Source organism: Campylobacter massiliensis (genome assembly GCF_014253065.1).
GTDB lineage: Bacteria > Campylobacterota > Campylobacteria > Campylobacterales > Campylobacteraceae > Campylobacter_A > Campylobacter_A massiliensis.
Genome location: NZ_JACLZK010000001.1, coordinates 1,035,652 through 1,093,202, shown reverse-complemented (window position 1 = coordinate 1,093,202; position 57,551 = coordinate 1,035,652). Strand labels below are relative to the sequence as shown.

The window sequence follows — 57,551 nt, the reverse complement described above, 5'->3', positions numbered from 1 at the left end:
AAGCCCGTCAAAACGATGTTAAATAAGGAAAAGATAAAGGAATTACTGAACCAAAGATTTGAAAAGGACATTCACAAAAAACTTTCAGAAATTCCTACGCCCGATGCGTTAAAGGATGTATTTAAGGGTGCCGAGCGTATAAAACGCGCGATCGAGCAAAACGAAAAGATCGTCATCGTCGGCGACTACGACGTGGACGGCGTGATCGCCAGCGTCATAATGGCCGAGTTTTTCGACGATTTGGGCGTTAGCGAGTATTTCGTACGTATCCCAAATCGCTTTAGCGACGGCTACGGGCTAAATCCGCAAATCGTCGAGGAGATCGCGGACGCAGGCCTCATCGTGACCGTAGATAACGGCATCTCGGCAAACGACGCGGCTCAAATTTGCAAGCAAAAGGGCATCGATCTCATCATCACCGATCACCACATGCCCCCAGACGTCCTGCCCGAGGCCTACGCGATCATAAATCCGAAGCAAAAGGATTGTCACTTTCCAAACGTCGAAATCTGCGGCGCTCAGGTCGCGTGGTATCTAGTCGGCGCGCTAAAAGACGTGTGCCGCATCAACTACGATATGGGTAAATTTCTCGACCTCCTAGCCATCGCGATAATCGCCGATATGATGGAGCTTCGCGACCTAAACCGCATCCTGGTTAAGCTTGGCGTAAACCGCCTAAACAGCTCGCGCAGGCCCGCGTTTACCGCGATAAAGCAGCTCTACGGTAAGGATAAATTCGAGTGCGACGACATCAGCTTTCTCATCGCGCCGCTCATCAACTCCTCGGGCCGCATGGACGATGCGAGCGTTTCTTTTGAGTTTTTGCGCGCCAAAAATTTAGACCGAGCTTGCGAGTGCCTCGACACCATCGTGAGCTTTAACAACTCGCGCAAGGAGGAGGAGCGCACGCTTTTTGAGTGCTCACTAAAGGACGTGCGCGAGGACGAGCATATCATCGTGACGTGGGGTAGGGGCTGGCACGAGGGCGTCATCGGCATCGTCGCATCGCGTCTGGCCAAGCAGTTTAAAAAGCCCGCCATCGTCTTTAGCATCGACGAAAACCGCGCCAAAGGCAGCGCTAGAAGCGTGGGCAAGCTAGACATCCTCTCGCTCATCGCTAGCCACGAAAAGCTGCTTGCGGGCTACGGCGGGCACAAAGGGGCGGCAGGCATCGTGATAGATCCGGCAAATTTAGAAGCGTTTAAAAACGCGATAAATAGCTCGTGCATGCTGATGGATTTGCACGAATTTAGCGCGTTTGACGAGCCGTTAGGCGAGATAGAAGCGGGCGAAGTGGACTTTGAGCTGCTTGAAATTTTGGAGCATTTCGAGCCCTACGGACAGAAAAATCCGCGCCCGCTCTTTGAGATCAAATCCGCCATCGTCAAAAACAAAAAACTAATCGGCAGGGAGCAAAATCACCTAAAACTAATCCTGCAAAAAGACGGCAAGTGCCTTGAAGCGCTGTTTTTTAACTTCACTCGCGAGCCGCATGCGGGCGAGAGCATAGACCTCGTTTTTTCGGTATCGAAAAACTCGTTTCGCGGACTCGTCACGCCGCAGCTACTGGTAAAAGAGATTTTGTAAATTTAATCTCGGTTTCGTTAAACTCAAATTTGATGAAACCGAGATTACTTAAATTTATAATTCTAATCCGTTAAAGTTACTTTTCTACACACTTAACGCAAGCGACCAAAATAGCACGGTTTGAGCTAAATTTCACACAAAATAATTAACATTACATAAATATTCATACTTTATTTAAGTTGATTTTTGCTTCAATTTCAATATTAAATATTAATTTTGCAGGAGCGAAAATGAAAATTTCTTACGTTTTGGCGCTGGCCATGGCGTCAAATTTGATGCTTAGCGCTGAGGAAGCGGTAAGCTTGAGTCCCGTTACCGTCTCGTCAAAAATGCAAAAATCAGCCCTCGACGAGCCGACCAACGCCCAAATAGCCGGCAAGGGCGCGATACTGGAAAACAGCGATATCGCCAAATCGCTTTCAAATTTGAACGGCTTTACGATGGAGCGTAAGGGCGGAGGCGGCAGCGAGGTTTATTATCGTTCGCAGACGGCGGCTAGGCTGCCGGTGCTGATCGACGGCAGCACACTAAACGGCGGCTGCGGCATGCGTATGGATACGCCCATCACCTACATTTCGGCGCAAAACTACAGCTCGGTTCGCATCGTAAAAGGCCCGCAAGACGTCAGATACGGCGCACTCATTAGCGGCGGTATATTTTTCGATAGAGAGATAGCAAGGCTGTCAAAACCGAGCTTCGGAGGAAACGTAAGCGTGTTGGGCGGCAGTTTTAAGCGGTTTGAAACTACCGCGGACGTAGCGGCGGGCAATGAGCTGGGCAGCATAGAAGTTTCCGGCGGACACTACGAGAGCGGCGATTATAAAAGCGGCGGCGGACAGAAAATGCATACGCACTATAAACGTAACAGCGTCTCGCTCGTAGGCACGCTAACGCCGACGGAAACTACCGCATTGCAGTTAAGTGCGGATCTAGGCGAGGGCGAAGCGGCGTATGCCGACAGGATGAGGGACGGCATACAGTTTGACCGTAAATCTTTCGGGCTCAAATTTGAACAAGACGTCGGCGAGCACAAGATCAGACTAAGCTCGTACTATCATCAAATCGACCATATAATGGACAACTTCACCATGCGTCCGGTGGTGCCGGGTACGGGGCGCGGCAAGGGATACAGCATCAGTCACCCAATACGCGATATGTACGGCTTTAAGCTAGAAGGCGAGTTAAATTTCGATAATCTAACCAGCTTCATCGGCGCCGGTTATTCGCAAGACTCCTTTAAATGGCGGGGTGCCGGAACGGGCGGAGCCGGCGTATCTAAAGCCGAAATGGATGCCGCTGTATCAAAGCCGCACGTAAAAGAGCGTAAGGTAACGTATAAAACGATATACACTCAAAACGAATACGTCCTAGAAAACGACTACGGGCTTTTTGGCGGACTTAGGCTGGACGCGGGCGAGAGAAAACTGCTAAAAACGCATAAGAGCAGGAAAGAAAATTTATTTTCAGGATTTTTTAGATACGAAAAATATCTGCAAAATTTAACGCTTTATGCGGGATTAGGACACGCGCAAAGGATGCCCGATCACTGGGAAACGAACAAGGATGCGAACTTAGCGCTGCGTAAAGAAAGAAACACGCAGCTGGATTTTGGCGCAGTGCTAAAAGATAAAAACTACGAACTAAACGCGAATTTCTTCGTCTCAAAGATGGATGATTATATCATGCTAAAGTATAATACTATGGGCATGTCCTCAGACGCCTTTAATACCGACGCCTTGCTATACGGCGGCGAGATAGAGGGTACTACGCTACTAGACGATATGTTTAGGCTAGGGGCGGGCGTATCCTACGTCTATGGCAAGGTGACTAAAAACGCGGGCGGTCTAAAAGACGGCGATGCGCTGCCTAAGGTTTCGCCTCTAGCGTTTAAACTAAGCGCGGGTTTAGAAAAGCCCGACTGGTTCATCAAGGCTGACTTCTACGCTAACGCGTCGCAAAACCGCGCGCAAAAAGGCTACGGCGACGTGGGCGGCATGGACCTGGGCAAGAGCGATAGCTTTTGGACGCTGGGGCTAAGCGCGGGCTATAAATACAAAAATTATCAATTTTTGCTAGCGGCGGAAAACCTAAACGACGCCAAATATGCCTATCATAACTCAAAAGGCGGCTACGGCGGCGGTATCGCAGGCTACGAGACTATCCCGAACGGCACGAGGCTTTATGAGCCGGGCAGAAGTTTTTGGGCGAAATTTAAGGTGCATTTTTAGGGCGTAGCTCGGTTAAATTCGGCGCGGTTTTGGCTTTGTGCTTTGTTTTAAGCCGCTCCGAATTTATGCTAACGTTAAATTTGCCGCGCCAGGTTTTTATGGCTCTTGCCCGTTTTTGGGTTTGTAAATTTGAGTACGTTTTTGTTGCTTGGCGTTTAAATTTGAAGTTAAATTTAAACGAGGCAAGCTTGGCGCGCGGTACTTATCGCAAAATAGTCTAAAATTGACGGCTATAAACGACGGTGCGGATGTAAATTTGAAAACAAGAGAGTAGCAGAAGTATTTGGAAAAGCTGGAAATTTGGATAGAAATTTCGGGGAAAGCCCCCGAAATTTAAGCTCTTTTATCTTCCAAGCGATTTAAAACGGGTTTTAAAAACTCGTCAAAATCGTCTTGCGTTAGCACTCTTTTGCCTAGTTTTTCTTTGCACTCTTTACCGAGCTCGCAAAGTACCTCGCGGTTTGCGATGCTTTGGGCCTTGCCGTGTCTTGCTAGCACCGTGTTTAGCTCGTGCTCCTCTGAGAAATTAACCAACTCGCGATCTGTTGCCATTTTAGCTCCTTTGCTAAGAATTTGTATGATGATTATACAGTTTTAGGTTTAACGTACGGCTAAATTTCGCGGCGAGCGAGGTTGCGTAGTCAAATTTAAAATGGAGTTCATAAAATAACGGCGTCAAATTTGACGACCTGCGCTACTCTATCCCGCCTAAAAGTGGCACAAATAAGCACTCGTCAAGCGCTTTTTGCGTTATCTCGCCGCGAGCGTCCTTTGTAAATTTGACGATAAACTGTTTGCCGTCTTTTTTGATAGGAGCTACTAAAATGCCGCCGTTTTTTAGCTGGTTAAAAAGCGTCTGCGGCACCTGCTGCGCTGCGGCCGAGAGTAAAATCCTGTCGTAGGGCGCGTAGCTTTTCCAGCCGACGTTTCCGTCGTCAAAGCGCACGTGAACGTTGTGAATTTTAAGTGCCTCAAAGCGTTTTTTGGCTTCGCTTGCGAGCTTTTCTATGCGCTCGACGCTAAAAACCCTGTGCGCCAAATGCGATAAAATCGCCGCCTGATAACCGCTACCGCAGCCGATCTCTAGGGCGTTGTCGATATCTTCGGCCTCAAGCGCAAGCGTCATTTTGGCGACCGTGAGTGGCGAGCTGATCCATTGATTGCCGCCGATTGGCTGGGCGTCTAGGCTGTATGCGTGGCGAGTGACGGGCGCAAAGATCTCGCGCGGAGTGTCGCAAAGCGCCTTGTAAAGCGAGGGCGTCAGAGTGAGTATATCGCCGATCTCGTCGGCCATGTTTGTGCATTTTGATTTTTCAAGAGCGGTCATAAAAGTCCCAAATTTCGTTTGGTTTCAAGGATCAAATTTGAGTCGAATTTGACCTCTTTTGCAAATTCGCCGCCCGGTAAAAACACGCCAGAAAACTCCAAATCAAGCGAGCTTGCGGCTACGACGTAGCAGCTATTGGCAATCGCTAGAGCCTTGCAAAGCGTAAGATATGCGTCCTCGCGCGCCTTGCCCCACATGGCTGGCACTAGGATGACGTCGCAGCCCTTTAGCTGCTGCCAAAGATGGGCAAATCTTAGTTCAAAGCAAATTAAAACGCCGATTTTTAGCCCTTTAAAATCAAACGGCTTTATCGCAGACTCGTCTCCCGCGGCAAAAATTTCGTGCTCTAAATTTGGGCGAAAAAGCTTTGATTTATTTTGCGTGTAAAAGACGTTTTGGCTGTTTAGCAGGATAAATTCGTTGTAAATTTCGTTTTTTTGTGCCTGCGTGATTGAAATTTGCGCGAGCCCTTTGGCACGGTTTAGGCTCGTTAGGTGCGTTAACCCAAGGAATTTATCGGGGCTTAGCGCTTCTTGTAGCGCTTCAAAAAGTATAGCATCAAAGCTACCGATCGAGCCGCCCAGCATTGCTCGGTTTGCCCCGCTAAAAAATCCGTCGAAGTCATACCCGCTCACGCACAGCTCGCTAGCTAGGATGACCGAATTTTCGGGTGCTGCGGCGATTTTTTCGAGCAACTCGTCTTGACGCTGGGAACAAGAGGGCGCCGTTAGGACGATAGGGTATAAATTCGGACTAAAAGTCGTCAAAACTGATGCTTCCTTTGCTGTAGTTTGTCACCTTTGCTTCAAAGAAATTTGATTTCTGGTCGTTAAATTTAGCAAAATCATCGACCCATTTGATCGGGTGAGGGACGTTGTAGCGGCGTTTTAGTCCGATGGCGACTAGGCGCTGATCGATGAGGTAGCGGATGTATTGCTCGATGATGTCGTCGGTAAAGCCCATGATCTGGTTTTGCGTGATGTATTTGCCCCATTTGATCTCAAGCTCGCCCGCGCGCTCGAACATGTCGTAAATTTTAGCCTCGGTTTCAGGCGTAAAAAGATCGGGACGCTCGGTGCGGACGCTGTTTATCATGTTTTGGAAAAGTAGCAGATGCGTGATCTCGTCGCGCTGGATAAAGCGAATCATCTGTGCGCTGCCTAGCATCTTGCCCGCACGCGCCAGCGCATAAATCGCCGTAAAACCGCTATAAAAATAAATGCCCTCTAAAATTTGATTCGCCACCATGGCTAGCAGTAGCTTTTCGTCCGTTACTTCGCCCGCCAGCTCCTCGTAAACGCTTGATATGTAGTCGTTTTTCTCGCGCAAAACCTCGTCGTGCTTTTCCATCTCGTAGATCAGGTCGGTGTTGTCGCAGATGGCCTCGACCATGACGGCATAGGACTTGGAGTGGTTGGCTTCCTCGTAGGCTTGGCGCGCTAGGCAGGCGTTGATCTCGGGCGCGGTGATGTACGGGTTGATGTTATCGGCTAGGTTGTTCGTCTGAAAGCTATCCATCGAGATGAGCTGACTCCAAACTAGATCGTACATGCGCTTTTCGGCCTGGGTGAGGTTGTAGGCGTAGTCGCGTACGTCGTCCGTGGTGTCGACCTCTTTTGGAAACCACGTGTTGGCTTCCATCAGGTCCCAGAGCTTGAGCGCCCATTGATATTTTGCTTTGGTGAAATTTAAAATGCCGTGCGGATTGCCGTTAAATACGCGGCGATCGGTCAAATTTTCGTTTGAGCTTGGATTGTAGATTCTTTTTCGGTTCATAAAATTTTTAGCCTTGGATGAGTTTAATTTTTGTGGATTTTATCAAATTTAATTTCTAATACGGCTTAATAACCCAGATATTTTGTTACAATACATTTAATATTTTATTTAAGGAGTTTTGCATGGGACTTAGCAGATCTGAGATATCAGCGCTTTATGTAAGCCTTTTTGGAAGAGTTAGTGAGGGCGGCGGCAATGATTATTGGGCTAATGTTTCTAAAGTTTATAACTATTCTATGGCTAATGTAGCAGATGCCATGCTTGATACTTTGGATTCTAAGAAATATTTTGGCTCAAATTTGAAAGATAATTTTAAATTTATAAACTTTATCTACGAGAATACCTTAAACAAGTCAGCCTATGCTAGCAAAGGTATGGAGGTTGATATAGAGGGCGTAAATTATTGGGCGTCTTTGCTAAATAAGGGCTATAGCAAAGGAGATGTGGTTGCGAGTATGATAAATGCTATTTACGATCCTAAATATTCAAATTTAGATGCCGCAAAGCTATTTAAAAATAAAGTTTTGCTCTCCGATGCGGTGTCTCGTTTGGTAGATAAAGCCGACATTAATAATTTGACGCCGTTTGTGGACATCATAGCTAGAGTAAAGCCATCGTCTACCTCATATGAGATAAATAATATGTCTATGGATTTAAAAAAACTATTAGATAATCCTGGAACCGAGCTTGGATATAGATGGGATGGCGATAATTTAATACTTAAAAAAGATGCTGTAGGCATGATAACTATAGACAAAATTCCTCGTAGTATAAGCATAGAGGGGCGAGATATAAGAGCAGAGACAGAAAAGTATCATAGTTATGCTACGGAAAGAGATTTTTTAAAATATATAACCATGACTGAACAAACTTCAAAGAAAAAAGTGGACGCGTCAAAAAGTGTAGTGGCGTATAATTACGACGTAAACAATACGCGCTATGTGGTAGTAGAAAAAGATGGGATTAGAAGTACATATAAAGAATTTTTATGGTTTGGTGATGATGAGAAAGAGATATACTCTCCAAACGGCGATGTTATGCTTAGGATAATAGATATGCCAAAAAGTATGCCAAACTATAGCGGAAGTGGAAGTAAAATTTCATTAAATAACTCCGTAAATATTCCTCCAAAGCCTTATTTTTCAACAAATACTCACACTGTAGATAAAACTCAACAGACCAATGGATATCATTGGGAGAGCGACATACTAGTGCTTGATAGAGATGTAAAGGGGATTATAAAAATAAATAAAATTCCGAACGCTATAAAAATACCTATAGATGGCGTAGGAAAAATAAACACTATGGAAGGCGGCGTAAAATCTTATCATAGTTATGACGATATGATAAATAATATAAGCGAAGAAAGTTATACAACGCAAAATTTTAAAAATAAGGGTTTGGTCGGGCAGGCTCAGGTAAACGATACTCGATATGTGTACATTAATAAAGACGGTTATGACTCCGGAGACGGTCGTATATTTGATGCCTCAAGCGACATTATGATAGCTATAGCTGGACTTGTGGATACTAAAAAAGAGTACGTTGGATATACTAATGACGAAATTAATATAACTCTATAGTTAATTTAACCCGCGTTAAATTCGCGGGTTAAATTTAGCGCTTTAGCTCGATTGCGCGCTGGAGCATTTCGTTGCTAGTCGTTATGCTCTTGGCGTTAGCGTCGTAGGCCTTTTGCGTGACGATGACCTCGGTTAGAGCCTGGGCCAGATCGACGTTTGACTGTTCTAGCGTGCTGCTAGCTAGTTTGGCGCCGTAGATACTTTTACCGCCCGCGTCTTTGTAGAAAAAGGCAGCGCCGGAATTCGCGCTTTGCGAATAGATATTATCGCCCATTTTTGCAAGGCCTTGCTCGTTTTGGAAGTGATAGAGCGCGACCTTGCCGACGGAGCGGACTTGACCGTTTGTAAATTGTGCCAAGATATTTCCCGAGTCGTTGGTGTAATAATCCTTTAAAATTCCCTCACGCACGCCGTCTTGAGCGATCGAGATGCTTTTTGCTTGCGACGTACTGGTAACGCCCGAGTAAATTTGACCCGCAGCCGCAGGAGTACCGAAGTCTAGCTCGATTTGCGAGCCGTTAGTGTCTACCGAAGCCAGAGTTGTACTAACCAGTCTGCCCTCGTGGTCGAAATTTAACTCTCCGTTAGCGTTTGAGATCGTTGCGCCGCTCGCGTCTTTTACGGTTGCCGCCGCTTCCCAAACCGTACCGTTAGCGCCCTGGGGTACTCGTTTTGTTAGCGTTAGTTCTAGAGTATTTTTCGTGCCGTCCGCGTTTAAAAGCTCGGTTACGAATTTTTCCTGATTCGCCGCTTCTTTGGTCGTATTTATCTTAGCGGTCAAATTCGGCGCCGCAGTCAGATCAAAGTCTCTTTCGAGTTTTTGACTTATGCTCCAGTTGCCATTTTCGTCGATCGGAGCGCTAAATTCAGCCGTTTTGCCGTTTGCGTCGGTTGCCGTTACGGTGATGAGATCGCCTTTTCTAGGGCGAGTTATCGCGGCGTCAGGCGTAACTCGTCCGCGTAAATTTATAGTTCTAGAAGCATTATCTATGTTGCTCGTATAGGTTGCGGCGTCTACGGGCAAAGTAGTAGGCTCGGTTTTAAAAGATGAGTCGAGATTGCCTTTAAAAGTAATCTTCGACGTCGGTTTGGTCGGCAGATATAAAAACTCCGGTAGGCGAATTTTGCCCTGGGAGCCGATGTCGCCCACGTCAAGGTTTGTAGTATCGGCACCTAGAGTGTAGGCCTGCGTGACTGTAGCCGTGCTGTTTACTCTACCGAAAGCCTCTATCGCGCCCTGGCTTGGAGTGACTTGCGTTAGCGTATTTTGCGTACCTAGGACGTAGTTACCTTGATTTGTTACGAGATATCTGTCTTTATCTACGCCAAAGCTACCGGCGCGCGTGTAGTAGGTTCCTGAGCCGTTCGTTACGCCGAAAAATCCCTTGCCGCCGATTGCCATATCTAGGACGTTATCGGTTTTCATAAACGGGCCCTGCTTGTAAAAGCTAAGCGCGGTCGTCATACCCGTAGCGCCCAGACCGACTTGATCTTGGGTCGGGTTATTGCCCGCAGCAAAGGATGTCTGATAAAAAATGCTTTTAAATTCCGGTATCGAAGCGGTAAAGCCGACGTTGTTTATGTTGGCGATGTTGTTCGCCCAAACGTCCATGCTAAACCCCTGCGTTCTGACTCCGCTAACGCCGTTATATAGGCTTCTTACCATGGATTTATCCTTTTGACGGCTCGGTAAATTCTTTGACTTTGTCGATGCTGACGTATTGTCCGCCGACCTTTACCTGTGCGACACCGTCGATAAATTTGACGCCCTCTACGAGATAGTTGCCTACGCCGCCGCTTTTGGCTTTACCCGCGAGATCTACGTAGTTTATCTCTACCGAGTAGGTTCCCGCTTTTGCGTCGTTGCCCGCGCTATCTTTGCCGTCCCACTCGAATGTATTTGCGCCCGCTTTTGCTTCGCCAAACTCCAGCGTTCTTACGAGTTTGCCGCTATTATCTCTTATATTTATCGTGCCGCCTTTTGCCGCGCTTTCTAAAAATCCCGCAAATTTGACGCCTGAGCCTTCTTCTTTTACGATGCCGCTATCGCCGATTTTAGCCATCTTGCCGAGTACTCCGACGGCGTACATATTTGTGCTGTTTTTTAGCTGGTCGGCTAGCTTTTGCATCATTTTGTTCGTATTTTCCTGCATCTCGAGCGAGGCTAGCTGGCTAGTTTGAGTTAGCATTTTTTCCGTATCCATCGGACTTGTCGGGTCTTGATACTGAAGTTCGGTCAAAAGAAGTTTCATAAAAGCGTCCTTGTCTAGCTGGGCGTTTGGATTGGTGCCTGCGGCCTTTTGTAGGGCGTCCGCCGATTTTTTGGCGGCTTGGTTGTTTACCGTGAAGTTATTGGTTTCTAGTCCGTTTGACATCTTTTATCCTTTAAATTTTTATATCTCAAGCAAATTTGATTCCAAATTTACACGTATCGCGGAACGACGAGCTCTAAACGAGGCGCCGCCGCTTCGCCTTGCTCTGCGTCGTCGGCGTTAAATTTAGAGCCTTTGTAACTCTTTTGTCCTTGCTCTTTTTTAGGCTGATTTTGATCGCTAAAGTTCATCTCAAGCTCGGTAAAACCCATATTTACGAGGCTGTTTTTAAACTCGGCCTGATTTTGTAAAAAGAGGTTCATCGTCTGCGTGTTTGAGTTGAAATTTATGTGCAGATTGTTGCCGCGATTTACCATCGTGATCTCGACTTCGCCCAAATTTAGCGGATTTAGCGTGATGTTAAAGCGCATAAAAGGCGATTTGTAGGCCGCGACTTGCTCTTTTAAATTTGAGCTAAAGTTATCAAACGTCTCGCGCACGGCTTGGAAATTTCTAGTTTGAGCTTTGGCATTTGAGATTACGTCTTTTACCATCGCGTTTAGCTCGCTGTTTTCGCTACCTTCGCTTTGCGGTTCGGTTAAAACCTGCTCCTCGGCGCTCTCGCGCTCCGGAAATAGCAAATTTTGTAAATTTACCTTTTTAGAGTCTTGACCGAGCCCCGATTTTTCGCTTTTTGCAGCGGTTAAATTTAGCTCGCCTTCGGCTTTGAGGTTTGGCTTTTGCTCATTTTCATCTTGCGAAATCGGCTTGTTTTCATCTGTGCTTTCGTTTGTGTTTTTTACCGCATCGCGTAAAATTTTGGCGTTTTGGGCTAAATTTTGTGTATTGTTTTCCGCTTTCGTAGGCGCGGCTTCAGGCTTATTTTGCGGTTTTGTTTGCTCTTCTTGCACGGCGGCTAGTAGCTTATTTAGCGTATCTTTTGGCTCTGGCTCGTTTGCGTTTATGGCCTCTTCGACCTTGTTTTTTAGCTCGCTAAATGCAAAATTTTTCTTAGGAGTTACGGGCTCAAAGAAATCTTTTTTCGCCAAACTTGGAAACATCTCGCCTAGTTCGTCGGCCTGAACCTGCGTCACTTCGATATTTTCTAGACCCAAATTTAGCTTATTTGCGATCTCTATTAGCTCGTTTAGATTTTTAGCTCCCCTTAGCTCGTTTAGCGTAGCTTCGTTTGATAGCACTTTGGCTAGGCGGTTTTCAAAATTTGGAAATTTGCTGATTTTCTCGCCGCCGCTAAGCATCTCTAAAATTTGCAAGAGCTGCATAAAGGTCGCATTTTCAAATAAATTTTCCGCTACTTCCTCGCCTAAAATTTCTTTTACGTCCGTGCTTTGGATAGGTGCTTTTGTTTGCCCGTTTTGAGCCGTTTGTGTGGATAAATTTACTGCTTTTGCCATCTCTTTTAGATCTTTTTCGCTTAAATTTTCGCCCTTTTTAGCGGCCGCGTCTAGCACAATAGAGAGAAACTCGCCGTCCTCTTTGCCGCCTTTTTGCGCGTTTTTGCTCTGTTTTTTCACGCCGCCTTTGATGCTTGCGTCAAATGATAAAATATCGTTTTGAGTTGTCTGCATAAAAACCCTTTAAATTTAACTTTCATGAGCCATGCAAGAAACGTTCCAAAACGGCTTTATTATTTTTATAAGGAAAATTTGGCTAGAATCAGCCCTATTTTAATAACGGAGAAAAACTTTGGAAAAGATACGAAACATCGCCGTCATCGCTCACGTCGATCACGGCAAAACTACGATGGTTGACGAGCTTTTGAAACAATCGGGTACTTTTAACGAGCACCAAGCCGTCGGCGAACGTGTGATGGATAGCAACGACATCGAGCGCGAGCGCGGCATCACGATCCTCTCGAAAAATACCGCGATCCGCTACAAAGACACCAAGATCAACATCATCGACACCCCGGGCCACGCCGATTTTGGCGGCGAGGTAGAGCGCGTGCTAAAGATGGTCGACGGCGTTTTGCTACTCGTAGACGCACAAGAAGGCGTAATGCCGCAGACTAAATTCGTCGTGAAGAAGGCGCTCTCGCTTGGCCTTCGCCCGATCGTCGTCGTAAATAAAATCGACAAACCCGCAGCCGATCCGGATCGCGTGATAAACGAGATTTTCGACCTTTTCGTGGCGCTTGAGGCAAACGACGAGCAGCTAGAGTTTCCCGTCGTTTATGCAGCGGCTAGAAACGGCTACGCGAAGCTAAATTTGGCCGACGAAAACGTAAATATGCAGCCGCTTTTCGAGACGATTTTGTCTCACGTTCCGGCTCCTAGCGGCGATATAAACAACCCTTTGCAGCTTCAGGTTTTCACGCTTGATTACGACAACTACGTCGGTAAAATCGGCATCGCGCGCATCTTTAACGGTAAAATTTCTAAAAACCAAAACGTGATGCTCGCTAAAGCCGACGGCACGAAAACGACGGGCAGGATTTCAAAACTCATCGGCTTTCTTGGTCTTGAGCGCCGCGATATAGACGAGGCGCAGGTAGGCGATATCGTGGCTATAGCGGGCTTTGAGGCGCTGGACGTGGGCGATAGCGTCGTAGATCCAAACTCTCCTATGCCGCTTGATCCACTAAAGATCGAGGAACCTACGCTTAGCGTCGTATTTAGCGTAAACGATAGTCCGCTGGCGGGCACCGAGGGCAAGCACGTAACATCAAACAAACTCGACGAACGTCTAGCCAGCGAGATGAAAACCAATATCGCGATGCGCTACGAAAACATCGGCGAGGGTAAATTTAAGGTTAGCGGACGCGGCGAGCTACAAATCACGATTTTGGCCGAAAATATGCGCCGCGAGGGCTTTGAGTTTTGCCTCGGACGTCCGGAAGTTATCGTCAAAGAGATCGAGGGCGTGCGCTGCGAGCCGTTTGAGCTACTAGTATGCGACGTACCGGACGAGTTTAGCGGCACTGTGATCGAAAAGCTCGGACGCAGAAAGGCCGAAATGGTCTCTATGCACCCGACCGGAGACGGACAGACGAGGATCGAGTTTGAGATCCCTGCGCGCGGCCTCATCGGCTTTAGAAGCCAGTTTTTGACCGATACGAAGGGCGAGGGCATCATGAACCACAGCTTCCTTGAGTTTCGTCCACTTATAGGTAGCGTCGAGCACCGCAGTAACGGCGCTCTAGTGTCGATGGAAAACGGCGTGACGCTAGCGTATAGCCTCTGGAACCTGCAAGATCGCGGTATCCTTTTCGTCGATCCGCAAACCAAGACCTACGTGGGCATGATCATCGGCGAGCACAGCCGTCCAAACGATCTGGACGTAAACCCGATCAAAGGCAAAAACCTAACCAACGTACGCGCTAGTGGCTCTGACGACGCTATCAAGCTCGTACCGCCTAGAAAGCTCAGCCTAGAGCGCGCTCTGGAGTGGATCGAGGAGGACGAGCTAGTCGAAGTCACGCCGTCAAATATACGCGTGCGCAAACGCTATCTCGACCCGACTATGCGCCGCAGAATGGCAAAAACAAAAGAATAAATTTTATAAATTTAGCCTGCAAATTATGCTTTTTGCGGGCTAAATTCCCCTCTTGATTTTCCCGCAATATTTTTCCATCCGCTTTAAATCAGCTAAAATTTGACGTCAAATTTTAGTTTTAAATATAAGAAAAAAGTAAATCATATTACATTTTAATATAAATAAAAATAATAAATATATAAGAAATATAGTGATATAATTTCACATCAAATATTATTTTCAAGGAGCGATGATGAAGAAAATTTTACTTTTGGCGGCGATTTGCGGTGCTGTTTCTGCGGAGCAAACCTACGAACTAAACGTGCCGAATATGAACTGCGGCGGCTGCGCTAAGAAAATCGAAGATGCCGCAAAGGGCGTCAAAGGCGTCACCGGAGTGAGCTTTGACCTAAAAAGCAAAGACGTAAACATCACCGCAGATAGCGGCGTGAACGTGATGGACATCGTGCACGCGATCCAAGCCAAAAAATACAAAGTCGGTATCAAAGAATGAAAAAGCTAGCTCTAGCGCTGGCGCTTTGCGCGGCGGCATTTGCGGACAAGACTTTGGTTTACGAGATCCCCAATATGGCCTGCGTGAGCTGCTACGAGGTCATCACGCAGACGCTAAATACGCTTAACGGCGTGAAGAAATTCGAGGTAAATTTGGAGGCCAAAACGGCCGACATCGTTGTCCAGGACGATTTTGCGGAAAATACGGTCGTAGAAGCGCTCAAAAAACAGGGCTATCAGGCGATTTTAAAATCCGCTAAATAGCATTCATCGGTCGTATCTGAGGCTAAATTTGCGATTTTGGCCTCGGATACGGCTTTTTGAAAACGTTGCTTCGTTACAACTGGAGTAAATTTGAACAATAGTTTTAAGGCTCTAAAACTCTAGCCTCAAATTTTTTCTCTTTTCTGAAATATTTAAAATATACGTAAATGCAAAATAGCGGGATAGAAATATACCAAAAAGCGCAAATAGCAAGAAAAAAAGCCCGAAAAACATAAAAGCAAAATAGAATACGACGCCGATAAATAGATCGTTCATTTTAGTGCCTCCGTTGTATAAATTTACGCCTCAATTCTAATAGTATAAATATAAAACAATGCTGAATAAATGATTAAAAACTACACTATACGCGCAGGCCGACGTGCCGACGCGTGCTTCAGAGGGGTTGAGGCAGATGAAGTCTTTCGTCGTTGGACTTTTACTTTAAGTCTGTAACTTCGCAACTGCAAGCAGAGGCCTGTTTGCAAAGGCCTGTTTGCAAAGTTAAAAGAAGCGTAGCTGGACGGTAAAATGAAATCCCGACCTTGGGTAGACTTAAGCGACTTTGATAAAACGATGATGTCTGGTTTCAAACTCCAACGGATTAAATTTTAACGTTAAATTCCTATACGCATCTTTTATAAAATTATCGCTTTGTATTGTACTTTATCAAGAATATCTCAATTTTAGCGCTACGGTTAAATTTACGGCTTGTAACCTAGCCAAATTTGACGGTAAAATGTTAAATTTGATTCGCTTAAATTTATCTTCGTAATCAAATTTAATCCCCTCAAATAGCGACAACAAAACACCCGCCGCAAGGCCATGCGCACCAATCTTGGTGCAACCAAAAACCGCAATCAGCCTGCGTAAGCAACCAAAACCCCGCGCAGTAGCGACAATCCAAGAACCGACAAGAAGCCGAAAATCAAGCTCAAATTTACGAATTTTAGCCCCGTTTAGCTATAATCACACCCAAAAAAGGAGCAAAAATGTACATCGTCCTAGGCATCATCGCCGTCCTCGCGCTAATCGTCATCTCGGTCTACAACTCGCTAGTAGGCAAGCGCAACCAGGTCTCAAACATCAGATCAGGCGTCGATACGCAGCTAAAAAGGCGCTTTGACCTCATCCCAAACCTCGTCGCCACCGTCAAGCAGTACATCACGCACGAGCGCGAGCTGCTGGAAAACATCTCCGCGCTTAGAAGCGGCATCCAAAAGGCCGCGGGCGACGAGCAGAGATTTGCGCTAAACGGCGAGCTGTCAAACCTCATCTCAAAGCTAAACGTCGTCGTCGAGAACTACCCCGAGCTCAAAGCCAACGAAAACGTCATGCACCTGCAAAAGACGCTAAACGAGATCGAGGAGCAGATCTCCGCCGCGCGCCGCGCCTACAACGCCGCCGTGACTGATTATAACAACGCCGTGGAGATGTTTCCGTCAAATCTCGTCGCTAGCTGGGCGAGGTTTCATAAGGCGGCATTTTTCGAGGTACCGAAGGGCCAAGACGATCCGCACGACGTGCACGAGCTTTTTAACCGCTAAATTTGCGCTCGTTTAGTCAAATTTGACGTTAAATTTGAGTGCTTTAACTGCGCTCCTAAAATACAAGCGGGCTTTGTCGGCTCGTCAAATTTGAATATAAAAAGCTGCGCGGGCAGTAAATTTAGTCAGCAAATTTGATCCAAATTTGAAACGTCGCCCGCAAACGACGAGCTTAAATTTAAGCGGTTTAAAACGTAAATTTAAAGACGAAAGCCCGTAAAATAGCCAAATTTGCAAAAAGGGCGTTAGATTAAAAACAGGAGCGAAAATGGACGATCTGGTCTTGCTAGAGCTTGAGCGGCAAAAGGTTTTACGCTCGCTTTTTAGACTAAAGCTCACCTGCGTCTTCGTCGCCGCCGTGGTGGCTTGGCTGCTATATCTAGCCGCGCAAAACGCCGCTCTTAGCGCGGGCGCGTTTGTGGTCTGCGGGGCTGCGATGTACTATTTTTTCGAGAGCATTTTCACGGATAGCTTTACCTTTAAATTTAAACGAAAAGTCGTGAGAGGTATCGTAGAGGAGTGCGGTCTCGCGTATTATCCGGGCGACTACGTAGAGAGCGATTATCTTTATATGATTTACGATTTTGACATCGATAAATACTCGGGTAACGACCTGATCTTCGGGCAGATAGAGGGCGTGCGGGTCAAATTTAGCGACGTAGAGGCGCTAAGCATCAAAGAGGATTTGCGCGGAAACGAGACGCATAGAGTGCTTTTTGCGGGGATTTTATTTGTCGCCGATTTTCCTAAGCGGTTAAAGGGCGTCACGCAAATTTGTAGCGGGATGGATGATTTTAAGGACTACGGCGGCAAGCGCGCGAGGATGGACGACGCGGAGTTTGAGCGGCTATTTCGCGTCTACACGACCGATCAGATCGAGGCTAGATACGCGCTCACGCCTAGCCTGATGGAAAATCTAAAACTGCTAAAAACGAGATTTCACCGCCCTATAAACATCGTGCTGACCAGAGACAAGATCTGCATGGCGATCCGCACGGGACGCGATAACTTCGAGCCCGATCTGCGCCGTCCGCTCGTGGGCAAAGGGGCAAATAGATTTTACAAAGACGAGATCGGCGGCTTTTTGCGTATCGTCGAGGAGCTGCGGCTAAACCGTAAAATTTGGCTGGATTAGGGATTTTGGCGTCAAATTTGACGGGCGGCATAACCCGTACCCTAAAAATGCAAACGAGCGGGTTAATCTAAAACAGGGTGGAAAAACGCAAAAAGGAGAGTTGGTGAAGGGCGTAGCGATAAACGAAACGACGATAGTCGGCGACGACGGGAAATACTATAAATTTAGCTTTGAGGACGTGCGCTCGGGGCGACCTAGCGGCGGCGAGCGAGTGGCGTTTCGGCCTGACGGGGCGTTTGCGCGGGACGTTTTTGTAGTCGTCGACGAGGGCGAAAAGCGCGCGGTAAAGGATACCAGAAGCGAGGAGACGAAGGCTGCGCTAAAAGAGAGTGCGGCGTTTGACCGAGCTAGGATGCTAGGTATCGCATCCGGTATCGTGCCGGCCGTTATCAAGATCTACGCGTACTTTATCGCTAGCTACGGGGGGCTAGCGCTACAGATCGCGGACAATCTCGCCGTCATATCAGCCGCACTGCTAACCTACGCGGCGCTAGGCGGAGTCGCCCGGCTCGCTCATAGCCAGGATCTGCACGTAAACTACGGCAAGGCGATGATCGTGATGTTCGTCGCTCACGTCACGGCGACGCTGGCATCGTATATGGCGGACGCGGCTCATCCGCTAGCTAAGCTAGTGGCTATCATAGCGCTACTGCTGCTGGGCTACGTCGCGTTCGTGTGGGGAAAGGTCTTTTTCGAGCTTGCTAGGCTAACTAGAAACGGACTTTTTCGCGTCTACGTTTGCACATTTTTTGCGGGCGAACTGCTGTGGGCGAGTGGCGTTTTGGCGGTATTTGGTTTCTTTTTGCTCGTGGCTTCGTTTTTCATCTATATCGCGGCTTGGGTGAAAACGGACAAGGTCGGAGAGGCAAAGGACGCGGGGCTTTTTATGTATTAAATTTAAGCGCACTACGATATTTTTAGCTGCTTTATAAAATTTGAGAGTTTTTGACTTTCGGCTTATATGGAGCCATTCTAGCTATATCTACAGTGGTTATGGCAATAATTTAATGCACCAAATGATCTTTTTTATGGTATGACTTTATCGCCACTTATGATACGGATTCGTTTTAATGGGTAATATCTAACTTTGTTTTGTTCGCTGCTACTTAAATACTGCAATTTTAGATGTAGTTAAAAATTCTTGCAGGCTTGATTAGTAATTTTAAGTAAACATTAGGCTCTTTGGCGCCCATTGATAATATTTCATGTGAGATTGATTGGGGTTTTAAAGCTGCTAATTTCCAGATATTATGGTCACCTGATTTGCTGGGCTGCACACAAATTTGCTTGCTGCCTAAAAAGTTGATACAATAAAATTTTCTCATAATAGCTTGAATAAGGCGTGTATATTCAGGGGTATTTAGATATTTAGCGCCATTTCCTTTTTTATAATTTGGCTTCTTAATGAAGAATCAATTATAGATTATTACTTTATTTTTATTTACGTAGTCCTAAGCTATTAAATTTACCGCATTTTTAATCTTCAAAGCAAGCGTCTGGCTTCGTATAAATCCTCTGCAAACAAACAATATTTAACGGTAGTTTTCTTGCTATCGTTTATAGCTGTATCAAAGTAGTAATAGTTTGGTCTATTTTTGATTTTTGTTATTGGCTTGGAAGTCATAAGGAGGCTCGTAGGATAAATCTGGTTTCTATAACAAAACGGCAAATTTTTGCAACAAAGTGACTTTGTCTAAATTTTGAGACGAGCTTTTAAACTTTTTGAGTGTTTTAGAATACTGATAAAATAGGGATTTAAATATTAATTTATAGCATAGTAATGGCCGGGAGATAGGGATTCGAACCCCAGGAGGCTTTCACACCTCAACGGTTTTCAAGACCGCCGCTTTCGACCGCTCAGCCATCTCCCGTAAAATATTTTGGCTAATTATAGCCAAATTTATTCGGTTTTTTCCTTAACGTAGGAAGCGCCTTTGTTGACTTTTTCCTTTGACCATTCAACGGCGTTATTTGTGTCCTCCTTGGCTCCACGCCAAGTATTTGAACAGCCAACCATAAACAAAGTAGCAGATAATAGCACTAGTAAATAACGCATTTTCTCTCCTTATAATTTTTGGAGGCGACACCCGGATTCGAACCGGGGATCAAAGCTTTGCAGGCTCATGCCTTACCACTTGGCTATGTCGCCTAAAAGTCAATGGTGCCCGAAACCGGACTTGAACCGGTACGGTAAAAAATACCGAGGGATTTTAAGTCCCTTGCGTCTACCATTCCGCCACCCGGGCAAAAATTCCCTAAATTTAAAACCGATGGAGCGGGAAACGAGATTCGAACTCGCGACCCCAACCTTGGCAAGGTTGTGCTCTACCCCTGAGCTATTCCCGCATTTTGTTTGAAAAATAAGATTTTAGCTGATTTTTGCTTAAAATTTTATTTTATTTCGTCAAATTTCAAAATTTCGTAAGATAAAAATGATATAATTCCAAAATCTTTTCGACGATTGGGGTTATAGCTCAGCTGGGAGAGCGCTTGAATGGCATTCAAGAGGTCGGCGGTTCGATCCCGCTTAACTCCACCATCTTTGAATTTCTTCCCTAAATTTTACATCATCAAAAACTTTGATTAATTTATGTTTTATAGTTAATATCGCAACCTCTGAAAATAGTATTTTAAGCTTGCTTGTGTTAGTATCGGCAAAATTTAGCACGGGAAAAAGATGCAAGATTACTCTATTTTAGATGTTTTATCCAATAAAAAAGTCCTTTGTTTAGAGGATGAACCTTATATATTAAAAAATATGATCGACTCCCTCGAGCTGTTTTTTGCCGAAGTAAAAGGCGTAAGCGACGGCATCGAGGCGCTAGACGAGGCTATGAGCGGCTCATACGACGCACTCGTCCTAGATGTCAGCGTCCCGCACATGGACGGTCTAGAGGTAGCTAAAAAGATCCGCTCCGCAAACCGCAAAATCCCTATAGTCATCATTTCAAGCCATACCGAGCAGGAGTATTTGTGGCGTGCGGTTGAGCTAAAGATCACGAGATATCTATCAAAGCCTTACGACAAAGATACGTTTATAAAAGCGCTAGAAGACGTCGCGATGGAGCTCATCGACCATACGCCGATGTTTAGTATCAACGACGAGCTCAAATACGACTTTAGTAAAAAAATCATATATATAAAGGAAGAGGCCTGTCGCCTCTCCAAAAGCGAGAGCAAGCTTTTGGAGTATTTTTTAAACAACAAAAACCAAACCATCACTTACGAACAGCTATTTGACTACATGTGGGAATTTGAACAACCGACCAAAGAGGCCATCAAAACCATCGTAAAAGAGCTGCGCCGCAAGATCGGCAAAGACACAATCAAAAATTTATACGGCGTAGGATATCTATGTGAAGTCCAAATTTAAATTTATCGTCCTGCTACTCGTCGTTTTATATGGCGCCATTACCGTTTTGGTTTTTAACTTTTACCGCGATCTTGCGCTAAAGGACGCCAGACAGGAGGCATTTTACGTACTTGACGCGATGAACGGCATACGCGACTATATCTCTACCGTCCAGCGCCCGCTGATAGAAGAGCTAAAAGACGGCGGCGTCATAGACAAAGACCTTTTTGATCCAAGGCTCATGTCCTCATCCTATATAACTCGTCAAATTTACAAAATACAGCTCGCCAAAAAAAACATAAACTACGACTACAGGCTAACGGCGACGAACCCGCTAAATCCCGAACACGAAGGCACGGAATTTGAAAACGAAATTTTAGAAGGCTTTAAAGAGGGCAAATACGAGGTCTACTCAGACATCATCAAAGACCAAAACGCCTCGTACTTTTTCGTCGGACTTCCGGTCAAAAACTCCCACCCCTCCTGCGTCGAGTGCCACAACATAAACAGCGCGCCTAAAAAAATGCTCGAACAATACGGAAATTTGAACAATTTCGAGGGTAAAGTCGGCGACACGATAGCGATGGTGAGCTTTAAAATCCCGGTAAAAAGCATTTTGCTCTATCATAAACAGGAATTTATCGTTAGCGGCGTGGCAATAACGGCGATCTTTGCGGCGTTTTTATTTTTCGTTTATAAAATCCACAAAGGCAACGAAAAAACCAAGTTGCAAAACGAGCTTTTGATGATAAATCAAAGCCGTTTAGCCTCGATGGGCGAGATGATCGGCAATATCTCGCATCAGTGGCGCCAGCCTCTAGCCCAGATCAGCTCGACTCTGGTAAATTTGGAGCTTTACTCCGAGCGAGGAAAGCTAAGCCAGCAGAGGCTAAAAGAGGCTATCGAAGAGGCGAACGAGCAGGTCAAATTTATGTCCGGCACTATCGAGGATTTTAAAAATTTCTTTAATCCAAATATGCCAAAGAGCGAATTTGAGGTAAAACAGGCCATAGAACAGGCTTGTAAAATTTTAAACGCGACGCTCAAAAGGCACGTCATCGACGTAAAAGTCGAGATAAAAGAAAATTTTACGCTTTACGGAAATATAAACGAGCTCATTCAAATTTTAATCAACGTCATAAATAACGCCAAAGAAGCATTTTTAAACGCGCCGCAAGATCGAGCACAAGCAAACCGAATGCAAATTTTAATAACGGCCTTTTTGCAAAACGGCGAGCGAGCGATCACGCTTGAAAATAATGCCGGCAATATAAACAAAGCGGTGATAAATAAAATTTTCAAGCCGCATTTTACTACGAAAAAGTCGGGCAGTGGGCTTGGGCTATATATGAGTAAGGTGATAGCCGAAAAAAATAACGCCCGAATTTACGCGCAAAATATAAATAATGGCGTAGTATTTACTATTAAATTTAAAAATTCATAATTTATTAATATTCCCCTTTTTTCGCCCCCTTTTTACGATAATATTATCAGTATGAAATCTTTTTGATTTTAGATCCAAAATTTATAAGGAGGGCGCAATGAGGAATTTAAGTAAAACCTTATTAGGTTTGCTTATGGGCGTTAGCGTCTTCGCATCGCAAGCCTGTTGCGAAGAACACAACATGCAGATGTCTCAACAAGCGCGAGACGTCATAGCAAACCCAAAAGGCACGCTTCAAAGTAGAGGCGTAATATCCTTGCAAGACTACATCGTAGAAGAGCAAGAGATGTATGAGTGGCTGTTTAAAAACCACCCGATTTTCACAAAATACGGCGGTAAAACAGTCGGTAAACTAGACGTTCACGACCGTGGACTTGAGTGGCTTGCCGAAGGTCACGGCTTTGACATGTCAAAAGCTAGTAAAAGAGACGGCGGTAAAGGCTACAGCTCTATGATGTATAGGATACCTGCGGGTTCGTCTTTGCAGTTTCCTAACAAATTCGTAGGATCAGAAAAGTGCGGCGAGTGCCACCCTGCGCAGTACGAAGTATGGAGCAGATCGCGCCATGCCACTACTATCCGCTTCCCTGGCGAGCACCCGGAGGTTAACAACAACCTAACCGATCCGGTATTTAGTCCGGACACCGCGTCTATCTTGCCTCAAGGCATTACTCCGGACGTTATTTACGCCACCGTCGGACACCTAAGAACCAAATTCGGCTACGTAGACGCGTGGCTTTTGCGCGGAACTTACCACGTAGAGGGCGGTTTGCTACGAGACGGCACGGGTCAGATCGTAGCGGGCGGTAACCAATTCCAAAGAACTTGGGCGTTAAATTTAACTCCCGAAACAGTTAAGAAAATCAAAGATTTCGTTCCCGATTTTCCGGAAACTCTAGCTGATTACGGCGACAACGGCGGATACGTCAGAGGTCTAGCCTCATACGCGGCTAAATACAAAAAGTCGATGTTCTTCCAAGCAAACGGTTCTTACTGCGAGGTTTGCCACCCGTTCAAATTTGACTTTAAAACCAAGAAAGATTTCTATGCCGCTCTAGGTAATGCCAAAGAGCTTCAAAAACACACTATATCTAAAGGCGTAAGCTGTGAGGAGTGTCACGGAGCCGGCGGTCACCTTGACGGAGCTACAAACTTTAGAACTTCAAACTGCGAACGCTGTCACCAAAGATTTAACTACAGCCCAGACCTAGCTAGAGCCAATCCTCTAAACCAAGGCAAGCTTGACCTATCTCTAAGCTCTAAATTTAAATCAATGGGACCAGGATGCGGATCTGAGGGTTCACAATCATACTTTACCGCTCACTACGATAAAGGTATGCGCTGCACCACTTGCCACGATCCTCACGATAACACAGGTCCGGTCGTAGGCGATAAGACTATCAAAGGCGTAAACTATAACTCAGAGCAAGGCTACCTAAGTGCGCTTTACACTAAACCAAAAATCAGAAAAGATTGTCAAGATTGCCACAAAGAGCAAGCATATATCGCTTCTAGAGCCGATACTCACAAAGATAACACTTGCGCATCTTGCCACATGCCGTTCATGATGAGCTGCGAGAACTTCTACGCTATCCAATTCCAAGACAATGCTGGATTTGATACACAAAGAAGATCTCACATCTGGAAGATCGACGTAGATCCTGCTAGAAAATCTCTAGTTGCGGGCGATGCTGCTAAAGGACCAAGAGACACTAAAGATTGGCACTTCCAAAGAGATAAAAACGGACATAACTTCGTTGACCTAATGTGGGCGTGCGCTAGAACGTCTTGGGCCGATAAAGATATGCAAGATACTAAAGGCTGCCACAGCCCTGTTTTATCTGAGCTAAAACCTACCCTACACTTCAAGAACCAAAAACAGGTTTACGACGAAGTAATGGGATGGCAAACTCCTGTTAAAAACGACTTCTCTCAAGTCAAAATCGGTATCGAGGGACTTTATGCTATCTTAGAAACTAAGAAACTAAGCCCTAGCGATAAGACGAGAGTTTATGAGCTAATCGAAAAAGCGCAAGACACAGTTGACTTGCTACAAAAAGACGGCTCATGGGGTATGCACGGCTTTAAATATACAAAACAAAGACTTGATGCTTCTAAAGAGTACATCAAAGAAGCCCAAAGAATCATAAACAACAATTTATGATGCGATTACGGACGCCGCGATTTTGCGGCGTCCAAATTTAATAAGGTAAATTTATGCGTTTTAAACTTAGCAAAAACTCACTTTTAGCTCTCTGCCTAACGGCCGGTTGCGTCTTGTGCGCTAGCGCGGCGGATAAAGAGGCGATGACGCAAGAGCAAAAAGAATCATACAGTATCGGAATTTCAACCGGAACATATATCTCCGCACAACTAAAAAAACAAGAAAGCTTAGGCGTTAAATTTGACAGCAAGTCCATTTTAGACGGTTTTGCAGACGCCTTTAAAAAAGAACAAAAACTAACAGACGAAGAAATAATCTCCCTGCTCAATCAAAGGGACGAAAAATTAAATAAGCTAACCCAAGACGCGCTAAAAAAAGCGCTTGAAAAAAATTTAAAAGAGGGCGAAGAATTTATGGCGAAAAACGCCAAAAACAAAAAGGTCAAAACGACTAAATCAGGGCTTCAGTACGAAGTCATGGCTGTCGGCGACGGCGATAAGCCAAGGCCTGAGAGCGTCGTAGCGCTAAACTACAAAGCCTACCTCATAAACGGCCAGGTTTTTGACGATACGTACTCTAGAAACGAGCCTGCGATCCTTTCTATGGTAAATTTAATAGACGGCCTACAAGAAGGTCTCATGATGATGAACGGTAACTCAAAATATAAATTCGTCATCCCGTCTCACCTAGCTTACGGAGACGAGGGCGCGGACGAGATACCGGGCGGCTCGACGTTGATTTTTGAAGTCGAGCTAGTAAAGGCGCTAAAACCTGGCGAACTAGCCGGTGCAGCCAAAAAACTAAGCGAAACTCAGCCGCGAAATTTCCATGGCGCGCATAGCCACGGAAGTAGCGTTGGTAGATAAATTTAGGATATTTAATCCATACGGATGGAGAAGAATATGAAAGAGCAAAATACAAGAAGGACGTTTTTTAAATTCCTTGCTTCGGGCGCGGCGGTTGCGGGAGCGACTAGCGTACTGGGCAAGAGTATAAATCTAGACGCCCAAACGGAAAACGGCAAAAAGCCGCACTACGGCATGATCTTTGATCAGAACAAATGCGTCGGCTGTACCGACTGCGAGGTCGCCTGCCAAAAGGTAAATTTGGTCCCAAAAGGCCAAATGAGGCTTTTTATCCAGGATAAAACCGATCCGCTAAATTTGAAAGAAAAGCGCTACGTCAGGGTTTCCTGCCAGCAGTGCGAGGACGCGCCGTGCGTGACCGTTTGCCCAACGAAAGCCTGTCACAAGGACGAAAAAACTGGCATCACGACGATGAATACTGATGACTGCATCGCCTGTAAATACTGCATCGTAGCCTGTCCTTACGACGTGCGATTCATAAACCACGAAACAAGAGCCGCAGAGAGCTGCAACTTCTGCTTGGATACGAATTTAAAAGACGGTCACGAGCCTGCCTGCATCGAGGCGTGCAGATACGAGGCGATCGTGTTCGGCGATCTAAACGACGAAGAGTCGCACATCAGCAAGCTACTTCGCGTAAAAGACAGCCTGCGTATGCATCCTGAGTGCGGCACGAAGCCGAGCCTGCGCTATATTCCTGCGGTTAAATTGGGGGTGTGATATGAATGGAGCTATAAATTTCACTGCGACCTTCTCTCACGGCGTTGAGTGGGGCTGGCCGATCGCGGTTTATCTTTTGCTAGCGGGTATGAGCGGCGGCGCTTTGATAGTCGCTATCCTCGTTAAGCTTTATAAAAAGCAAACCGAAAGCACGCCGCTGTTTAAGGCTGCGTCGTTGCTATCTTTCGTAACGATCCTTCTAGGTATGGTCTGCCTGGTAGCCGACCTTGAGAGGCCGCTACTTTTCTGGAAAATTTTGATTAATTATAACTTCACATCGGTTATGTCCGTGGGCGTGGCGGCGCTTTGCATATATATCCCGCTTACCTTCGTAGCCTGCCTTTACGCGTTTGAAGAGTGCCTTAGAGAGTTTTTGACGCACAATCTTAGCTTTTTAAAAGGGCTTTTCGAGCTTGCGATGAAAATTTTAAACGCGCTTCGCCCGCTGCTTCTTGCGCTTACGCTTGTTTTTGCGGTCGCGATCTGCGCTTATACGGGCTTTTTGATCTCGGTTTTAGTTAGATTTCCTATCCTTAATACCGCTGTTTTACCTGCGCTTTTCGTGGCGTCTGGCTTATCGGCTGGTATTGCAGGCTCAAGCCTCATAGCCGCGCTTTTCTTTAAAGCAGACCCGCACGGAGGCGATCTAAAAACCTTACACGCCGTCGAGTGGCCGGTTTTAGCGATGGAAATTTTACTAATCGGCATGATTTTTGTCTCGCTCATCACTGGTAGCGACGTGCAAAAAGCCGCGAGCGTCGCCTTTAGCGAAGGCGTTTACGCTCAGCTATTTTGGCTAGGCGTCGTGGGCGTAGGCTTTTGCGTACCGCTAGTTTTAAATTTCGCACTGGGCAAAAAGATCGCTCACACTGCGTTTGCGTTCTACGTTAGCGCGCTTGCTAGCGTGGTCGGAGTATTACTTCTTAGGATGTTTATACTATACGCAGGTCAAACTTACGATATAATAATGTAAAAAATTCGAAAGAGGCGATTTTGGGCGTAAATTTATTTAGATTTTTCACTTCTTACAAATTTGCGCTCTGCCTCCTTTTCATTCTAGCCGCAGGTGCCGGCGTCGCAACCTTCTTAGAGAGCATTTACGATACGCAAACGGCTAAAATTTTAGTCTATGAGGCGCGCTGGTATGAGTGCGTCATGAGCGTGCTCGCGCTTTGCCTGCTCGCTATCATAGTAAAAACCAAAATGTGGCGCCGCTTCGGTTCATTCGTACTTCACGCGGCATTTATCGTTATCTTTATCGGCGCGGCTTTGACGCGTTATCTGGGCGCCGAGGGCGTGCTGCACGTAAGAGCCGGCGAGAGCGGAAACGAGATGGTGAGCGTCAAGCCGTTTTTGCAAATACGCACAAAAGACGCATTTTTCGAGTATCCGCTAAATTTATCCCAAATCGGCGATAATAATTTTAGCTTCACGCAAAGTATAAATTCCAAAAATTTTACCGTCAAATTTGACTCGTATAAGCCTGCGCCAAAAGGCGAGCGAGGCACTCTCGTAGTAAAAGCCGGCTTTGAAGGGCAGCGCGAGCAAACGGTTAAAATCCACGGCGGCGTAGGCTGGCTAGGCGAGCCTAGTATGCTAAATTTTGACGGCGAGGAGATAATGCTAACTTGGGGCTCAAAGCTAGTTAGCCTGCCGTTTTCGATAAAGCTTATTAAATTTGAGCTTGAGCGCTACCCCGGCTCGCAAAGCCCGTCCTCATACTCTAGCGACGTAGAGGCGTTATCTGATTCGGGAGAAATTTTGGCAAAGTATAAAATTTACATGAATCATCCGCTAAATTTGCAAGGTTTTAAGCTATTTCAGTCCTCCTACGACGCGGACGAGCAAGGCACGGTACTAGAGGTCAACCGCGATCCGGGCAAAATCCCGACCTACATCGGATATTTCTTGCTTTGCGTCGGCGTCACCGGCAACTTTTTTACCAAAAACAGCCGCTTTTTAAAACTCATAAATTTCATCAAAAACAGCCGCTTTTCGCTTATCGCGGCCTTTATCGCGCTTGGTTTTTTAAATTTTAACGCAAACGCGGCCGAGCAAAACCAGAGCGAGATCTTAAAAACTTTCGCCGCAAACACCGCCGCTCACGCTAACGGCGAATTTGCAAAGCTGCTAGTGCAAGACTACGCGGGCAGGATAAAGCCGCTTAGCACCGAAGCGGGCGAAATCGTAAATAAAATCTCGGGCACGGACTCGCTTTACGGCCTAAGCGCCGAGCAGATCGTGCTTGGGATGAATCTAAATCCTGCGCTGTGGCAAGAGATCAAAATCGTAAAGATAAAAAACGGCGAAATCAAAAAAATGCTAAATTTGAGCGGAGATTACGCGAGCTTTAGGGATGCGTTCGACGCAAACGGCGAGTATAAATTAGCCGCGCAGGTCGAAGCCGCAAACGAAAAACCGCTTTCCAAACGAGGCACGCTCGATAACGACCTCATCAAATTTGACGAGCGGCTAAACATCGCCTATCTCACGTTTAAGGGCACGTTTTTTAAATTTATCCCGGCGGCGAACGACCCGCAACACGCGTGGCTCTCGCCAAACGACGCCTTTAACGACGAGCGAGTCGCTCTAGACGCAAAAAACATGCTAAACGACTATCTTGTCGGTCTGCAAGAGGGCATCGCGGATAATGACTGGAGCAAGGCCGACTCCGTGCTAGCCGCGCTAAGAAACTATCAGCGAACGGCCTCGGCGGAAATTTTACCTAGCGTTAGCAGGGTCGATGCCGAGGTCTTTTATAACCGCGCTTCGGTGTTTAAAAAGCTCGTTTATTTTTACTGGATTTTGGGCTTTGCCGCGCTTTTGCTAGGGCTTGCTTCGGTATTTTTATCTAGAAGAATTTTACCGCTTGAGCGAGCGATTTTAACGGCGTTCGTGCTAGGTTTTGCGGTGCATACGGCGGCCTTGGCGCTACGCTGGTACGTCTCGGGGCACGCGCCTTGGAGCGATAGTTACGAATCGATGATCTACATCGGCTGGTCGGGAGCGCTAGCGGGGATGATATTTTTTAGGCGTTCGCTGCTTGCGCTTGCGGCAGCTGCTCTACTAGCGGGTATCGTGATGCTGGTAGCTCACATGAGCTTCGTAAATCCGCAGATAACGAATTTAGTCCCGGTACTAAAGTCATACTGGCTCAGTATCCACGTCTCGGTCATCACAGCTAGCTACGGATTTTTGGGTCTTGGCTGCGTGCTTGGGCTGATCGCGCTAGGACTCATGGCGTTTAAAAACAAAGCCAACAAAACGCGCCTAAACGAGCAGATTAGATATATCGCGGCGATCGATGAAGCAAGCCTGATTATCGGCATTTGCCTACTGACGCTTGGAAATTTTTTCGGCGGGATTTGGGCGAACGAGAGCTGGGGGCGCTACTGGGGCTGGGATAGCAAGGAGACGTGGTCGTACGTATCGATCCTAGTTTACGCGATCGCGCTGCATCTGCGCTTTATCCCGAAGCTAAATTCGCTATACGTATTTTTGATCGCATCGGTGTTTTCTTACGCTTCGATCGCGATGACTTATTTTGGCGTAAATTTTTACCTAACGGGCATGCACTCTTATGCCAGCGGAGATTTGCCGCCTGTGCACATTAGCGTATATATCGCGCTTGGTTGCATGCTTTTGATAACCGCGCTAGCCTTTAGAGGGCGCGACGTAAAAACGATTTAAAAGGAGAAAAAATGTATAAAAAACTACTAACGGCGGCGGTTTTATGCGCTAGCGCAAACGCGGGCTTTATCCAAGAGGGCATGCAAGCCCAGCAAAGCGGCGACCATAAAAAGCTGATAGAAATCTACGAAAAAGCCTGCCACGAAGAGAACAAGGCTTCAGGCTGCTATAATCTTGCCGTGGTTTATTTTGAAGGCACGGGCGGCGTGGAGAAAAACTACGAAAAATCGATAAATTTATACCAAAAAGCTTGTAACGCCAAATTTGCGCTTGCTTGCAACAACCTAGGCTATATCTACGAAAGCGGTAACGGAGCGACACAAGACTTCGCCAAAGCCGCCGCATACTACGAAAAAGCCTGCGAAGATAACGAGGGCTGCACTTCGCTAGGGCTTCTTTACGCAAACGGAGCGGGCGTCAAAACCGATATCAAAAAGGCGATCTCGCTCTACACCAAAGCCTGCGACTACGGCGATATGATGGGCTGCAATAACCTAGGCTACCTACACCTTGAAGGCATGGGCGTAGAAAAAGACTACGTCAAAGCAAAAGCCTTTTACGAAAAGGCCTGCGCGGGCGGCGTTGGTATCGGCTGCGATAATCTTGGCTTTTTGTATGCATTCGGTCAAGGTACGGAGCAAGACTACGCCAAAGCTAAAGAATTTTACGAAAAATCCTGCGCTCTAAACTACGACAAAGGCTGCAACAACCTAGCCATAATGTACGCCGAGGGCAAAGGCGTCGCGGCCGACACTGCTAAAGCTAAAGAGCTCTTTGACAAAAGCTGCGCAAAAGGCCTAAAAGTCGCGTGCGAGAATGCGGAGTTTTTAAAACCGGAAACAAATAAAACTAAATAATTTAAGGAGATAATATGATTTTACGTTCTATTTTGGGTTCGGCGCTACTGGCGGCGCTACTTTTCGGTGCCGAAGCAAACGAGCAGGCCGGCAAGATGAAGCCGATGTTTCAAAGCGTAGATCCTAGCAAAGCTACGCTAGTAGGAAGCGGCGAGGATAAAGAGTACTGCGCCGTTTGCGGCATGAATTTGGTTAAATTTTACAAAACAAACCACGTTTATAACGGCAAGCAAGTAGCATCGCTGCACTGCTTATACGAGCTCACGGAGGGCAAGATCCCAAGCGACGCGCAGGTCGTCGATACGAAAAATCTAAATTTTATCGATGCAAATAAAGCCTTTTACGTCGTCGGTAGCAAAATCGGCGGCACGATGACTAGAAATAGCAAATACGCCTTCTCAACCGAGGCCGACGCAAAAGAGTTCCAAGCCGAAAACGGCGGCGAGATAATGGACTTTGCCAAAGCATACGAGATCGCTGGACAGGACTTTGATGGCGATAACAAGATGATCAAAGCTAAACGCGAGGGCGGCGTTTACGCGCACGGTAAGGAATTTTACGAAGCAAACTGCGAGAAAACGGATCCAAAAAGCTTTAAAGCCATCTCCGAGCTAAAAGCCCACCTTAAAAAAACATGCGACGCAAAGGGCGCTAGCAAAGCCCCTGAATACGACAAACACCTGCAAGCCGCCGCTTTGTATCTATGGGACGCACCGGCAAATTTAGGCACGAGCGATCAAGCCTCAAAATCTAAGCAAAAAACGCAAAAAGCCGAGAGGATCGTCGTGCCAAAAGGAGCACGCTGCCCCGTTTGCGGTATGCTAATCGGCAAAAACCCGCAGTGGGCGACGATGATGAAAACAAGCAAAGAGGAGCTTTACTTTGACGGCGTCAAGGATATGATGAAGTATTATTTTGAAAAAGGCAAAAAAGACGATCAAATTTACGTTAGCGACTACTACAAGCTAAACAAAATCGACGCCAGAACCGCCTACTACGTAACCGGCTCAAACGTACTCGGACCTATGGGCAACGAGCTCATACCGTTTGCCAGCGAAGAGGACGCTAAGACCTTCGCCAAGGATCACGGCGGCAAGCAGATAGTCAAATTTGACGAGATCACGACTCTTTTAGTAGAGAGGTTGATGTGAGACTCATCTGCGTTTTAGCGGGCTTTTTTGCGCTTCTTTACCTTTGTATCGGGGCGCATTATCTAGGTTATGATAGAGCGGGCAAGGAAGCTCAGCTAAATTTGATCCAAAAATCCGTCAAAGACGCGCAAATTTCGACGAATTTTATTTCAAAAGAGTACGGGAAGTTTGTCTATGCCGAGTAAAAATTTTATCGATTATGCAGTTACGCTGCTCTATAAAGACCGCGCCGATCACGCTTTTAGCTTTTTTATCTTCGCTTTTATCGTGTTTATCTTAAGCGCGGTTCTTTTCGTCTCAAGCTCCATCCAAAGCGACCTTACGAATTTGACCCGCTCAAAGCCCGAAGTCGTCGTCGATGCTCTGCGCGCGGGCAAACGCGACTTGATGCACGACGGCTACATCTACGACGTCTCAAAGATCGCGGGCGTAGCTAGCGTAGAGGGCGCGGTCGAGGGAGAGTATTATTTCGCGCAAAAAAGAGTCTGGTTTCACATCGTCGGCGACGAAAATTTAGACGAAAATGAGATGATCGTGGGCGAAGGCGTAAAAAAAGAGATGGCGGAGCTTTACTACGAGGACGTTTTTAACTTTTTAACCGAAGAAAAGATGATCCCGATAAAGATCAACAAAACCGCGCCGCATGAAACGGGCATCGTCTCAAACGACGTCATCTATATGAATCCCGCCACCGCGCGCGAGGTGCTAAGCCTTAAAGAGGGCGAATACACGAGACTCTACGTCGAGGTACCAAACGTAAACGAGATCAGCGAAGTGGCGCTAAAGATCCAAAACGTCTATCCAAACACAGAGGTTACGAGCATCGAGGACGGAGTAGCCAAAATAAGGCACCTTTACTACTACAAAGGCGGCATTTTTATGGTGCTTTACGTCGTGGCGATGGTTTCGTTTTTTATCCTGCTGAAAAATCAAATTTCGCTCGCTTACGGCGAGAAGAAAAAGGAGATCGCGATATTGCGCAGTATCGGCTTTAGCGTGAGAAATATCATCGCGCTTAAATTTATCCAAAACATCGTCGTTTCTTTTAGCGCCTATTTGCTAGGCGTTGCGGGAGCGTATCTCTACGTGTTTTTTTTCGGCGCGCCGTTTTTACGCGATATATTTTTGGGCAGCGAGGTGGCGAATTTTACCGATTTCACGCCGATCATCGACTTTAACATGCTGTTTTTGATCTTCGTTTTTAGCGTGATTCCGTTTTTGGCATTCGTCATCATCCCGTCGTGGCGCATAGCCGTTAGCGACATGAGCGAGGCGGTAAAATGAACGCAATAGAAGTAAAAAATCTCTGTAAAATTTACAATCAAAATAAACTCAACGAATTTCACGCGCTGAAAAATATAAATTTGACGGTAAAAAGCGGCGATCTAGTCATCCTAAAAGGCGTCAGCGGTAGCGGCAAAAGCACGCTACTAGGAATACTCGGCGCGCTTAGCAAACCAAGCAGCGGAGAAGCGCTGATCAACGGTCGCAACGTCTCAAAACTACCCGACATCATGAGCTCAAATTTTAGACATAGCGAGGTCGGGTTTATATTTCAGTCGTTTAACCTGATCGAGGGCCTTAGCGTCTATCAAAACGTACTAGCGCCGCTAAGCCTAACAAGCCTTAAAAAAGCCGAGCTAAATTCGCAAATCGATCGCGCGCTAAATCTCGCCAACATCGCGCACAAAAAAGATCAAATCATCTCAAAACTAAGCGGCGGCGAGAAGCAGCGATGCGCGATAGCAAGGGCTCTAGCGATGGATCCTAGCGTCATACTAGCCGACGAGCCGACGGCAAATTTGGACAAACAAAACTCGCTCATCTTCATCGAAATGCTGAAAAAATTTAAGGAGCTAAAAAAGACCGTCGTCGTCGCCACGCACGACATTTTGTTTGACGATCTGGACTTCGTGGACGGCTACGTAAGGATGCAAGACGGAGAGATGCTGTGAGCGTATTTTTATCGGACGAAGTCATAGCGTTTTTACTGATCGAGCTTATAATCATTGTTTTAATGGGTATTTCGCAGTATTTCGTCGTGCGCATTATGCGATTGTGGGACTTTAACTCGACGTCAAATTTACAATACGACCTCGAAAAACGCAACTACCTCGTAAATACGATTTTGTTTTTCGCCGTAGTTTGCAAGATAGTTTTGTTCGTATTTTTCGCGCTATCTCTAAACGAGCTAGCAGACGTAGTGCCGGGTGCCATGTGCTCGGCGGGCGTCATCGGATCAAACGAATTCGGCGGCATTTTGCTACTGTTAAAGCTACTACTCATCTTTGGCTTTGGACTGTGGCTAATCATAAATTCGCTTGATTTAAAGGCGACGAATTTTCCGTATTTAAAGCGAAAATACGTCATCTTTACCGCGCTTTTTATCGGCGTTTTGGTCGAATTTGCTACTGAGATTTTGTTTTTTAGCAACGTACCCTTAAAGGTGCCAGTCTTTTGCTGCTCGGTCGTATTTCAGGCGCCAAAGCTACCGTTTGGCTACACGAAGCTAAATTTGGTCATATTTTACTACGCCGTTTTTGCGGTTATTTTGACGCTAAATTTGCTCAAACAGACGATGGCGAGCTTTGTTTGCAACCTGCTGTTTTTATTTATCGCATACTACGCGATTACTTATTTTTTCGGGCTTTACGTCTACGAACAGCCAAATCACAAATGCCCGTACTGCATGCTAAAGGGCGAGTATTTTTACGTCGGCTACCTCATCTGGGGTTCGCTGTTTTTGGGTATTTTCTACGGCATATCGGCGTTTTTGGTCGAGCTAATCGTGAAAAAACCTTACGAGCATTTGCTCAAAATTTCCTCTTTTTGGCTGATCGTAAATGCTCTTGTTTGCAGCTTTTTCGTCGCTAAATACTACCTTTTGCGAGGAGTTTTACTATGATAAGGCAAATTTTCGCCGCCGTGCTACTCATCGGCGTGGTGGCGCTGCTCGCGTTTTCAGTGGATACTAGCGAGGGTAAAATCGTAGTTCGCCACGGCAACGTAGAAAAAAAGCCTCTAGAAATCGAGCTTGGCAAATATCTTTGCTTTGAGAGCAAGGTGCTGATCAGCGACCTAAACAACACGGCTCAGGCGGTGATGCCAAACGGCGATACGTACTTTTTCTACGACATCTCAAACTCGTTTACGTGGCTCATGCGGCAAAAGAACAAAGACGACGTCGTGCTGTGGGTCTATTCGCAAGATACAAGCCGCTATATCCTGGCTAAAAACGCCTGGTACTCGCGCGTGGACATCACTCCGATGGGATACGGTATCGGCGCGTACGAATACCACGTTTACGGCATTAACGATAACTATTTCGAAGACGTCATGCTCTATGCCGCCCGCGGCGAAACGCTGATAAATCCGCTCATTTTTATCTTACTTTCGGAGAATAAAATTTAGAATAGTAAAATCGAAATAAAATTTGCAGTACAAAGTCTGTAAAATTTTGATTTTACAGACTTTTTTGTATCGAAACTTTCAAATTTATTTATCTGTATATTTAAACCCTTTCCGCCGCTTCTAAAACCACGCTTTTTAGTAAATTTACGCCGTTAGCGATATCGCTCCAGCTAGAAAATTCCGCCGGATTGTGGCTGATGCCGTCTTTAGACGGGATGAAGATCATTGCCGTCGGACAGAGTGCGCTCATGTGCATAGCGTCGTGCCCCGCGCCGCTTGGCATGATTTCAAAGCTAAGCCCGAGCGCCGCGGCTTTTTTGGCGATGAGATCGACGAGTCGGCCGTCCAGCGCGCACGGCTCGTCGAATGCTAGCTGCTTGATCTCGCATTTGACGCCGCGCTGTGATTCGATGCGCGAGATTTCAGCCAGGATCTGCTCGTATGCCGCCTCGCGCGTGCGCAGGTCGATACCGCGCAGGTCGATTAGCAGCGTAGTTTCGCCAGGTACGACGTTCATAACGCCAGGTTTTACCGTGCAGTTGCCTGCAGTCGCCACCACGCCGTTTGCCGCGTTTTCGCGCGCGACGTTCTCGACGGCTAACACTATCTGCGCTGCTGCGCAAAGTGCATCATGACGATACTTCATCGCAGTCGTGCCGGAGTGCTGAGCCTGGCCCTGCACGCGCACGCTAAATCTGTGCGGCGCAGCGATGGCGCTCACGACGCTGATTTGGATATTTTCATTATATAGTAGCGGCCCCTGCTCGATGTGTAGCTCGAAAAAGCTCTCGTAGTCCGGCATTAAATTTTTAGCCTTTTCGATGCTTGCTAGATCGATGCCAAACTCTGCAAAGATCTCGCCGATAGCGCGCCCCTGAAAGTCGCGCACGTCTTTTAGTTTTTCATAACCCAGCTTGCCGCACATGACCTTGCTGCCAAGCGTCGCGATGTTAAATCGGCTCGACTCCTCGCACTCAAAGACGACTAGTTCGAGCGGTCTGCGCGTCTGCACGCCTTCGTCGTTTAGCGATCTGATGAGCTCTAGTCCGCCCAGGACGCCCAGAATCCCGTCAAATTCGCCGCCGTTTATCACGGTGTCTAGATGCGAGCCAAACGCTACCGCCGGCAGCTCGGGCTGGGTGCCTTCGCGCCTGGCGAAGATATTTCCGATCGCATCTATGCGTACTTTTAGCCCCGCTTCCTTACAGCGTGCGATAAATAGCTCTCTAGCGGCCTTATCCTCGCGCGTGTAGGCTAGGCGGCTCATCCCGGCGCCAAAGCTTGCGTCATTTATGGCGTTTGTCTCGCTAAAAAGCGCCTTAAGTCTATCTAAATTTATGCTCATTGCCCGTCCTTTGTATTTAAATTTGTCAAATTCTAGCCAAGAAGCATTAAATTTACACTTTAATATTTTTATTTAATATAACATTTAATTTTTAGGATTTGGTTTTTTGTTAAATTTGAATAATATAATTTCACGCCTGTTTGGTTTTGTGGACTAACTTTTGGCTTACGCGCACTAACAAACGCTAACGTTATTTTTGTCTAAATTTAGCGTTATATTCAGGGTTTAATAGATATTTTACAAACGAAGAGAAATAAAAATTTGACTAACAAATAGTCCAGTCGAATTTGATAGGTAGAGTAAATAAATTTAACGATATTTTTTTTAACCCGCATGGCAACAGAGCAAATTTAACGCCCAAAAATCTTTGGCTCGCAATGTATTTTACGAGCCAAAGTTAAATTTAACCGTTTAAACTAGCTGTGCGCCTTGCCCTTTTACGATCTCGCCGATGACGTAGCCGTCGGTGTTAGCTAGCACGAAGTTCGCGTTTTCTTTCGGAGCTGCAACGATCATGCCAACGCCCATATTAAACGTCCTCATCATCTCTGCCGGCTCCACTTTTTGCGCGATGATTTTAAAGATCTCAGGCGTGCGGATCGCGGTATGCTCGATCTTTGCGCCCAGCCCCTCCGGAAATACGCGCGGTAGATTTTCCACGATGCCGCCGCCCGTGATATGTGCGAGCGCGTGGATCTTGTCTTTTAAATTTAAAAAGTCGCCAACGTAAATCCTGGTCGGCTCCAAAAGCACGTCGATGAGCGCGCGACCGTCTACCTTGTCGTCAAATTTTAGCCCAAGCTCGGCAACTACTTTGCGCGCGAGCGAGAAGCCGTTTGAGTGCAGGCCGCTGCTTGGAAGCGCGATGAGCACGTCGCCCTCACGTACGAACTTGCTGCGGTCGATCTCGTCCTCTTCGGCGATACCTACGGCAAAGCCCGCAAGGTCGAAGTCGCCCTTTTCATACATCGAGGGCATCTCAGCCGTCTCGCCGCCGATTAGCGCGCAGCGCGCGAGTTTGCAGCCCTCGGCGATACTTTTTACTACCTCTCTGGCGTCCGCGATCTCGAGCTTCGCCGTCGCGTAGTAGTCAAGGAAAAATAGCGGCTCGGCGAAGTTACAGATGAGATCGTTCACACACATCGCGACGAGATCCTGGCCGACGCCGTCAAATTTGTGCGCGTCGATCGCGAGTCGCAGCTTTGTACCCACGCCGTCGGTAGCGCCTAGGATCGCGGGCTTTTTGTAGCCTGCAGGCAGCCTCACCGCGCCAGAAAACGAGCCGATACCGCCCAAAACGTGCGGAGTTTGCGTCGCTTTGACGAATGGTTTTATCGCGTTTACGAAGTCATTTCCCGCGTCTATATCGACGCCTGCGTCTTTGTAGCTTATCAAATTTTATCCTCCAAGATGGTATAATTTCGCAGATTTTAGCTAAAATCGAATAAAAACGCTATAAAGGCTCACCTTGAAATTTAAACACGCCGTCGTCATTACGGGCAGCATCGGTAGCGGTAAGAGCGCGGTTTGCGAGCTGCTTCGTGATCGCGGATTTGAGATCATCGATGCCGATCAAATTTCGCACTACGTCCTTGATCTCTGTGCCGCGCAGGTGGCTGAAATTTTCGGCTCGCAATACGTCGTGCAAAAAGACGTACAGGCTGAAAATTCTGGTTCACATGCGGAATTTGACGCCAATCCTGGTGAGGAAATTTTATCCGCCCCCTGTGCCTCGGTGGATCGCAAAAAGCTAGGCGAGCTGGTGTTTAAAGACCCTGCGGAGCTTGCAAAGCTAGAAGCGCTGCTGCATCCGAAGATAACGGCTGAAATTTTATCGCAGGCGCGGGCTTTAGAGGCGAAAGGAAGGCTTTATTTCGTCGATATTCCGCTGTTTTTCGAGGGCAAGAGGTATGAGTTTTTCGATAAAGTAGCGGTCGTTTATGCGCCTAAATATACGCTGATCGCGCGTGTGATGAAGCGAAACGGGCTGGATCGTGCCGCCGCAAAGCACCGTGTGGAGCTGCAAACGGACATAGAGCAAAAGCGCGCCATGGCGGACTTTGTGATAGACAATGGCGGAGATTTGGAAAATTTAAAAGAGCAAACTCAGGAGTTTTTGGAAAAAATTTCAGCGGAGTAGGGCGGTTTTTTTGGGGTGTTAAATTTTAGCGAGCTTTTGAAATTTAGATCAGTTAAATTTTGATAAATTTCTAAAACACAAATGCTTAAATTTTGGTCGCCGCAGTTAAATTTGTGAAATTAACTTTACGAGCATGGCGGCAAAATTAACTCAAATTTACCGCTTTCAGGCCGTATTAGCAGTTAAATTTAACCATCACGCCGCATTTTTGACGCCGTTAAATTTAGCGCCTTTAAATTTGAGTTCGCCGCAAAATCTCTTGCCGAATTTTGCCTCGACGATGAGAACTAGTACGAAAAATATCTTTTCGTCGTTTAAAAAAGCGATTTGGCGCAGGGTTTGGTCGGCGCTGCTAAATTTGACGCCGTTTTCGCGCAAAGTGCGGCAAAACTCGGCCTCGTCAAAGCCCAGTTTTTGCGAGATTTGGGCGATCGTGTAGGGCTCGAGCGAGGCGATGATGCGGTCCATGTTGCACATGCTCGGATTTTTGCGGCGAGTGACAACATCTATAAATTCGTTTGCGAGTTTAATGAGCTTTTTCTTGCGATTTATCACGTGCAAAACGGCTGCGAGCGCAACCAAAAAGCCCGCAAATTTATGCGCGCCCATCCAAAACTCGCCGTACTCTCCGAGCGCGAAATTTACTCCCGAAAACGCGAGCAGGCAAAGTCCCAAAATCAGCATGCAAATGAGGCAAAATTTATAAACGATCTCAAATTTAAACATAAAATCCCCTAAAATATATTTTTGAAATTATACATTTTTTAATATAAGGCGTATTTTAAGGACAAATTTAGTCCTTTTATTGATATATATCATTTTTGCGAAAATTTATTTTGGATAAACTTTATCCGAATTTTTCAAAAGGAGACAAAGTATGCGTGAATACAAGAAGTATTGGTGGGTGCTGGTAGCAGTCGTTACTATCGCCTTCGGGATACTCGGCTATTACGGCGTAGAGGTTTACCGCGAAGCGCCGCCGGTGGTGAGTTTTGCCGATAAAAACGGCAAGATCGTAGTCGAGCAAGAGCAAATTTACAAAGGCCAGGAAGCCTGGCAAAGCATCGGCGGTATGCAGGTGGGCTCGGTGTGGGGACACGGAGCGTATCAGGCGCCTGACTGGACGGCTGATTGGCTGCATAAAGAGCTAGTCGCATTTATGGATATCAAGGCGGCTCAGCTTTACGGAGCCAAATTTGACGCTCTAAGCGCCGAACAGCAAGCCAACATCAAGGCCATAACAAAAAGCGAATACCGCACGAATACGCTAAAAAACGGCGTTATCACGATCAGCGACGAGAGGATCGCCGCAGCAAAGGTAGTACGCGACGAGTATAACGGACTTTTCGGTAACGACCCGAAATACCAAAAACTACGCGAAAACTACGCGATGAAAAACAACACGCTGGCAAAAGAGGAAAACCGCGAGCAGCTAAATGATTTCTTCTTCTGGGCGACCTGGGCTACGGCGACGAATCGCCCAAATAGCGAGGCCACGTACACGAACAACTGGCCACACGAGCCGCTAATCGACAACGTACCGACGCAAGAAAACGTATTTTGGACGATTATTAGCGTTACGATTTTGGTTGCGGGCGTTGGCCTCTTAGTTTGGTTTTCAAATTTCTACGGAGAAAAAGACAGCGAGAAGCCTGCTCCTATCGATGCCGATCCGCTCTCAAGACTAAATTTGACTCCGTCTCAAAAGGCGCTTGGCAAATACCTTTTCGTAGCGCTCGCGCTATTTGTTTTCCAGATCATGATAGGCGGCTTTGTAGCGCACTACACGGTCGAGGGACAGGAGTTTTACGGTATAAATTTATCCGAGCACATCCCGTACTCTTTAGCGCGCACATGGCATATCCAGGCGAGCATTTTTTGGATCGCGACGGGCTTTTTGGCGGCCGGACTTTTCCTAGCGCCTATCATCAACGGCGGCAAGGATCCTAAATTTCAAAAACTAGGCGTGGATTTGCTTTTCTACGCGCTGCTTTTCCTAGTCGTGGGTAGCTTTATCGGCGAATACATGGCGATAGCGGGCAAGATGGAAACGTCTACTAGCTTTTGGCTCGGTCACCAAGGATACGAGTATATCGAGCTTGGCAGGGTTTGGCAGCTTATTTTGTTTGTCGGTCTTGTTATCTGGATGGCGCTCGTGCTTCGCGGATTTGTGGGCGGATTTAAGGCTGATGGCGATAAAAACCTGCTAGCTATCTTTACGGCTTCTGCTATCGCGGTGGGACTTTTCTACGGCGCGGGACTATTTTACGGTCAAAGAAGTCCGCTACCGGTGATGGAATACTGGCGCTGGTGGGTCGTTCACCTTTGGGTCGAGGGCTTTTTTGAGGTGTTTGCGACCGCGTCGCTTGCGTTCGTGTTCGCATCTTTAGGCTTAGTCGGCAAAAAATTTGCGACTTACTCAACCTTGGCAAGCGCTAGTTTATTCTTAATGGGCGGTATCCCTGGCACCTTCCATCACCTTTATTTTGCGGGAACAACCACTCCGATCATGGCGGTGGGCGCTAGCTTTTCTGCGCTTGAGGTCGTGCCTTTGGTGCTTCTTGGAGCAGAGGCCTTTCATCAGTATTCGCTTCAGTTTGCGCAAAGCTGGGCAAAAAATCTCAAATGGCCGCTTTACTGCTTTATCGCGGTGGCGTTTTGGAATATGCTGGGCGCGGGCGTATTTGGCTTCCTTATCAACCCGCCGCTATTTTTGTTCTACATCCAGGGTCTAAACACCACCTCGGTGCACGGACACGCAGCGCTGTTTGGCGTTTACGGATTTTTGGCGTTAGGTTTTGTTTGGCTCGTGGCGCTTTACCTTTTCAAAGGGCAAGAATTTAACGACAAGCTGATGAAAGTGGGCTTTTGGTCGCTAAATGCGGGACTAATGCTAATGATTTTAGCGTCGCTGCTTCCGATCGGTCTTTATCAAGCCGTCGCCGCGATAGACGTAGGCATGTGGTACGCTAGAAGCGCGGAGTTTTTGCAGATGGGTCACTTGCAAAATTTACGCTGGCTAAGGATGATCGGCGATACGATCTTCATCATCGGCGGCGTTTGCTTCTTTATCCAGATTCTTAAATTTATCGCGGGAAGCTGCAGCTGCAAGGCTAAAGCCTAACCCCTCTAAGCCCCTGCTTTAGGGGCTTAGCTTCTTCTAAACTTCTATCTTGTACAATTCGCCCCAAAGGACGAAAATGCAAAAATTTAAAAAATATATCCGAAATTTTATCTTTGGCTTCTTGTTTGCCCTGCACGTTACGGTGTTTGCGGCGATAAACTACGCTTTTCCGCACTACGACGAGGCGATCATCACGGGAGGCGAGGTCAAACGTATGGACAAAGACGGCTTTATCGACGCGCAAAATCCCGCCGACGGCCCGACGCGCGACGTGTATTTTATCTACACGCGCGAGATTAACGGCACGAAAGTGATGCCGTATCGAAATGAGGACACGGGCTGGGGCTTGCCGCTTTATTTTAAATTTAACTCCGCCGACGTCCAAGCCGCCGCCCAGAGTCTAGTGGGCGAAGGCAGGGCGCAGATCAAATACTACGGCTGGCGCATCGCGGTGCTAGATATGTTTAGAAACGCCGTTTCGGTAAAAAAGCTAAAAGAGGGCGAAACGCGCGCAAATCCTATTTTTAGCTACATATTTTACGCTTTGACGGCGGTTTCGTTTGCGGTTTGCGCCGTTTTTGTTAGAAGGAAATTTAAAGACGAGCCAAGCTCAAATTTATAATCCAAGCCAAATTTGAGCGGCTTTTCGTCGCCTCGCTCAAATTTGACTAGGCGAGGGCGGCAAATTTGACGTAAAACTTGAGGCCAAAGGATATGCGTGAGCGAGCTATACATCTTTATTTCCGAGCTTTGCTCTCTGATAAACGAAAATTTAAAAAAGAATTTTTATTTTCAGGCGGGATTGTTTTTAGCTATAGTTTTGCTCGGATTTTTGGCGGTTTGGATGCAGGATTAGTCAAATTTGAACGGACAAATTTGACTAGGACGAGCTAAATTTAACGGCGCAAAGCCCAACCCGCTTTACTCCTCGATATTGCTCGGCGAGGTCGGTTTGCCTAGCAAAAATCCTTGTGCGTATTTTATGCCGAATTTTTTTATTTCGGCGAGGATTTCCTCTGAGCTTACAAACTCTGCCACGACGTTGTAGCCTTGTCTTCCGGCAAAGTCGATGATAGTTTGCAGCAGATACCTGGCGTTTTTGTCGTACGGTAGCTTTTTGATGATCGAGCCATCGATCTTGATCGTGTCGATATCAAGCTCCAAGATGCGGTAGTAGTTTGAGTAACCGCTACCGAAATCATCGATCGAAATTTTGCAGTCGTAGGCGCGGATCCTGTTGATGAAATCATTTACGATCTTATAATCATCCACGCCCTCGCTCTCTAATATTTCAAAATACACGTGCTCGGGCTTTGAGCAGACGCGTAGCTTTTTCTCGATGAGCTCTCTTATGCTCTCGTTTGCGATGTCGCTGCTGGAAAGATTCATAGAAAAGCTCGTGTTTGTAAACTTCTCCACGAGCCTAAATACGTGCTCGACGACTTTTTTAGTTATCTCGTTATAAAGAGAAATTTTCTTTGCTATATCCAAAAACTCGCCCGGATAGCGAATCTTGCCGTTTTCGTCGATGAGACGCACGAGAACTTCGTAGTATTTGACCCCGGCCTCTTCGCCCGATACGTCGTAAATAGGCTGGCACTCGACGATAACCGTATCGTTATATATGGCGTTTTCGATGGTGCGCGACATGATTTGGTTGTGGTAGTACTGCTGCTCTATGTGGCTATTTTCGGTGTAAAACTGTACTATTTCGCCTTTTTGCTTAGCTTCGTGGTGAGCTAGCATGGCTTGGGTTAGGCGGTTTGTTTGCGGGGTGTCTTGAGGTAAGCTAACACCGATGGTTATTTTGATATTAGGGATAAACTCTCTTGTTCCCTCGACCGTGATATAGAGGCTATTTGCCTTAAAATAATCCATAAATTTACGTACGGCCCACTCCGTATCGTCGCCGCCGTACCAGATGCAAAACTCGTCAAACTGCACCCTGTAAATGTCCGCGTCCATCTTATAGGTATCGATGCAAAGCTGAAGCGTCTCGGCAAATGACGCGATGATGGCATCCACGGTCTTAGTCTTGTAAAAAAATCTAAAATCCATAAAGTTGTTGATATTTATATAGATCAACATACCGCCGGCACCCAGCTCCGTTCTTTGCGTCAGAGCAAAATAACTACCCATCCCCGTCAGCTTGTCTTTTAGCGCTTCGTTTTGCAGCTCTTTATTTTTATTTTCGAGCTCTTTGGTCATCGCGAGCTCTTTGGTTTTGTCGTATTTGATCGACATATAGCCGTCTTTGTCGCCGCTTTCGTTAAAAAGCGGAGAGAAAATAACCTGCTCATGGATGAGCGCGCCGCTTTTTGTTTTGCTCACTAGCTCATCGGCTCGCCAAATTTGATTAGATTCTATCGTTTTTAGCATATCTTGATAAAATTCATGCGGATGATAGTGGGATTTGATGATATTTATATTTTTGCCTTTGAGCTCTTCAAATTTGTATCCGAAATTTCGCTCAAAAATCTTATTTACGTATTTTACTTTTCTATCCAGGTCTGTAAAGGTTATTGCGTTAAAGCTATTATCGACGGCTTGCTCGAAGCGAGTTAGAAGCCTGATGTGCTTCTTTGCCCTAACATAGGAGATATAGACAAATAGCGACGCAAGCGCAAATAGTATGAACACCAGCACCATCGTACCGCGCAAATTTGACGTGACTTTTTGTATATAGCGCTCGTTGCTTTCTTTTAGACCAGATAGTTTTTTGTAAATTCCGAGCGATATTATCTCGTGATAAAGCTCCTGCGCCTGCTCGTAGTAGCCAAGCAATCTTTGCGTACCCGCTAAAAATCCGGCGTCATTTTTAGTTAGTTTTGGATCTTCTAAATATTCGTTTAAAAGCTTTCTAGGCGCTTTTAAATCGGCATTTAAGTCGTATCTAAATATCAAAATTTGAGGCATCAACTCTTTAAAATAAAATCCGTCCAAAGCCTCAAATTTTAAAATCATCTCGCTATAAACGAGCTTTGCCATTGCGGTTACGGAGTTAAATTTATCCGTTAGCTCGACTCTTTTTTTGACCGCCTCTTCTAGCTCGGTAAATATTTTTTTGTTTAACGCGAGTTTTTCAAAGGAGATTAGATTGCTCGAATCAAGCTTTTTTAGACCCTTTTTAAACTCCGCCGTATAGCGCATAATCGCGTCGTAGTCGGCCTCCAAAAAACTTTTTTCGAGTAGGAAATTCGCCTCGTCGTTAGCGTCCATTACGCTTTCTATCGTGCCTTTCCACTCATAGGCGGTTACTAGGTCTTTGGTGGCCTTATAGGTCATCACGGTACCGAAAAATACGATACAAACGATAGTAAAAAATAAAATTTTATGAAAGATTATCTTGTGTCTCATTTTAAAATTTCCGGTTTTTCGCCGCTTAAAGTCAGCAAAAATTTATAAAGCGCGTGCGTCTGCTCATCGCTTAGATCGTAGTTTAAAAGCATTTTACCGACGGCTTTAATCGTGTCTTTTAGGTCCATTACCTCGCCGCTATAAAAGTACGGCGCGGTTTTTTCGATGTTGCGCAGGCTAGGCACTTTGTAGCGGCCGGTTTTGTTGCCGTCTGCGTGAAATCTTAGCTCGTAGTAGAGGTTTGCGCCCATATTCGCGCCGCTGTGGCAGTTTATGCAACCGATTGTTTTAAACAACTCAAATCCATGCTTTTCCTCATCGTCGAAAACGCTCTCGTCGCCGCTAATAAATTTGTCGAATTTGGCGTTTGGCGTGACGAGGGCTTTTTCAAAATTTACCAGCGTGTCGACGATATTTTCAAAGCTCACTCCGTTTTTGTAAAGCTCTTCAAATTTTTTCCTGTAAATGGAGTTTTGATTTACCTTCTGGATTAAAAATTTCGGCTCGCTGGCAAGCTCATTTTTACTCGTTAGGCTCCGTCTGACCTGCTCGGCTAGATCCTTAACCTCGCCGTTTTTAAAAAATATAAAATTTAACGCCGAGTTTAGCGCGGTAGGCGGACTGATCTGCTCGTCGGCGGAGATTTTTACGTTCTTTTTACTCGTACCGCTTAAGTCCCAGTAAAGGTTGTGGCATTTCTCGCAAGATAGCGTTCCACTCGGGCTTAGCGAGGCGTCGAAAAACAGCTCCTTGCCTAGTCTGGCTTTTTGTTCGTCAAATTTAGGCTGGGCGACCGGAGATAAAACGTGCGAAGCGGCGAAAGCTTGAACGCAAAAGAAGCATAAAACGCACGAAAATATCTGCAAAAACGCTCGCGGCAACTAAAATCCTTTTTAAATTTTAAATAAATATCGCGATTATATCTTAAAAAACTAAAAGCTTCATTGAAGAGACAATTTTTTCCGTCACGAAGCCGTCCTGCGCGATGCTCTGTAGCCGCGATCTGACCGCGTTTTCCTCGTGCGCGAAATTTGCTATCTCTAAATGCCAAAGCGCGTTTTGCGTCATCTCTTCAAGCGTGCGTTTTTGCTCGCGAGATTCTTCTAGCACGCAGGAGTTAAAGGCGATATTTTCGCGGCGCAAGTACTCTTCGAAAAAATTTGCCTTTTCTTTAAAGCATCGCTTCTCGGATCCTTCGTAAAAAAGCTCCAAAACGCTTGAATTTCGCGGTTTATTCCACCAAAGATAGACCCTTTTTTCGCCCAAATTTATAAATTTACTAAAATCCTCCTCGTCCGCGATCGCGGGACTCATCGTGCTAAAAGCCACGTCGTAAACGCGGTTTGGATTAAAGTTTTTAAAATCGCTTTGCACGGCGGTTAAATTTGAAATATTAAATTTAGCAGCGTCTTCTAGCATGACTTTTATCATCTCGCCTGAAATATCCATGCCGGTTATCTCGCGACAAATTTGCGCCAAAAGCAGCGTATGTACGCCTGTGCCGCAGCCGATATCCACGACGCTTTTGCCGTCAAATTTGACGCCGAACTCCTCGATCTTATCGTATAGCCGTCTTTGAAAAACGCTAGGCTCTCCCGTAAATCTCGTATAGCTTGACGCCTTTTTGTCCCACATCTCTTTCATTTTGTTTGCCTTTAAATTTTTGCTACAATTTTAGCGTTTTTAGGAGCGAAAATGAAAATTTTTTACTACGAATTTACCGTGGGCGAGGACGCCATCGACGTGAATCATCACGCAAACAACGCTCACTACGTCATCTGGATGCAAGAAGCGGCCAACGCACACTCAAACGCCGTGGGCGACCTCATCGAGACAAATCTCGCGCAAAACCGCACGTGGATGGTGCGCAGGCACGAGATAGACTATCTGGGGCAGCTATTTTTGGGCGATAAGGTGCGCGTGAAAACCTGGACGCAGCCCGAAAAAAGAAGCTGCTCAAAGCGTTTTTACGAGTTTAGCAAGGATGGAGCGCCGGTTGCCAGCGCGGTGACGACTTATGTATTTTTCGACCTCGCGCGCGGTCGTCCGATCGCGATACCGCCGGAGATTGCAAAGCTTTACGAGGATTAGTTTTAAATTTGACGCAGCAACCGCTTTAAATTTAGCAGAGCGCGTTTTTATAAATTTGCGGTGAAATTTGCTCGCTAAGCCGTTTTTTAAATTTAATGTTGGTAAGCAAATTTGAGTTCGGAATTTATCGCCAAATTTAAAGCGCAAATTTTAAAAGCAGTCGTCGCAAACGCCCTTAACCACGACGCTTTTGACGTGATTTTGTTTTAGGCGCGGCATGTCGATATTAGTCATCTTATGGCAGACGTCGCAGACGAAATACGCCTTTGCACCGCTTTCAAGCTCGTAGAAATTTTTTCGGTTATTTTCGCTTTTTAGCACGATGCCCTTAGCTTCAAAAAGGTCCATACAGCGGTAAAACGTGGTTTTGTTTGCGCCTATTTGGGACAAAATCTCATCATAGCTAAGCGGCGCGGCGGCAGCGTGTAAAATGTGTAAAATCTCTAGTCTAAGCGGAGTGATTTTGATATCATTTTTCGTTAAAAGCTCCTCAAAACCAGCTTTTTCTTCCAAATTTTCGCCCATATTTTTCCTCCGCGTTAAGAATTTTAGGGTATTATACCTTGAGAAAAATTAATTTGCAACTAAGTTGCTTTTGATATAATTTCGCCCAAATTTTAACACGGAAAGGATAAAAATGAGAAAAATTTTCGCGTTTTTATGTTTGGGCTTAGTCGCGCTTTACGCCAAAGGGCAAGTTAGCGTCAGTATTTTGCCGCAGGAGTATTTCGTCAAGCAAATCGCGGGCGACGCGGTCGAGGTAAACGTGATGGTGGGCAAAGGAGCCGATCCGCACACGTACGAACCAAAGCCTAAACAAATGACCGCGCTTGAAAAAAGCGACCTTTATTTTGCTATCGGGATCGAGTTTGAGGAGGCTTGGTTGCCGAAATTTCAAAAATCCTATCCAAATCTCAAAATCGTAAAAACCGACGCGGGCGTGGAAAAGATCAAATTTGAAGGCCACCACGAACACGGCGAACACGATCATAACCATGATGCCAAACACGAACACGCAGCCCACGAGCATAAGCACGAACACGCAGGCCACGATCACCACGATCACGAGCATCACCACGGCGAATTTGACCCGCATATCTGGCTAGATCCCGTTTCCGTAAAAATCCAAGCTAAAAATATCGCCGACGCGCTAATTGAAAAATATCCCGAGAACAAGGCGCTTTTTGAGGCGAATTTGGCCAAATTTGAAGCTAAGCTCGACGAGCTTGACGGCTTTATCAAAAGCACTCTAGCAAACGTCAAAAACCGCGAATTTATCGTCTATCACCCGTCTTGGGGCTACTTTGCTAAGCGCTACGATCTAGAGCAAATCGCGATCGAAGTAGAGGGCAAGGAGCCAAAACCCACCCAGCTAAAAGAGCTCATCGAGGAGGCTAAAGAGCACGGCGTGAAGGTGATTTTCGTCGCTCCGCAGTTTTCTAAAAAAGCCGCGCAAACCGTCGCCAAAGAAAGCGGCGCTAGCGTCGTAGAGATCGATCAACTGCCGCTTGATTGGGACGCCGAGCTACGCAAAACGGCGCAAATTTTCGCAAAGAGCCTATAAATGAAATTTGGACGCATACTCGCCGTTTTAGCGCTTCTTGCGTCCTTTTTTAGCTTTGCGCATGCCTGTGCGCTCTGCGCGCTTTACACTCCGACCGCGCATGCCGACATTAAATTTAACCTGCAAGGCGAGACGATCAAAACGGTCGCCGTAACCTGGACATTTTCTGAAAATTTCACCGAACTCACGCTACAAAGCTACGACGAAAACGCCGACAAAGCGCTTAGCAAAAACGAAGCGTGGAAAGTGCAAAAATCCCTGCTCGACTACATCGTGCCGCGCGGCTACCTAACTAGCGTGGGCTACTACGACGGCGCGGGCGAGACCGTAAATTTGCACGCCAAAACGCTCTCGCAGCGGGTTTATCTGGATGAGGGTAGGCTAAATTTCGAGTATATTTTAGAGCTAAATTTGGCGGTCAAAGACGGCCGCGTCGTCACGGTCGAGGTTTTTGACCACGAGGGATTTTTTAACTTTAAAATAAGCTCGCCCGAGCCCTACGCTCTCACCGATAAAATTTATCTCGTGCCAAACGTAAATTTGAGCGCGGCGTTTTTTGAAATGACCTCAAAAGCGCCTAAAATAGAGCCCGCAAAGCCCGAACTTAGCTCGCTCGTTAAGGCGCAAAATAAGCAAAATTTAGAGCAAATCGACGCTGAGGATAAAGCCAAATTTGACTCGGTTTCGGGCATGAGCCTAAATTTTTTGGAGCGCCTAAAAGAGCTCATCAAGATAAATAGCGCCGAACTAAACGCGCTAAATTTCGCCCTGCTAGCCGCGGTTAGCTTCTTTTACGGCTTTTTGCACGCAGCAGGTCCCGGGCATGCTAAGATGCTCACGGCTAGCTACTTCGTCGCAAACGGCGGCAGCTACTCGCGCGCGCTGGCTTTTGCGATGAAGGTCGGGTTCGCGCACGTGGCGGGAGCGTTTTTGCTCGTGCTTTTTAGCTATGTTTTTTTGAATGCATTTTTGACGAACAAGGTTAGCGACATGGCGGGCGCGATGACAAAAATCTCGGCCGTAACGATCGTTTGCGTGAGTCTTTATATGATCTACGCTAAGATTAAAAAGACGGCTCTAAAGCCTAAATTTAGCTTTGCCGCCGCGCCTGTTTCAGGCGAAAAGGGCGCAAACCGAGCGAGCAAAGTTTTTGGTTCAAATTTAGCCCCCTCGTCAAATTTGAGCGCAAATTCCGTCAAATTTAACCCCGTAGCTCACGAGAGCGAATGCGGCTGCGCGGCCTGTAGGGCTTCTACCGAGGCGCCAAAAACCGCTAGCGAGTGGCTCGTGGTGCTAGCAGGATCGCTCGTGCCGTGTCCAGGTACGCTGCTGGTTTTCGTGCTGGCATTTAGCCTAAACAGCTACGCGGCGGGGCTTGCTAGCGGCCTGTTTATGGGCCTTGGCATGGGCGCGGTGATATTTCTGGCGGCCGTTTGCGGCTTTAAGCTAAAGGGCGCGGTAAGATTTCGCGCGCTGCGGACTTGCTGCGAGTTTGCCGCGCTTTTTGTGATGCTGGGGCTTGGCGTTTTTATGTTTTATATTTCGGGTAAAGTGAGCGTTTTATGAGCGACATTTCGGTGCGAAATTTGAGCTTCGGTTACGATGAAAACCTCGTGTTTGAGGGCATAAATTTAGAATACGACTGCAAGGATTTTCTAGCTATCATAGGCCCAAACGGCGGCGGTAAAAGCACGCTTTTAAAGCTGATGCTAGGGCTAAACAAGCCAAGCGGCGGGACGATCGAGGTGTTCGGTCAGGAGCCTGCTAGCGTGAGCAAGGCCGTGGGCTACGTCCCGCAAAATATCCCGATAAATCAAAGCTTCCCGATGCGCGTGCTCGAGGTCGTTTTGATGGGGCGGATAGATAAAAAGCTGTTTGGATTTTACGGCAAGGACGACAAGATAGAGGCTGAGGCGGCGCTGGAGCGCGTCGGGATGGGCGAATTTACGAGGCGAAAGATCGGCGAGCTAAGCGGCGGACAACGCCAACGCGTCTATATCGCGCGTGCGCTTTGCGCAAAGGCAAAAATTTTGATGCTAGACGAACCCACCGCCAGTATCGACACGAAGGGTCAAGCGGGCATCTATAAGCTGCTAAAACAGATCAACGCTGAAGGAACGGGCGTCGTGCTCATCAGCCACGACGTAAATTTGACGCTAAATTTCGCCACCAAGGTCGCCTACGTCAATCATGATCTTTTCATGCACGAGATCGCGCAGGGCTCGAAGCAGGATTTTATCGAGCATTTGGCGAGAGATCATAGGCATTTTTGCGATGTGGAGGTGGCGCTAAAAGAGTGCGGATGCGGACGTCACTAAATTTAGCGGCGGCTTGTCTTTTGAGCATCTTTGAATGAGTTTGCAAAAATATCGCTGCGGCAACCTATTTGGTTAGCCTTGCTCATTTTTGCTTCACAACATTCAAATCCATCTCAAAATACTTCGCCTTAACTTTTTGCGTTCAAATTTGAGTTGCCGAAACCTGCACCCTGAAAATGCGAAATTTAAATTCGCGACGCTTTACGTCAGCAAAGCTATGTCGCCACCTTAAAAGCGTCGTAGGGGGAGGGGGATTAAAGGGTGGGGAGCGACTTCGCAATTCAAGCCCCCACCCCCTTTACAATAAAGTAAAAACAACCTTAGACGGTTGTTTTTTACGAAAAGAATCTAACCAAATTTGACTAACTCAAATTTAGCACCTTAAAGGTGCAGGTCTCGGCGAGCAACGCCAAAAAACGCCGAAAAAAAGTAAAAAAGGAAACAAATGCTAGAAGCTCTTAGCTTAAATTTTATGCAAAACGCCCTGCTGGCGGGCATCCTCGTTAGCATAGCTTGCGGCGTGATCGGCACGCTCACGGTCATAAACCGCATGGTTTTCATCGCGGGCGGCATCGCTCACGGCGCATACGGCGGGCTTGGCATCGCGTTTTATTTTTCGCTCGAGCCGCTGCTGGGCGCGAGTCTGTTTTCGCTATTTTTGGCGCTGCTCATCGCCACGATCACGCTCAAAGATAAAAGCAAGATGGACTCGGTTATCGGTGCACTGTGGGCGTTTGGTATGGCGTTTGGCATTATCCTCACCGACCTAGCGCCGGGCTACAACGTCGATCTCATGAGCTATCTTTTCGGCTCGATTTTGGCCGTGCCGCAGGGCGATCTTGTTTTCATGGCGATCGCAAACTGCGTCATCCTCGCGTCCATCGCGCTGTTTTACCGCCAGTTTGAGGCGCTTAGCTTTGACGCGGAGTTTGCTAGGCTGCGCGGCGTGCGCACGACGCTGCTATACTACGCGCTAACGTGCATGATGGCGCTAAGCGTCGTGATGACGATACGCGCGGTCGGGCTTATACTCGTTATCGCGCTGCTCACGATCCCGCCATATATCGCGGGCGCGATATCAAGCCGCCTGGGCACGATGATGCTAAATGCCGCGCTCATCTCGGCCGCGTTTTGCGTGAGCGGGCTGTGGCTGAGCTTTGAGGCGAATTTAACCAGCGGCGCGAGTATCATCCTCATCGCTTCGGTTTGTTTTTTTATATTTACAGCGGTAAAAAGGCGGTAAGGCGAGCGTTTTTGATTTTTGTTTAATTTGCGAGTTGCCTAAATTTAGCATCGATTTTTACTTCGCTGCGTTTGGATTTTGCGCTGAATTTGCCGCTTGAAGGCCGGGATTTGATTTAGATTTCCAAATTTTGCCGCACTTCGTTGGCGGCTCTGCCGAATTTAAGCTAAATTTGACAAATTTAGCCTCTTAAAATTTTACTTGCAAATTTGATCCCGAAACCACAAAAAGGCTTTTGTTTTGCGGCTTCCAGCATCAAATTTGCGCCCGGCCCGTAACGGCAAAAAGCACAATCACGAAAATACGCATCGCAGGCCAAGTTCAAATCTGCGCCAAAAGCAAATTTTAAATTTATCTGCGAGTAAAATCTTTGACACCAAGCTATGATTTGTTTAAAGCAAGCTTTGCGGCGGTAACGCTTTAAAATTTGATGCATGACCAACGCGATCAGCGTTTGCTAAGCGAACCAAAGAGCACAAATGCTTGTAAATTCGGCTAAATTTACGGATTGATTAGCTTTTGCTTTACGTAGTAGCCTAGGTGCTTTTGCATGAGACGGTCGTTTTTTGAAATCCGGTATAGAGAATTTATCAAATTTTTATACTCGTCGCTCTCCTCGTCCACCACGCAGTAAAAGAGAAATTTTTTATTTTCATAAAAACAAAGCTCGACTTTAAACGATACCCACGAATAGCCAGAGTCAAAATACCTAAAATACACGTCGCCGATATCGGCCGTATCGCCGCGTTTGGTTATAAAGCGCTTGTTAGTGACGTAAAGCTTTTTGGCCTTGGCGGTTTTTATGCTTTGGCGCGCAAAAAGGCAAAATAAAAATGCGCAGCCGGCCGTCATGGCGACCCAAAAGACGCCTACGTCAAAGCCCTTGTCGCCCGCGTATAAAAGCAGTATCAAAAGACAAAGCGCCATCCTAACCTCTTTGTAGATGGTATGCGCGAGTTCGAATTCGCACAAAATTTTCTCTTCGGCGTCAAGCTCCATCCGCTTTGGCGCCGCTAAATTTTCATCCTCGTTCATTTTTTCCCTTCCTTTGCGCGGTCAAATTTACGCCGAAATTTTTAAATTTAAACGTAAGTTTGGGCCGTGCGCGTCAAATTTTGCTTTCGATACGCCCGAATTTGAGCAAAATTCGGCACCTAAACTCGCCGTTAAAACCTTAAATTTAACCGCAAAATTCGGCCGCCCCGTATTTAAGCACACAAAAGCAGTTAGCTCAAATTTTCTCGCGATCTTTTATTTTTATAGTAGCTGCCGACTTCGCTAACGACGATGCCAAAGAGTATGAGCCCGGCTCCTGCTATCTGCACGCCGCTTAGTATCTCGCCGCCGACGAAATACCCCACTATCCCTGCGCTCACGGGCTCAAAGGTAAATATGAGCGAGGTTTTAACGGGCGTCGTGTAGCGCTGCGCCGCGGTTTGCACGAAAAACGCCAAAACCGTCGCAAACACCGACGTCACAGCAACCGCGACGAAAAACGCTTCGTCAAAAACGGGCACGACGCCGCGAGGCTCAAAAATCTGCGCCGCCACGAAACAAAGCACCGCCACGGCCGCAAACTGCGCGCTCACCATCCAGTACAGCTCGCACCTGCGCACCAAAACGCCCGTGAAAATAATATGCAGCGCAAAACCTAGCGCGCAAACGACGCTAAGTCCCTCGCCGACGCCAAAACCCAGCTCGCTACCCGTTAGCAAATAAAGCCCCGCCGCCGACAAAAACGCGCCGATAAAGGCGTAAACGACGACCTTTTGCCCGAAAAACGCAAGCGCGATAAAGGGCGTAAAAACCGCGTTTAGTCCCGTGATAAAGGCGACGGTGGAGCTTGGGGCGTATTTTAGAGCAAAGGTCTGAAGCGTAAAGGCCGCGAACAAAAGCGCGCCTAAAAATGCGCCGAATCTTAGCGAATTGGGATCGATCTTGCGCGTAAATTTGAGGCTTATGAGCGCCATCAAAACGGCCGCGATCAAAAATCGCCAAAACAAAAGCGTAAAAACGCCGTTGGTCTTTAGCGTCTGCGCCATCGGCAAAAACGTCACGCCCCAGACCACTGCGATCACGAACAGTGCGAGGTCGGCCTTAAATTCGGTTGATTTTTTCATCTGATTTCTTTAGCTAAATTTAAGGGGCAAATTTAACGCAATTTCTCTAAAATCGGGCTTTATCGCGTCAAATTTGAGAGTCGCCGCCCTCTTGCTAGCTGGCAAAAAGGGCGATAAATTTAAAATGGATAAAATCGCCGCGAGAGTAAATTTGGCAGCGATTTGATAAATTTGATTTTACGGAGGGCCGGCGCTTTGAGCGAAACGCCAAGCAAAATCCGCCGAAATTTAGGCTAAATTTTCCTTTTTAGCGCGCAGGTAGCTGCCTATCTCGCTGATCAAAACTCCGACCAAGATGAGCGCCGCGCCGCAAAGCCTGTATGCGCTGATGTCCTCCGCGCCGACGAAATAGCCCATCGCTCCTGCGGTTACGGGCTCGAGAGTGAAAAATATCGCCGTTTTAACCGGCGTGGTAAATTTTTGCATCAAGGCCTGCGCGAAAAACGCAAACGCCGTACCCAGCACGCCCACGACTACCATCGCTATGACGAACGCCCTGTCCACGACGGGAGCGATTTTAGCGTCCTCAAAAACCAAAATAGCCGCGAAACAAAGCGCGATTAGGGTCAAAATTTCAAAATAAACCATACTTACGAGGTCGCATTTTTGCACCAAGCGGTTGGTGAGAACGATGTGAAAAGAGTAAGCGCAGGCGCAAACCAGAGCCAAAATCTCGCCCAGGCCAAAGCCGACCTTCGTATCGCCTATCATATAAAGCCCCGCCACCGCAAACGCCACGCCCACATACGCATAGGAGTAAATTTTATGTCTAAAAAGCCCCGCCGCGATAAAAGGCACCAAAGCCACGTTTAGCCCGATGATAAAGGCTACGGACGAGGTGTCGGCATACTTAAACGCGAAAGTCTGGCTCACAAATCCCGCGAACAAAAACAAGCCCAATATCATGCCAGGTTTTATATCCAGCGCGCTTACGTTTTTTAGCTTTTTGTAAAAAATCGCCCCGGCTATGATCGCCGCAAGCAAAAATCTCCAAAATAAAACGCCGAAAACTCCGTTAGTCGCAAGCGCGAGCGAGGTAGGCAGATAGCCTAGACCAAAGACTATCGCAACAAATATCATGCCTACGTCGGCGCGAAATTCTAAACTATTTTTCACTATTCTCCCTTATGATTTTACTTAAAAATTCCCTGCAGGATCTTCGTGCCCTGCTCGACCGCGCCGCCTCGTAGCGAGCTTTCTTTCTCGCTCATCACGTTAAAGAGCCCGTCTAGCGTCTTGCGCGTGATGTAGTCGTTTAGATCCTCATCCTCTTGCGGGATGTATTCGCCGGCACCCATGCTAGTAGTGATGCCTTTTAGCTGTTTTGCGGCGTCTGATTTTGCCAGCGCGCTGCCCGCGACGAACGAATTTAGCCCGTTATATGCGGTTGCGAAGGTATTGTCGCTCATCATCTTGGTAATGATCGGCTTAAATACGGCTTGCAGCTTCTGACTCGAGTTTTGTTGCAAAAACTTCGTAAAGCTATCCTTGCCGCCTTCTAGCACCTTTTTCACGTCCGCGTCGCTCATGTTTTTTATCACGCCCGAAAATACGTCCGCAGCTCCCGGCACAGCTGCGCTCGCGGCGTTATTTATCGAGGTCACGAGCTCGTTCGCCCACTTTTCGCCGCCTACTTTTTTAGCCAAATTTGCCGCAGTTTCTAGGCTCTTTGGTAGCGGGATTTTAGCCGTAGCGTTGTTTAGAAATCCCCCGTTTGACAGCTCCTTAACGGCCGCGTTTAGAGCCGAACTAACCGCGCTTTTGTAGTCGCCCGAGTTTGCCGTGCCCAGTATCTGCGCGCCTTGGTTTAAAGTCTCTTGCCAGCCTGCGGCCTGAGCCGAAGCGGCGAGCAAAACCGCGCATAAGATCAAACTTTTCTTCATCGCTTTTTCCTTAAAGTAAAATTCGGCGGTTATGATATTAAATTTCAGCTTTTAAACGAGTAAATTTTAGCCTTTGGGTAGCGAATTTACCCGCATCTTTACGGCGCGGAGGGTTAAATTTGCAAATTTAAATCTCAAATTTGAGCTGTGATTTAAGGGCTAAATTTAAGCGCAAATTTATATGGTGCGCTCGTCCGTTTGGCTCCAAATTTCAGACGTCAAATTTAGCCGCAAATTTGAGCGAGATTAACCGCAAGAGGCAAATTTTGAGTTAAAATTAGCCTTTTTGAAAGGGCAAAATGGAGCTTTTACTTCTCTCTATCGCGCTTGCTATGGACGCGGCGGCGCTTAGCATCGCAAACGGCGCGAAATACCGCAATCTCGCGCTATCAAAGATTTTATTTATCTCGTTTATTTTTGGATTTTTTCAGGCTGCGATGCCGCTTGCGGGCTATTTTTTGGGTGCGGCGTTTGCGAGATTTATCGCGCAGATCGATCATTTCATCGCGTTTGCTATTTTGGGCTTTTTGGGCGTAAAAATGATCCGCGAGGCCTGTAGAAACGAGCCCGCGCAGGCCGTGAGCCTTGATACGAAGATGCTGCTCTCAGGCGGGTTTGCCACCAGCATCGACGCGCTAGCCGTTGGCGTGACGCTTAGCTTTACGGCTGCGGATATCTGGTTTAGCGCCGCCGTGATCGGGATAGTTTGCTTCGTGCTTAGCGTCGCTGCGTTTTACGTCGGTAAATTCGCAGGAGAGTTTTTGGAGCAAAAGGCGCTGATTTTAGGCGGTGCGATCCTCATCGCTCTTGGTTTTAAAATCCTAATCACGCACCTTTTAGATCACGGGTTTTTGAGTTAAATTTAATGATTTACGCTAAAATTTAGAAATCAAAATGCTGCTCTTAAGCCAAATTGTAAATAAAAATGCAGCGAATCAAATTTAACC

At 46.7% G+C, this 57,551-nt stretch carries 53 protein-coding genes, 5 tRNA genes and 1 pseudogene (1 of these 59 running past the window's edge); 35 read left to right on the top strand and 24 right to left on the bottom strand.

Annotated elements, in window-relative coordinates; genetic code table 11:
* The 3 genes from H7R39_RS05190 to H7R39_RS05180 form a co-directional block, all read left to right on the top strand.
* Positions 1-26 carry the final stretch of a hypothetical protein gene (locus H7R39_RS05190; protein WP_185898246.1) on the top strand. Its footprint begins 127 nt before the window's first position, so 26 of the gene's 153 nt are visible here — the last part of the coding sequence; its start codon lies off the left edge, out of view; it ends in the stop codon at positions 24-26.
* The gene (recJ, locus tag H7R39_RS05185) at positions 16-1,587 is read left to right on the top strand and encodes a single-stranded-DNA-specific exonuclease RecJ (protein ID WP_185898493.1); all 1,572 of its coding nucleotides are present in this window, start codon (positions 16-18) and stop codon (positions 1,585-1,587) included. Before H7R39_RS05190 ends, recJ begins: the two co-directional genes overlap by 11 nt.
* A gap of 230 nt (positions 1,588-1,817) precedes the next feature.
* A complete protein-coding gene (locus tag H7R39_RS05180; protein ID WP_185898245.1) occupies positions 1,818-3,815 on the top strand; it encodes a TonB-dependent receptor domain-containing protein in 1,998 nt (665 codons plus the stop codon).
* A gap of 333 nt (positions 3,816-4,148) precedes the next feature.
* Here the strand turns inward: H7R39_RS05180 and H7R39_RS05175 are convergent, their stop codons facing one another.
* From H7R39_RS05175 to H7R39_RS05160, 4 genes are all read right to left on the bottom strand, one after another.
* Positions 4,149-4,367 (bottom strand): hypothetical protein, encoded by a 219-nt coding sequence (locus tag H7R39_RS05175; RefSeq protein WP_185898244.1) that lies wholly within the window; start codon positions 4,365-4,367, stop codon positions 4,149-4,151.
* 142 nt (positions 4,368-4,509) lie between these two features.
* Complete coding sequence (locus H7R39_RS05170; RefSeq protein ID WP_002950947.1) at positions 4,510-5,142, bottom strand: protein-L-isoaspartate(D-aspartate) O-methyltransferase; 633 nt, start codon at positions 5,140-5,142, stop codon at positions 4,510-4,512.
* Positions 5,139-5,909, bottom strand: a complete 771-nt coding sequence (locus tag H7R39_RS05165) for a carbon-nitrogen hydrolase family protein (protein ID WP_185898243.1) — start codon at positions 5,907-5,909, stop codon at positions 5,139-5,141. Before H7R39_RS05165 ends, H7R39_RS05170 begins: the two co-directional genes overlap by 4 nt.
* Complete coding sequence (locus tag H7R39_RS05160; RefSeq protein ID WP_002950951.1) at positions 5,896-6,918, bottom strand: ribonucleotide-diphosphate reductase subunit beta; 1,023 nt, start codon at positions 6,916-6,918, stop codon at positions 5,896-5,898. The genes H7R39_RS05165 and H7R39_RS05160 overlap by 14 nt, the downstream gene beginning before the upstream one ends.
* Positions 6,919-7,040: 122 nt before the next feature.
* On the opposite strand from H7R39_RS05160, the gene H7R39_RS05155 reads away from it, so the two are divergent.
* The gene (locus H7R39_RS05155; RefSeq protein WP_185898242.1) at positions 7,041-8,501 is read left to right on the top strand and encodes a hypothetical protein; all 1,461 of its coding nucleotides are present in this window, start codon (positions 7,041-7,043) and stop codon (positions 8,499-8,501) included.
* Between the two features lie 34 nt (positions 8,502-8,535).
* Here H7R39_RS05155 and H7R39_RS05150 read toward each other — a convergent pair whose 3' ends face one another.
* From H7R39_RS05150 to fliK, 3 genes are read right to left on the bottom strand one after another with little or no spacing between them, the layout of a single operon-like run.
* Positions 8,536-10,167: a flagellar hook-basal body complex protein gene (locus H7R39_RS05150; protein ID WP_185898241.1), complete on the bottom strand. Its 1,632-nt coding sequence runs from the start codon at positions 10,165-10,167 to the stop codon at positions 8,536-8,538.
* 4 nt (positions 10,168-10,171) lie between these two features.
* Positions 10,172-10,876, bottom strand: a complete 705-nt coding sequence (locus tag H7R39_RS05145) for a flagellar basal body rod modification protein (RefSeq protein WP_185898240.1) — start codon at positions 10,874-10,876, stop codon at positions 10,172-10,174.
* 47 nt (positions 10,877-10,923) lie between these two features.
* The gene (gene fliK / locus H7R39_RS05140) at positions 10,924-12,402 is read right to left on the bottom strand and encodes a flagellar hook-length control protein FliK (RefSeq protein ID WP_185898239.1); all 1,479 of its coding nucleotides are present in this window, start codon (positions 12,400-12,402) and stop codon (positions 10,924-10,926) included.
* Positions 12,403-12,520: 118 nt separating this feature from the next.
* Between fliK and typA the strand changes: the two genes are divergently transcribed.
* The 3 genes from typA to H7R39_RS05125 all read left to right on the top strand — a co-directional run bounded on the left by typA (position 12,521) and on the right by H7R39_RS05125 (position 15,085).
* Entirely contained in the window at positions 12,521-14,329 is a 1,809-nt protein-coding gene (gene typA, locus H7R39_RS05135) for a translational GTPase TypA (RefSeq protein WP_185898238.1), read from the top strand.
* A 232-nt stretch (positions 14,330-14,561) separates the two neighbouring features.
* Positions 14,562-14,822 carry a heavy-metal-associated domain-containing protein gene (locus H7R39_RS05130; protein WP_185898237.1) on the top strand — a complete coding sequence of 87 codons (261 nt, stop codon included), beginning with the start codon at positions 14,562-14,564 and terminating at the stop codon, positions 14,820-14,822.
* Positions 14,819-15,085, top strand: coding sequence for a heavy-metal-associated domain-containing protein (locus H7R39_RS05125; RefSeq protein ID WP_009494797.1), 267 nt, complete (start codon positions 14,819-14,821; stop codon positions 15,083-15,085). Before H7R39_RS05130 ends, H7R39_RS05125 begins: the two co-directional genes overlap by 4 nt.
* 111 nt (positions 15,086-15,196) lie before the next feature.
* Here H7R39_RS05125 and H7R39_RS05120 read toward each other — a convergent pair whose 3' ends face one another.
* Positions 15,197-15,361 (bottom strand): hypothetical protein, encoded by a 165-nt coding sequence (locus H7R39_RS05120; RefSeq protein ID WP_185898501.1) that lies wholly within the window; start codon positions 15,359-15,361, stop codon positions 15,197-15,199.
* 713 nt (positions 15,362-16,074) lie between these two features.
* Here H7R39_RS05120 and H7R39_RS05115 point away from each other — a divergent pair.
* From H7R39_RS05115 to H7R39_RS05105, 3 genes are all read left to right on the top strand, one after another.
* Positions 16,075-16,629, top strand: coding sequence for a LemA family protein (locus H7R39_RS05115; protein ID WP_185898236.1), 555 nt, complete (start codon positions 16,075-16,077; stop codon positions 16,627-16,629).
* A 268-nt stretch (positions 16,630-16,897) separates the two neighbouring features.
* Positions 16,898-17,764: a DUF3137 domain-containing protein gene (locus tag H7R39_RS05110; protein WP_185898235.1), complete on the top strand. Its 867-nt coding sequence runs from the start codon at positions 16,898-16,900 to the stop codon at positions 17,762-17,764.
* Between the two features lie 103 nt (positions 17,765-17,867).
* Complete coding sequence (locus H7R39_RS05105; protein ID WP_185898234.1) at positions 17,868-18,659, top strand: hypothetical protein; 792 nt, start codon at positions 17,868-17,870, stop codon at positions 18,657-18,659.
* Between the two features lie 886 nt (positions 18,660-19,545).
* Here H7R39_RS05105 and H7R39_RS05100 read toward each other — a convergent pair.
* The 5 genes from H7R39_RS05100 to H7R39_RS05080 form a co-directional block, all read right to left on the bottom strand.
* Positions 19,546-19,635, bottom strand: a tRNA-Ser gene (locus H7R39_RS05100).
* 29 nt (positions 19,636-19,664) lie between these two features.
* Positions 19,665-19,820 (bottom strand): hypothetical protein, encoded by a 156-nt coding sequence (locus tag H7R39_RS05095; RefSeq protein ID WP_163028011.1) that lies wholly within the window; start codon positions 19,818-19,820, stop codon positions 19,665-19,667.
* Positions 19,821-19,839: 19 nt separating this feature from the next.
* Positions 19,840-19,913 (bottom strand) — tRNA-Cys (locus tag H7R39_RS05090).
* A 10-nt stretch (positions 19,914-19,923) separates the two neighbouring features.
* A tRNA-Leu gene (locus tag H7R39_RS05085) sits at positions 19,924-20,010 on the bottom strand.
* A gap of 25 nt (positions 20,011-20,035) precedes the next feature.
* Positions 20,036-20,110: transfer RNA gene (locus H7R39_RS05080), tRNA-Gly, on the bottom strand.
* Positions 20,111-20,227: 117 nt separating this feature from the next.
* Between H7R39_RS05080 and H7R39_RS05075 the strand changes: the two genes are divergently transcribed.
* The 15 genes from H7R39_RS05075 (at position 20,228) to H7R39_RS05005 (ending at position 35,419) form a co-directional block, all read left to right on the top strand.
* A tRNA-Ala gene (locus tag H7R39_RS05075) sits at positions 20,228-20,303 on the top strand.
* Positions 20,304-20,441: 138 nt separating this feature from the next.
* Positions 20,442-21,137, top strand: coding sequence for a response regulator transcription factor (locus H7R39_RS05070; RefSeq protein ID WP_185898233.1), 696 nt, complete (start codon positions 20,442-20,444; stop codon positions 21,135-21,137).
* Positions 21,121-22,560, top strand: a complete 1,440-nt coding sequence (locus tag H7R39_RS05065; protein WP_185898232.1) for a c-type heme family protein — start codon at positions 21,121-21,123, stop codon at positions 22,558-22,560. Before H7R39_RS05070 ends, H7R39_RS05065 begins: the two co-directional genes overlap by 17 nt.
* A gap of 97 nt (positions 22,561-22,657) precedes the next feature.
* Positions 22,658-24,724, top strand: coding sequence for a cytochrome c3 family protein (locus H7R39_RS05060; RefSeq protein ID WP_185898231.1), 2,067 nt, complete (start codon positions 22,658-22,660; stop codon positions 24,722-24,724).
* A 53-nt stretch (positions 24,725-24,777) separates the two neighbouring features.
* Entirely contained in the window at positions 24,778-25,590 is an 813-nt protein-coding gene (locus H7R39_RS05055) for an FKBP-type peptidyl-prolyl cis-trans isomerase N-terminal domain-containing protein (RefSeq protein WP_185898230.1), read from the top strand.
* A 36-nt stretch (positions 25,591-25,626) separates the two neighbouring features.
* Positions 25,627-26,310 carry a 4Fe-4S dicluster domain-containing protein gene (locus tag H7R39_RS05050; RefSeq protein ID WP_185898229.1) on the top strand — a complete coding sequence of 228 codons (684 nt, stop codon included), beginning with the start codon at positions 25,627-25,629 and terminating at the stop codon, positions 26,308-26,310.
* 1 nt (position 26,311) lies between these two features.
* Positions 26,312-27,283: an NrfD/PsrC family molybdoenzyme membrane anchor subunit gene (gene nrfD, locus H7R39_RS05045; protein ID WP_185898228.1), complete on the top strand. Its 972-nt coding sequence runs from the start codon at positions 26,312-26,314 to the stop codon at positions 27,281-27,283.
* A gap of 20 nt (positions 27,284-27,303) precedes the next feature.
* Positions 27,304-30,000 carry a cytochrome c biogenesis protein CcsA gene (gene ccsA / locus H7R39_RS05040; RefSeq protein ID WP_185898227.1) on the top strand — a complete coding sequence of 899 codons (2,697 nt, stop codon included), beginning with the start codon at positions 27,304-27,306 and terminating at the stop codon, positions 29,998-30,000.
* Between the two features lie 11 nt (positions 30,001-30,011).
* Complete coding sequence (locus H7R39_RS05035) at positions 30,012-30,857, top strand: tetratricopeptide repeat protein (protein ID WP_185898226.1); 846 nt, start codon at positions 30,012-30,014, stop codon at positions 30,855-30,857.
* A 14-nt stretch (positions 30,858-30,871) separates the two neighbouring features.
* A complete protein-coding gene (locus H7R39_RS05030) occupies positions 30,872-32,008 on the top strand; it encodes a nitrous oxide reductase accessory protein NosL (protein WP_185898225.1) in 1,137 nt (378 codons plus the stop codon).
* Positions 32,005-32,193, top strand: coding sequence for a hypothetical protein (locus H7R39_RS05025; protein WP_185898224.1), 189 nt, complete (start codon positions 32,005-32,007; stop codon positions 32,191-32,193). Before H7R39_RS05030 ends, H7R39_RS05025 begins: the two co-directional genes overlap by 4 nt.
* Positions 32,183-33,292, top strand: coding sequence for an ABC transporter permease (locus H7R39_RS05020; protein ID WP_185898223.1), 1,110 nt, complete (start codon positions 32,183-32,185; stop codon positions 33,290-33,292). The genes H7R39_RS05025 and H7R39_RS05020 overlap by 11 nt, the downstream gene beginning before the upstream one ends.
* The gene (locus H7R39_RS05015) at positions 33,289-33,963 is read left to right on the top strand and encodes an ABC transporter ATP-binding protein (protein ID WP_185898222.1); all 675 of its coding nucleotides are present in this window, start codon (positions 33,289-33,291) and stop codon (positions 33,961-33,963) included. The genes H7R39_RS05020 and H7R39_RS05015 overlap by 4 nt, the downstream gene beginning before the upstream one ends.
* Positions 33,960-34,913, top strand: a complete 954-nt coding sequence (locus H7R39_RS05010) for a hypothetical protein (protein WP_185898221.1) — start codon at positions 33,960-33,962, stop codon at positions 34,911-34,913. Before H7R39_RS05015 ends, H7R39_RS05010 begins: the two co-directional genes overlap by 4 nt.
* A complete protein-coding gene (locus tag H7R39_RS05005) occupies positions 34,910-35,419 on the top strand; it encodes a hypothetical protein (RefSeq protein ID WP_185898220.1) in 510 nt (169 codons plus the stop codon). The genes H7R39_RS05010 and H7R39_RS05005 overlap by 4 nt, the downstream gene beginning before the upstream one ends.
* A gap of 100 nt (positions 35,420-35,519) precedes the next feature.
* Here H7R39_RS05005 and H7R39_RS05000 read toward each other — a convergent pair whose 3' ends face one another.
* Both H7R39_RS05000 and purM read right to left on the bottom strand, forming a co-directional pair.
* A complete protein-coding gene (locus H7R39_RS05000; protein WP_185898219.1) occupies positions 35,520-36,764 on the bottom strand; it encodes a Zn-dependent hydrolase in 1,245 nt (414 codons plus the stop codon).
* 411 nt (positions 36,765-37,175) lie between these two features.
* Positions 37,176-38,159 (bottom strand): phosphoribosylformylglycinamidine cyclo-ligase, encoded by a 984-nt coding sequence (purM, locus tag H7R39_RS04995; RefSeq protein WP_185898218.1) that lies wholly within the window; start codon positions 38,157-38,159, stop codon positions 37,176-37,178.
* A 73-nt stretch (positions 38,160-38,232) separates the two neighbouring features.
* Here purM and coaE point away from each other — a divergent pair, with 73 nt between their 5' ends.
* Positions 38,233-38,904, top strand: coding sequence for a dephospho-CoA kinase (coaE, locus tag H7R39_RS04990; RefSeq protein WP_185898217.1), 672 nt, complete (start codon positions 38,233-38,235; stop codon positions 38,902-38,904).
* A 195-nt stretch (positions 38,905-39,099) separates the two neighbouring features.
* On the opposite strand, the gene H7R39_RS04985 is transcribed toward coaE, so the two are convergent.
* On the bottom strand, positions 39,100-39,630 hold the full coding sequence (locus H7R39_RS04985) for a chemotaxis protein (protein WP_185898216.1): 531 nt from the start codon (positions 39,628-39,630) through the stop codon (positions 39,100-39,102).
* 151 nt (positions 39,631-39,781) lie between these two features.
* On the opposite strand from H7R39_RS04985, the gene H7R39_RS04980 reads away from it, so the two are divergent.
* The 3 genes from H7R39_RS04980 to H7R39_RS04970 all read left to right on the top strand — a co-directional run bounded on the left by H7R39_RS04980 (position 39,782) and on the right by H7R39_RS04970 (position 42,884).
* Positions 39,782-42,028: a nitric-oxide reductase large subunit gene (locus tag H7R39_RS04980; protein ID WP_185898215.1), complete on the top strand. Its 2,247-nt coding sequence runs from the start codon at positions 39,782-39,784 to the stop codon at positions 42,026-42,028.
* A gap of 76 nt (positions 42,029-42,104) precedes the next feature.
* Positions 42,105-42,650, top strand: coding sequence for a DUF1523 family protein (locus H7R39_RS04975; RefSeq protein WP_185898214.1), 546 nt, complete (start codon positions 42,105-42,107; stop codon positions 42,648-42,650).
* Between the two features lie 96 nt (positions 42,651-42,746).
* Positions 42,747-42,884 (top strand): hypothetical protein, encoded by a 138-nt coding sequence (locus tag H7R39_RS04970; RefSeq protein WP_185898213.1) that lies wholly within the window; start codon positions 42,747-42,749, stop codon positions 42,882-42,884.
* Positions 42,885-42,949: 65 nt separating this feature from the next.
* Here the strand turns inward: H7R39_RS04970 and H7R39_RS04965 are convergent, their stop codons facing one another.
* The 3 genes and pseudogenes from H7R39_RS04965 to H7R39_RS04955 form a co-directional block, all read right to left on the bottom strand.
* Complete coding sequence (locus tag H7R39_RS04965) at positions 42,950-45,385, bottom strand: EAL domain-containing protein (protein WP_185898212.1); 2,436 nt, start codon at positions 45,383-45,385, stop codon at positions 42,950-42,952.
* Complete coding sequence (locus tag H7R39_RS04960; protein ID WP_185898211.1) at positions 45,382-46,266, bottom strand: cytochrome-c peroxidase; 885 nt, start codon at positions 46,264-46,266, stop codon at positions 45,382-45,384. The genes H7R39_RS04965 and H7R39_RS04960 overlap by 4 nt, the downstream gene beginning before the upstream one ends.
* A 43-nt stretch (positions 46,267-46,309) precedes the next feature.
* Positions 46,310-47,035 (bottom strand): annotated as a pseudogene (locus tag H7R39_RS04955) (class I SAM-dependent methyltransferase); the annotation flags it as partial.
* Between the two features lie 45 nt (positions 47,036-47,080).
* On the opposite strand from H7R39_RS04955, the gene H7R39_RS04950 reads away from it, so the two are divergent.
* Positions 47,081-47,476, top strand: coding sequence for an acyl-CoA thioesterase (locus tag H7R39_RS04950; RefSeq protein WP_185898209.1), 396 nt, complete (start codon positions 47,081-47,083; stop codon positions 47,474-47,476).
* A 150-nt stretch (positions 47,477-47,626) separates the two neighbouring features.
* On the opposite strand, the gene H7R39_RS04945 is transcribed toward H7R39_RS04950, so the two are convergent.
* A complete protein-coding gene (locus tag H7R39_RS04945) occupies positions 47,627-48,001 on the bottom strand; it encodes a Fur family transcriptional regulator (RefSeq protein ID WP_185898208.1) in 375 nt (124 codons plus the stop codon).
* Positions 48,002-48,113: 112 nt separating this feature from the next.
* Between H7R39_RS04945 and H7R39_RS04940 the strand changes: the two genes are divergently transcribed.
* The 4 genes from H7R39_RS04940 to H7R39_RS04925 all read left to right on the top strand — a co-directional run bounded on the left by H7R39_RS04940 (position 48,114) and on the right by H7R39_RS04925 (position 52,601).
* Positions 48,114-49,040, top strand: a complete 927-nt coding sequence (locus H7R39_RS04940) for a metal ABC transporter solute-binding protein, Zn/Mn family (protein ID WP_185898207.1) — start codon at positions 48,114-48,116, stop codon at positions 49,038-49,040.
* Positions 49,041-50,606: a nickel/cobalt transporter gene (locus H7R39_RS04935; RefSeq protein ID WP_185898206.1), complete on the top strand. Its 1,566-nt coding sequence runs from the start codon at positions 49,041-49,043 to the stop codon at positions 50,604-50,606. It abuts the gene before it with no gap.
* Entirely contained in the window at positions 50,603-51,358 is a 756-nt protein-coding gene (locus tag H7R39_RS04930) for a metal ABC transporter ATP-binding protein (protein WP_185898205.1), read from the top strand. Before H7R39_RS04935 ends, H7R39_RS04930 begins: the two co-directional genes overlap by 4 nt.
* Positions 51,359-51,803: 445 nt before the next feature.
* Positions 51,804-52,601, top strand: coding sequence for a metal ABC transporter permease (locus tag H7R39_RS04925; protein WP_185898204.1), 798 nt, complete (start codon positions 51,804-51,806; stop codon positions 52,599-52,601).
* A gap of 501 nt (positions 52,602-53,102) precedes the next feature.
* Here H7R39_RS04925 and H7R39_RS04920 read toward each other — a convergent pair.
* The 4 genes from H7R39_RS04920 to H7R39_RS04905 all read right to left on the bottom strand — a co-directional run bounded on the left by H7R39_RS04920 (position 53,103) and on the right by H7R39_RS04905 (position 56,604).
* Positions 53,103-53,636 (bottom strand): hypothetical protein, encoded by a 534-nt coding sequence (locus H7R39_RS04920; RefSeq protein ID WP_185898203.1) that lies wholly within the window; start codon positions 53,634-53,636, stop codon positions 53,103-53,105.
* 191 nt (positions 53,637-53,827) lie between these two features.
* Positions 53,828-54,721, bottom strand: coding sequence for a DMT family transporter (locus tag H7R39_RS04915; protein WP_185898202.1), 894 nt, complete (start codon positions 54,719-54,721; stop codon positions 53,828-53,830).
* A gap of 228 nt (positions 54,722-54,949) precedes the next feature.
* Complete coding sequence (locus H7R39_RS04910; RefSeq protein ID WP_185898201.1) at positions 54,950-55,837, bottom strand: DMT family transporter; 888 nt, start codon at positions 55,835-55,837, stop codon at positions 54,950-54,952.
* Positions 55,838-55,854: 17 nt separating this feature from the next.
* Positions 55,855-56,604 carry a DUF4197 domain-containing protein gene (locus H7R39_RS04905; RefSeq protein ID WP_185898200.1) on the bottom strand — a complete coding sequence of 250 codons (750 nt, stop codon included), beginning with the start codon at positions 56,602-56,604 and terminating at the stop codon, positions 55,855-55,857.
* A 299-nt stretch (positions 56,605-56,903) separates the two neighbouring features.
* Between H7R39_RS04905 and H7R39_RS04900 the strand changes: the two genes are divergently transcribed.
* On the top strand, positions 56,904-57,464 hold the full coding sequence (locus H7R39_RS04900) for a manganese efflux pump MntP (RefSeq protein ID WP_185898199.1): 561 nt from the start codon (positions 56,904-56,906) through the stop codon (positions 57,462-57,464).
* Positions 57,465-57,551 lie beyond the last annotated feature (87 nt).

Bases quoted from the DNA above. Each gene is read 5' to 3' on its own strand.
- recJ (WP_185898493.1), top strand. From the start codon at position 16: ATGTTAAATAAGGAAAAGATAAAGGAATTACTGAACCAAAGATTTGAA.
- H7R39_RS05180 (WP_185898245.1), top strand. From the start codon at position 1,818: ATGAAAATTTCTTACGTTTTGGCGCTGGCCATGGCGTCAAATTTGATG.
- H7R39_RS05175 (WP_185898244.1), bottom strand. From the start codon at position 4,367: ATGGCAACAGATCGCGAGTTGGTTAATTTCTCAGAGGAGCACGAGCTA.
- H7R39_RS05170 (WP_002950947.1), bottom strand. From the start codon at position 5,142: ATGACCGCTCTTGAAAAATCAAAATGCACAAACATGGCCGACGAGATC.
- H7R39_RS05160 (WP_002950951.1), bottom strand. From the start codon at position 6,918: ATGAACCGAAAAAGAATCTACAATCCAAGCTCAAACGAAAATTTGACC.
- H7R39_RS05155 (WP_185898242.1), top strand. From the start codon at position 7,041: ATGGGACTTAGCAGATCTGAGATATCAGCGCTTTATGTAAGCCTTTTT.
- H7R39_RS05150 (WP_185898241.1), bottom strand. From the start codon at position 10,167: ATGGTAAGAAGCCTATATAACGGCGTTAGCGGAGTCAGAACGCAGGGG.
- H7R39_RS05145 (WP_185898240.1), bottom strand. From the start codon at position 10,876: ATGTCAAACGGACTAGAAACCAATAACTTCACGGTAAACAACCAAGCC.
- fliK (WP_185898239.1), bottom strand. From the start codon at position 12,402: ATGCAGACAACTCAAAACGATATTTTATCATTTGACGCAAGCATCAAA.
- H7R39_RS05130 (WP_185898237.1), top strand. From the start codon at position 14,562: ATGAAGAAAATTTTACTTTTGGCGGCGATTTGCGGTGCTGTTTCTGCG.
- H7R39_RS05125 (WP_009494797.1), top strand. From the start codon at position 14,819: ATGAAAAAGCTAGCTCTAGCGCTGGCGCTTTGCGCGGCGGCATTTGCG.
- H7R39_RS05120 (WP_185898501.1), bottom strand. From the start codon at position 15,361: ATGAACGATCTATTTATCGGCGTCGTATTCTATTTTGCTTTTATGTTT.
- H7R39_RS05115 (WP_185898236.1), top strand. From the start codon at position 16,075: ATGTACATCGTCCTAGGCATCATCGCCGTCCTCGCGCTAATCGTCATC.
- H7R39_RS05110 (WP_185898235.1), top strand. From the start codon at position 16,898: ATGGACGATCTGGTCTTGCTAGAGCTTGAGCGGCAAAAGGTTTTACGC.
- H7R39_RS05095 (WP_163028011.1), bottom strand. From the start codon at position 19,820: ATGCGTTATTTACTAGTGCTATTATCTGCTACTTTGTTTATGGTTGGC.
- H7R39_RS05070 (WP_185898233.1), top strand. From the start codon at position 20,442: ATGCAAGATTACTCTATTTTAGATGTTTTATCCAATAAAAAAGTCCTT.
- H7R39_RS05060 (WP_185898231.1), top strand. From the start codon at position 22,658: ATGAGGAATTTAAGTAAAACCTTATTAGGTTTGCTTATGGGCGTTAGC.
- H7R39_RS05055 (WP_185898230.1), top strand. From the start codon at position 24,778: ATGCGTTTTAAACTTAGCAAAAACTCACTTTTAGCTCTCTGCCTAACG.
- H7R39_RS05050 (WP_185898229.1), top strand. From the start codon at position 25,627: ATGAAAGAGCAAAATACAAGAAGGACGTTTTTTAAATTCCTTGCTTCG.
- nrfD (WP_185898228.1), top strand. From the start codon at position 26,312: ATGAATGGAGCTATAAATTTCACTGCGACCTTCTCTCACGGCGTTGAG.
- H7R39_RS05035 (WP_185898226.1), top strand. From the start codon at position 30,012: ATGTATAAAAAACTACTAACGGCGGCGGTTTTATGCGCTAGCGCAAAC.
- H7R39_RS05030 (WP_185898225.1), top strand. From the start codon at position 30,872: ATGATTTTACGTTCTATTTTGGGTTCGGCGCTACTGGCGGCGCTACTT.
- H7R39_RS05020 (WP_185898223.1), top strand. From the start codon at position 32,183: ATGCCGAGTAAAAATTTTATCGATTATGCAGTTACGCTGCTCTATAAA.
- H7R39_RS05015 (WP_185898222.1), top strand. From the start codon at position 33,289: ATGAACGCAATAGAAGTAAAAAATCTCTGTAAAATTTACAATCAAAAT.
- H7R39_RS05005 (WP_185898220.1), top strand. From the start codon at position 34,910: ATGATAAGGCAAATTTTCGCCGCCGTGCTACTCATCGGCGTGGTGGCG.
- H7R39_RS05000 (WP_185898219.1), bottom strand. From the start codon at position 36,764: ATGAGCATAAATTTAGATAGACTTAAGGCGCTTTTTAGCGAGACAAAC.
- H7R39_RS04985 (WP_185898216.1), bottom strand. From the start codon at position 39,630: ATGTTTAAATTTGAGATCGTTTATAAATTTTGCCTCATTTGCATGCTG.
- H7R39_RS04980 (WP_185898215.1), top strand. From the start codon at position 39,782: ATGCGTGAATACAAGAAGTATTGGTGGGTGCTGGTAGCAGTCGTTACT.
- H7R39_RS04975 (WP_185898214.1), top strand. From the start codon at position 42,105: ATGCAAAAATTTAAAAAATATATCCGAAATTTTATCTTTGGCTTCTTG.
- H7R39_RS04965 (WP_185898212.1), bottom strand. From the start codon at position 45,385: ATGAGACACAAGATAATCTTTCATAAAATTTTATTTTTTACTATCGTT.
- H7R39_RS04950 (WP_185898209.1), top strand. From the start codon at position 47,081: ATGAAAATTTTTTACTACGAATTTACCGTGGGCGAGGACGCCATCGAC.
- H7R39_RS04945 (WP_185898208.1), bottom strand. From the start codon at position 48,001: ATGGGCGAAAATTTGGAAGAAAAAGCTGGTTTTGAGGAGCTTTTAACG.
- H7R39_RS04940 (WP_185898207.1), top strand. From the start codon at position 48,114: ATGAGAAAAATTTTCGCGTTTTTATGTTTGGGCTTAGTCGCGCTTTAC.
- H7R39_RS04935 (WP_185898206.1), top strand. From the start codon at position 49,041: ATGAAATTTGGACGCATACTCGCCGTTTTAGCGCTTCTTGCGTCCTTT.
- H7R39_RS04930 (WP_185898205.1), top strand. From the start codon at position 50,603: ATGAGCGACATTTCGGTGCGAAATTTGAGCTTCGGTTACGATGAAAAC.
- H7R39_RS04925 (WP_185898204.1), top strand. From the start codon at position 51,804: ATGCTAGAAGCTCTTAGCTTAAATTTTATGCAAAACGCCCTGCTGGCG.
- H7R39_RS04920 (WP_185898203.1), bottom strand. From the start codon at position 53,636: ATGAACGAGGATGAAAATTTAGCGGCGCCAAAGCGGATGGAGCTTGAC.
- H7R39_RS04915 (WP_185898202.1), bottom strand. From the start codon at position 54,721: ATGAAAAAATCAACCGAATTTAAGGCCGACCTCGCACTGTTCGTGATC.
- H7R39_RS04905 (WP_185898200.1), bottom strand. From the start codon at position 56,604: ATGAAGAAAAGTTTGATCTTATGCGCGGTTTTGCTCGCCGCTTCGGCT.
- H7R39_RS04900 (WP_185898199.1), top strand. From the start codon at position 56,904: ATGGAGCTTTTACTTCTCTCTATCGCGCTTGCTATGGACGCGGCGGCG.